At 51.3% G+C, this 56839-nt stretch carries 64 protein-coding genes (2 of these 64 only partly in view); 1 reads left to right on the top strand and 63 read right to left on the bottom strand.

Going from position 1 to position 56839, the window contains the following annotated elements; translation table 11 throughout:
- The 15 genes from GF409_07940 to GF409_07870 all read right to left on the bottom strand — a co-directional run.
- Positions 1-788: the 5' portion of an RNA-splicing ligase RtcB gene (locus GF409_07940; GenBank protein ID MBD3427142.1), read on the bottom strand. It extends 670 nt beyond the left edge of the window; 788 of the gene's 1458 nt are visible here — the first part of the coding sequence; it begins with the start codon at positions 786-788; the stop codon falls past the left edge of the window.
- 9 nt (positions 789-797) lie between these two features.
- Positions 798-1214 carry an archease gene (locus tag GF409_07935; GenBank protein ID MBD3427141.1) on the bottom strand — a complete coding sequence of 139 codons (417 nt, stop codon included), beginning with the start codon at positions 1212-1214 and terminating at the stop codon, positions 798-800.
- A 62-nt stretch (positions 1215-1276) separates the two neighbouring features.
- Positions 1277-2083 carry an alpha/beta fold hydrolase gene (locus GF409_07930; GenBank protein ID MBD3427140.1) on the bottom strand — a complete coding sequence of 269 codons (807 nt, stop codon included), beginning with the start codon at positions 2081-2083 and terminating at the stop codon, positions 1277-1279.
- A complete protein-coding gene (locus GF409_07925) occupies positions 2080-4791 on the bottom strand; it encodes an AMP-binding protein (GenBank protein ID MBD3427139.1) in 2712 nt (903 codons plus the stop codon). Before GF409_07925 ends, GF409_07930 begins: the two co-directional genes overlap by 4 nt.
- Before the next feature lie 2 nt (positions 4792-4793).
- Positions 4794-6041 (bottom strand): MFS transporter, encoded by a 1248-nt coding sequence (locus GF409_07920; protein MBD3427138.1) that lies wholly within the window; start codon positions 6039-6041, stop codon positions 4794-4796.
- Positions 6042-6190: 149 nt separating this feature from the next.
- Complete coding sequence (locus GF409_07915; GenBank protein ID MBD3427137.1) at positions 6191-6601, bottom strand: DoxX family membrane protein; 411 nt, start codon at positions 6599-6601, stop codon at positions 6191-6193.
- Positions 6594-7787 carry a hypothetical protein gene (locus GF409_07910; GenBank protein MBD3427136.1) on the bottom strand — a complete coding sequence of 398 codons (1194 nt, stop codon included), beginning with the start codon at positions 7785-7787 and terminating at the stop codon, positions 6594-6596. Before GF409_07910 ends, GF409_07915 begins: the two co-directional genes overlap by 8 nt.
- Complete coding sequence (locus GF409_07905; GenBank protein ID MBD3427135.1) at positions 7708-8745, bottom strand: hypothetical protein; 1038 nt, start codon at positions 8743-8745, stop codon at positions 7708-7710. The genes GF409_07910 and GF409_07905 overlap by 80 nt, the downstream gene beginning before the upstream one ends.
- Before the next feature lie 50 nt (positions 8746-8795).
- Positions 8796-9701: a hypothetical protein gene (locus tag GF409_07900; GenBank protein MBD3427134.1), complete on the bottom strand. Its 906-nt coding sequence runs from the start codon at positions 9699-9701 to the stop codon at positions 8796-8798.
- 127 nt (positions 9702-9828) lie between these two features.
- Positions 9829-10380 carry an Hsp20 family protein gene (locus GF409_07895; GenBank protein ID MBD3427133.1) on the bottom strand — a complete coding sequence of 184 codons (552 nt, stop codon included), beginning with the start codon at positions 10378-10380 and terminating at the stop codon, positions 9829-9831.
- Positions 10355-10573 (bottom strand): cation transport regulator, encoded by a 219-nt coding sequence (chaB, locus tag GF409_07890; protein ID MBD3427132.1) that lies wholly within the window; start codon positions 10571-10573, stop codon positions 10355-10357. The genes GF409_07895 and chaB overlap by 26 nt, the downstream gene beginning before the upstream one ends.
- A gap of 18 nt (positions 10574-10591) precedes the next feature.
- Complete coding sequence (locus GF409_07885; protein MBD3427131.1) at positions 10592-11011, bottom strand: hypothetical protein; 420 nt, start codon at positions 11009-11011, stop codon at positions 10592-10594.
- A 1-nt stretch (position 11012) separates the two neighbouring features.
- Positions 11013-11411: a response regulator gene (locus GF409_07880; protein MBD3427130.1), complete on the bottom strand. Its 399-nt coding sequence runs from the start codon at positions 11409-11411 to the stop codon at positions 11013-11015.
- A 111-nt stretch (positions 11412-11522) separates the two neighbouring features.
- Positions 11523-11927, bottom strand: a complete 405-nt coding sequence (locus GF409_07875; GenBank protein ID MBD3427129.1) for a response regulator — start codon at positions 11925-11927, stop codon at positions 11523-11525.
- Complete coding sequence (locus GF409_07870) at positions 11924-15667, bottom strand: PAS domain S-box protein (GenBank protein MBD3427128.1); 3744 nt, start codon at positions 15665-15667, stop codon at positions 11924-11926. Before GF409_07870 ends, GF409_07875 begins: the two co-directional genes overlap by 4 nt.
- A gap of 115 nt (positions 15668-15782) precedes the next feature.
- Here GF409_07870 and GF409_07865 point away from each other — a divergent pair, with 115 nt between their 5' ends.
- Complete coding sequence (locus GF409_07865) at positions 15783-16547, top strand: helix-turn-helix domain-containing protein (protein ID MBD3427127.1); 765 nt, start codon at positions 15783-15785, stop codon at positions 16545-16547.
- Positions 16548-16553: 6 nt separating this feature from the next.
- On the opposite strand, the gene GF409_07860 is transcribed toward GF409_07865, so the two are convergent.
- From GF409_07860 to GF409_07625, 48 genes are all read right to left on the bottom strand, one after another.
- Entirely contained in the window at positions 16554-16826 is a 273-nt protein-coding gene (locus GF409_07860) for a hypothetical protein (protein ID MBD3427126.1), read from the bottom strand.
- 12 nt (positions 16827-16838) lie between these two features.
- Positions 16839-18305 carry a trehalose-6-phosphate synthase gene (locus GF409_07855; GenBank protein ID MBD3427125.1) on the bottom strand — a complete coding sequence of 489 codons (1467 nt, stop codon included), beginning with the start codon at positions 18303-18305 and terminating at the stop codon, positions 16839-16841.
- 8 nt (positions 18306-18313) lie between these two features.
- Entirely contained in the window at positions 18314-18496 is a 183-nt protein-coding gene (locus GF409_07850; protein MBD3427124.1) for a hypothetical protein, read from the bottom strand.
- A gap of 43 nt (positions 18497-18539) precedes the next feature.
- Entirely contained in the window at positions 18540-19598 is a 1059-nt protein-coding gene (locus tag GF409_07845; protein ID MBD3427123.1) for a class I fructose-bisphosphate aldolase, read from the bottom strand.
- Positions 19599-19624: 26 nt separating this feature from the next.
- Entirely contained in the window at positions 19625-20149 is a 525-nt protein-coding gene (locus tag GF409_07840) for a hypothetical protein (GenBank protein ID MBD3427122.1), read from the bottom strand.
- A complete protein-coding gene (locus GF409_07835) occupies positions 20140-21189 on the bottom strand; it encodes a 2-hydroxyacid dehydrogenase (protein ID MBD3427121.1) in 1050 nt (349 codons plus the stop codon). Before GF409_07835 ends, GF409_07840 begins: the two co-directional genes overlap by 10 nt.
- A gap of 9 nt (positions 21190-21198) precedes the next feature.
- A complete protein-coding gene (locus GF409_07830; protein MBD3427120.1) occupies positions 21199-21495 on the bottom strand; it encodes a carboxymuconolactone decarboxylase family protein in 297 nt (98 codons plus the stop codon).
- A 75-nt stretch (positions 21496-21570) separates the two neighbouring features.
- Positions 21571-22431, bottom strand: coding sequence for a 2-oxoacid ferredoxin oxidoreductase (locus GF409_07825; GenBank protein ID MBD3427119.1), 861 nt, complete (start codon positions 22429-22431; stop codon positions 21571-21573).
- 12 nt (positions 22432-22443) lie between these two features.
- Entirely contained in the window at positions 22444-24141 is a 1698-nt protein-coding gene (locus GF409_07820; protein MBD3427118.1) for a 2-oxoacid:acceptor oxidoreductase subunit alpha, read from the bottom strand.
- A gap of 20 nt (positions 24142-24161) precedes the next feature.
- Complete coding sequence (locus GF409_07815; protein MBD3427117.1) at positions 24162-24605, bottom strand: hypothetical protein; 444 nt, start codon at positions 24603-24605, stop codon at positions 24162-24164.
- Positions 24606-24632: 27 nt separating this feature from the next.
- Positions 24633-25166, bottom strand: a complete 534-nt coding sequence (locus GF409_07810; protein MBD3427116.1) for a cation-binding protein — start codon at positions 25164-25166, stop codon at positions 24633-24635.
- 19 nt (positions 25167-25185) lie between these two features.
- The gene (locus tag GF409_07805; protein MBD3427115.1) at positions 25186-25692 is read right to left on the bottom strand and encodes a DJ-1/PfpI/YhbO family deglycase/protease; all 507 of its coding nucleotides are present in this window, start codon (positions 25690-25692) and stop codon (positions 25186-25188) included.
- Between the two features lie 67 nt (positions 25693-25759).
- Positions 25760-26149 (bottom strand): hypothetical protein, encoded by a 390-nt coding sequence (locus GF409_07800; GenBank protein MBD3427114.1) that lies wholly within the window; start codon positions 26147-26149, stop codon positions 25760-25762.
- 22 nt (positions 26150-26171) lie between these two features.
- Positions 26172-26702 carry a superoxide dismutase gene (locus GF409_07795; GenBank protein MBD3427113.1) on the bottom strand — a complete coding sequence of 177 codons (531 nt, stop codon included), beginning with the start codon at positions 26700-26702 and terminating at the stop codon, positions 26172-26174.
- Between the two features lie 25 nt (positions 26703-26727).
- Positions 26728-27237 carry a hypothetical protein gene (locus tag GF409_07790; protein ID MBD3427112.1) on the bottom strand — a complete coding sequence of 170 codons (510 nt, stop codon included), beginning with the start codon at positions 27235-27237 and terminating at the stop codon, positions 26728-26730.
- 34 nt (positions 27238-27271) lie between these two features.
- Complete coding sequence (locus GF409_07785; GenBank protein ID MBD3427111.1) at positions 27272-27544, bottom strand: hypothetical protein; 273 nt, start codon at positions 27542-27544, stop codon at positions 27272-27274.
- 37 nt (positions 27545-27581) lie between these two features.
- Positions 27582-28487 (bottom strand): thioredoxin-disulfide reductase, encoded by a 906-nt coding sequence (locus tag GF409_07780; GenBank protein MBD3427110.1) that lies wholly within the window; start codon positions 28485-28487, stop codon positions 27582-27584.
- A gap of 38 nt (positions 28488-28525) precedes the next feature.
- Positions 28526-28714, bottom strand: coding sequence for a hypothetical protein (locus GF409_07775; GenBank protein MBD3427109.1), 189 nt, complete (start codon positions 28712-28714; stop codon positions 28526-28528).
- Positions 28715-28854: 140 nt separating this feature from the next.
- Positions 28855-29043 carry a ferredoxin gene (locus GF409_07770; protein MBD3427108.1) on the bottom strand — a complete coding sequence of 63 codons (189 nt, stop codon included), beginning with the start codon at positions 29041-29043 and terminating at the stop codon, positions 28855-28857.
- A gap of 27 nt (positions 29044-29070) precedes the next feature.
- Complete coding sequence (locus tag GF409_07765) at positions 29071-29808, bottom strand: PRC-barrel domain containing protein (protein MBD3427107.1); 738 nt, start codon at positions 29806-29808, stop codon at positions 29071-29073.
- A gap of 24 nt (positions 29809-29832) precedes the next feature.
- On the bottom strand, positions 29833-30255 hold the full coding sequence (locus GF409_07760; protein MBD3427106.1) for a DUF2267 domain-containing protein: 423 nt from the start codon (positions 30253-30255) through the stop codon (positions 29833-29835).
- Between the two features lie 118 nt (positions 30256-30373).
- Positions 30374-31858 (bottom strand): PDZ domain-containing protein, encoded by a 1485-nt coding sequence (locus tag GF409_07755; protein MBD3427105.1) that lies wholly within the window; start codon positions 31856-31858, stop codon positions 30374-30376.
- A complete protein-coding gene (locus GF409_07750; GenBank protein MBD3427104.1) occupies positions 31828-32472 on the bottom strand; it encodes a phosphoribosyltransferase in 645 nt (214 codons plus the stop codon). The genes GF409_07755 and GF409_07750 overlap by 31 nt, the downstream gene beginning before the upstream one ends.
- Before the next feature lie 16 nt (positions 32473-32488).
- Positions 32489-32683 (bottom strand): hypothetical protein, encoded by a 195-nt coding sequence (locus GF409_07745; protein ID MBD3427103.1) that lies wholly within the window; start codon positions 32681-32683, stop codon positions 32489-32491.
- Positions 32684-32701: 18 nt separating this feature from the next.
- On the bottom strand, positions 32702-33487 hold the full coding sequence (gene mutM, locus GF409_07740; GenBank protein MBD3427102.1) for a DNA-formamidopyrimidine glycosylase: 786 nt from the start codon (positions 33485-33487) through the stop codon (positions 32702-32704).
- Between the two features lie 33 nt (positions 33488-33520).
- Complete coding sequence (locus tag GF409_07735; GenBank protein ID MBD3427101.1) at positions 33521-34675, bottom strand: hypothetical protein; 1155 nt, start codon at positions 34673-34675, stop codon at positions 33521-33523.
- Between the two features lie 9 nt (positions 34676-34684).
- Positions 34685-37369, bottom strand: a complete 2685-nt coding sequence (locus tag GF409_07730) for an HAD-IC family P-type ATPase (GenBank protein MBD3427100.1) — start codon at positions 37367-37369, stop codon at positions 34685-34687.
- Positions 37370-37373: 4 nt separating this feature from the next.
- Positions 37374-38210, bottom strand: coding sequence for a TIM barrel protein (locus GF409_07725; GenBank protein ID MBD3427099.1), 837 nt, complete (start codon positions 38208-38210; stop codon positions 37374-37376).
- The gene (locus GF409_07720) at positions 38164-39612 is read right to left on the bottom strand and encodes a hypothetical protein (protein MBD3427098.1); all 1449 of its coding nucleotides are present in this window, start codon (positions 39610-39612) and stop codon (positions 38164-38166) included. The genes GF409_07725 and GF409_07720 overlap by 47 nt, the downstream gene beginning before the upstream one ends.
- Positions 39596-39799 (bottom strand): dodecin domain-containing protein, encoded by a 204-nt coding sequence (locus tag GF409_07715; protein ID MBD3427097.1) that lies wholly within the window; start codon positions 39797-39799, stop codon positions 39596-39598. The genes GF409_07720 and GF409_07715 overlap by 17 nt, the downstream gene beginning before the upstream one ends.
- A gap of 13 nt (positions 39800-39812) precedes the next feature.
- Positions 39813-42221 carry a phosphoenolpyruvate synthase gene (gene ppsA, locus GF409_07710; protein ID MBD3427096.1) on the bottom strand — a complete coding sequence of 803 codons (2409 nt, stop codon included), beginning with the start codon at positions 42219-42221 and terminating at the stop codon, positions 39813-39815.
- Between the two features lie 11 nt (positions 42222-42232).
- Positions 42233-42958 (bottom strand): ZIP family metal transporter, encoded by a 726-nt coding sequence (locus tag GF409_07705; GenBank protein MBD3427095.1) that lies wholly within the window; start codon positions 42956-42958, stop codon positions 42233-42235.
- A gap of 11 nt (positions 42959-42969) precedes the next feature.
- Positions 42970-43398 carry a CBS domain-containing protein gene (locus GF409_07700; GenBank protein ID MBD3427094.1) on the bottom strand — a complete coding sequence of 143 codons (429 nt, stop codon included), beginning with the start codon at positions 43396-43398 and terminating at the stop codon, positions 42970-42972.
- Positions 43399-43412: 14 nt separating this feature from the next.
- Positions 43413-45461, bottom strand: a complete 2049-nt coding sequence (gene ligA / locus GF409_07695) for an NAD-dependent DNA ligase LigA (protein ID MBD3427093.1) — start codon at positions 45459-45461, stop codon at positions 43413-43415.
- Between the two features lie 13 nt (positions 45462-45474).
- Entirely contained in the window at positions 45475-47196 is a 1722-nt protein-coding gene (gene polX / locus GF409_07690) for a DNA polymerase/3'-5' exonuclease PolX (GenBank protein ID MBD3427092.1), read from the bottom strand.
- Between the two features lie 19 nt (positions 47197-47215).
- Positions 47216-47947, bottom strand: a complete 732-nt coding sequence (locus GF409_07685; protein MBD3427091.1) for a DUF72 domain-containing protein — start codon at positions 47945-47947, stop codon at positions 47216-47218.
- A 131-nt stretch (positions 47948-48078) separates the two neighbouring features.
- Complete coding sequence (locus tag GF409_07680) at positions 48079-49188, bottom strand: SufD family Fe-S cluster assembly protein (protein ID MBD3427090.1); 1110 nt, start codon at positions 49186-49188, stop codon at positions 48079-48081.
- A complete protein-coding gene (locus GF409_07675) occupies positions 49164-49886 on the bottom strand; it encodes an ATP-binding cassette domain-containing protein (GenBank protein MBD3427089.1) in 723 nt (240 codons plus the stop codon). Before GF409_07675 ends, GF409_07680 begins: the two co-directional genes overlap by 25 nt.
- A gap of 45 nt (positions 49887-49931) precedes the next feature.
- Positions 49932-51428, bottom strand: a complete 1497-nt coding sequence (locus GF409_07670) for a BON domain-containing protein (protein MBD3427088.1) — start codon at positions 51426-51428, stop codon at positions 49932-49934.
- Between the two features lie 29 nt (positions 51429-51457).
- Complete coding sequence (gene gap, locus GF409_07665; protein MBD3427087.1) at positions 51458-52447, bottom strand: type I glyceraldehyde-3-phosphate dehydrogenase; 990 nt, start codon at positions 52445-52447, stop codon at positions 51458-51460.
- A gap of 47 nt (positions 52448-52494) precedes the next feature.
- Positions 52495-52893: a hypothetical protein gene (locus GF409_07660; GenBank protein ID MBD3427086.1), complete on the bottom strand. Its 399-nt coding sequence runs from the start codon at positions 52891-52893 to the stop codon at positions 52495-52497.
- A gap of 9 nt (positions 52894-52902) precedes the next feature.
- Entirely contained in the window at positions 52903-53088 is a 186-nt protein-coding gene (locus GF409_07655) for a hypothetical protein (GenBank protein ID MBD3427085.1), read from the bottom strand.
- 75 nt (positions 53089-53163) lie between these two features.
- A complete protein-coding gene (locus GF409_07650) occupies positions 53164-54597 on the bottom strand; it encodes an amino acid permease (protein ID MBD3427084.1) in 1434 nt (477 codons plus the stop codon).
- Positions 54524-54841, bottom strand: coding sequence for a hypothetical protein (locus tag GF409_07645; protein ID MBD3427083.1), 318 nt, complete (start codon positions 54839-54841; stop codon positions 54524-54526). Before GF409_07645 ends, GF409_07650 begins: the two co-directional genes overlap by 74 nt.
- Complete coding sequence (locus GF409_07640; protein ID MBD3427082.1) at positions 54834-55685, bottom strand: SDR family oxidoreductase; 852 nt, start codon at positions 55683-55685, stop codon at positions 54834-54836. Before GF409_07640 ends, GF409_07645 begins: the two co-directional genes overlap by 8 nt.
- A gap of 142 nt (positions 55686-55827) precedes the next feature.
- The gene (locus GF409_07635; GenBank protein ID MBD3427081.1) at positions 55828-56172 is read right to left on the bottom strand and encodes a hypothetical protein; all 345 of its coding nucleotides are present in this window, start codon (positions 56170-56172) and stop codon (positions 55828-55830) included.
- A gap of 5 nt (positions 56173-56177) precedes the next feature.
- On the bottom strand, positions 56178-56453 hold the full coding sequence (locus tag GF409_07630) for an acylphosphatase (GenBank protein MBD3427080.1): 276 nt from the start codon (positions 56451-56453) through the stop codon (positions 56178-56180).
- A gap of 17 nt (positions 56454-56470) precedes the next feature.
- On the bottom strand, positions 56471-56839 hold the end of the coding sequence (locus tag GF409_07625) for a DUF362 domain-containing protein (protein MBD3427079.1). It continues 498 nt past the right edge of the window; only the last 369 of its 867 coding nucleotides appear in the window; its start codon lies off the right edge, out of view; its stop codon occupies positions 56471-56473.

Raw genomic sequence — 56839 nt, 5'->3', positions numbered from 1 at the left:
GAAAGGAGCTTGACCATTTTCGAGGCGTAATCGCTGCATATCTGGTGACCGAAGCCCCTGCTACCGGTATGTACCATCAGCGTGACAAAACCCTTTTTGATGCCGAAAGCCTCCGCGATGTCCTCGTTGTATATCCGGTCTACCTCCTGCACCTCCAGAAAATGGTTCCCCGAGCCGAGGGTGCCAGATTGCTCGCGCCCCCTCTGATAGGCCCTTTTGGAGACCATCTCGGGATCGGCTCCCTCTATGGCCCCGTTCTCTTCGCATCTTTCCAGGTCACCTTCCCATCCGTAGCCTTTATCGACGGCCCATGCGGAGCCTTTTTGCATTATCTGTTTTTCCTCTTTCTCGCTAACGGTAAGCCTGCCGGTCGAGCCGACGCCGGTGGGAACTATCTTGTAGAGCATGTTCACAAGTTCCTTGGAGCGGCTTCTCACCTTATCCGCTTCAAGTTTCGTCTTAATGAGCCTTACCCCGCAATTTATGTCGTAGCCCACGCCGCCGGGCGTTACAACCCCGCCTTCTTCCACGTCGGTCGCCACGACCCCCCCTATGGGAAGCCCGTATCCCCAGTGTATGTCCGGCATGGCCATGGAAGCTTTGACCACCCCGGGAAGGTGCGCGGCATTGGCGACCTGCTGGGGCGCATTATCGCTTACGATGCTCTTGAGCATCTTTTCGTCGGAATATATAACGCCGGGCACTTTCATGCCGGGCATGTAATCGGTCGGTATCCTCCACCTGTATTCATCGATCTTCTCGAGATTTCCAGTGAACTCTTTGGTCATGATCCCCCTTTAGACGTCGAAAACCACGGTGACTTCGTAACCCGATGCGTTTTCCTCGATCTTTATCTCATGGTAAGTGGCCGCTTTTATCTCTATATTGATCCGGTCGGTATCATCGCCCACACTCTGGCCGATGATCTCCGCCGCCAGTTTGTCATCCTCAATCGAATTGACGCGGAATTCAAGGAACAGGATCTTTTCCGATACGGAAGTGTAAAGCACTTCGTTCAGCCAGTCAATGAGAAGGTCTTCCTTCCCGGCAGAATCAAGCTCTATCTGCCTCTTCTCTTCTTTCCGGAGCCCCTCAAGCTCGGCGGACATGTCCATCATGGCAAAAGCCGCGTTCTCGAAAAGTTCCGCAAGGTCCTTTCCGTAAACCTTTGCCGCAAGGTCCGCGGTATGCGATATCTGCTCATACCTTTTCATAATTCAATTATATTGTGTAACCGGCTGATTCTCCAACCAAATTCGGGCCGCGCCTTGTGATCTCATTTTTTTCCGCGTATCTTTTCCAGAAAAGATGACAGTCCTTCCTGATAAAGTTCCTTCGAATCCAGAAAAGCCGTAGTGTGGGTGCCCCTGAGCTGGAGGAACTCCTTCGGGGACCTCGCCTCGCGGAAAAGTTTCTCCCCCAAATCGTAGAAAACGATCTCGTCGTCTATACTATGCATTATGAGTTTGGGGCATTCCGCTTTTTTTAGCTCACGCATGGTATCAAGTCTTGAGGAAAAGATAAAATGCGGCACGTACGGGTACGCTTTCTTGGCCATGTCCCGCAGGCAGGTGAAAGCTTCCTCGGTAACAAGAGCCTCCGGCCGCTTCTTCGCGGCTACCTCGGCGGAAACAGCTGCCCCAAGCGATTCGCCGTAAAGGATTATCCTATTCTCGGGCACGCCGCGGGATATTGAGATGTATTCGTAAGCGGCAAGCGCGTCCGTGTAAAGGCCCTTCTCCCGGGGAACGCCCTCGCTTTTACCGAAACCCCGGTAATCAAAGATGAATACGCTAAGGTCCAGCTCGTTGAGCATGGAAAGTTTGCTCAGCCTGTGGCCTATATTGCCGGCGTTACCATGGCAGAATATGACCGTGAAATCCGATCCATCCCGGGGTATGAACCATCCGTTAAGGCGTCTGCCGTCGGCAGTCTCAAAATATACCTCTTCATACAGCAGACCTATCGAGTCGGGGTCGGTGGTGACTTCCTTCATCGGGAAGAAAAGGCTTTTATTCTCTATATACCTTATTAAATAGACGGCAAGAAGCATAATTACAAAAGCTGTAAGAACCGGCATCATTCGTCTTCCTCCCCCTTGAGTTCGATCAGTTTTTGCCTCGCACCCAGGGACACCGCCTCGTAGGTATCCTCGGCACCGAGGTCTTTTCCTGTTTTCTCGGCCTCTTCCGGCGTAAAAGCCTCACCGAAAGTCACTTTGATCGGATGAAGGCGCGGGAACTTCGAGGTGCGCGGCCATGCTTCAAAAGCGCCCTCGATCGCCACCGGGACCAGTTTCGCCTGTGTTTCCACGGCGAGTATGCCGAAGCCTTTCTTGAAATCCGCGACCTTGCCGTCGATGGTGCGGAATCCCTCCGGAAAAAGGCAGAGCCCCTTGCCGTGATCGAGGACATAATGAGCGCTTTTCAGCGATTCAAGCAGGTGAGATGAAAAATCAAGCGGTATTATCCTGCCAATCTTTACCAGGTTCCGAATGATGGGCACCTCAAAATACGCCCGGAAACCCACGAAGAAAAGCTCAAGGCGGGGATAATCCGGCAGGGCCGAAGCCACGAGAAACCCATCGAAATAACTGGTATGGTTCGCGTAAATGATGTAAGGGCCCTCCTCGGGATAATTTTCCCTGGCCTCCACTTTCAGCCTGTAGAATATTTTAAAGAGCATCCTGTGCGTGAAAATGAAAATGAATCCTCCCAGCCAGGCCAGCCATCCCGGATCGAGGTCTATTTTCTCAAGGTTCTCTTCCCGGGGTTTGCCGCGGATGATCTTTCCCCAATCGGCGGGTTTTCCTTCCTTTTTTTCCTTGCCTTCCTTGGAGGGCTTTGCCCCTTCCTCCCCCAGGAAGGGTTCCACCCCCTCTATCAGGTCCTTCACGGTGAAGGCACTGCCTACGACCTCGTCCTTTATTCCTGTGCCCAACACCTCTTCCAGGCCTTCGGCTATTTCTATCCGTCCAAGAGAATCTATGCCCAGGTCCATTTCCAGAAAATCTTTCGGGGTGACCTCCCTTTCCGTCCCGGTCTTCTCCGCGAGATAATCAATTATCTTCCTTCCGTGCTCGGTCTCCATCAGTTCCCGGTCTTCCTCGGTGAGTTCCTCCTCGGTCTTTACCGGTTCTTCCCCCTCTCGGGCTTCCTTGCCGTATTTTTCCTTAACCTTGAACCTCTGTATCTTCCCCAGCTCGGTCCGGGGGAGTTCATCCATTGTCACGGTAAATCCTCTCAGGCGCATATGCCCGGGAAGATCCTTTGACACGTTATTGAACCTGTCCCTTATGACGCCCTTGAGGTTGACCTCCCCGTACTTTTTGAAAAACTCAACATCTGGCACCACCACCGCCCAGAGGGTGAGGTCTCCTTCATTCTTGGAAGGGACCTCGAAGACGCACATCTCCTTTACAGGAGCCTCGCTCATGTAAGCCTCTTCGATCTCGTCGGGATAGATGTTCATCCCCGAACTCAGGACGATAACGTCCTTGGCCCTACCTGTCAGGAAAAGGTAACCATCCTCATCGAAATATCCCAGATCCCCGGTGTGAAGCCATCCGTCCTTCAAGGTCTCCTCGGTAAGCTCCTGCTTCTTGTAATATCCCTTCATTATGTTGGGACCGCGCGCTATGACCTCCCCGACGCCTTCTTCGTTCTTATCCTTTATCTTTATCTCAACATCGGGAACGGGCACCCCCGCCGAACCGAACTTCTGCTCTCCCGGGGGATTGAGGGTAAGAACGGGCGAGCTTTCGGTGAGCCCGTACCCCTCCAGAACGGTAAAGCCGAAACTCTGCAGGCTCCTGGCGACCTTCTCATCCAGCTTCGCCCCGCCGCTTACGAAAAAACGGAAAGATCCGCCGAACCTGGCGTGAACCGGAAAGAGGGCTCTCCGGGCAAGGTTGATCCCGGACATCTCTCTTACCTTGTGCAATACCCAGATAAAAGCGCTCAAAAGCAGGTTGACCGGGAAGATCATTTTTTTCTTCTTTTCTTTTATCTGCTGGTTGATCGAATGCAGAACCTGAGGAACGACCACGAAAACAGTCGACTTGGATTCCCTGATGGCGCCAAGAACAGCTTCGCGTCTCATCGTGCCCGGATAGATCACCCTGCCCCCGTATAAAAGAGGCGGTAGCATCGTCACCGTAAAGGGAAAGATATGATGCAGCGGGAGCATGGATATGACCGAATCCTCCGGGGTGATTATGTCCGTTCGAATCAGGGAATCACAGTTCGAGAGGATGTTCTTGTGGGTAAGCATAACTCCCTTTGGCTCTGAGGTCGTGCCCGAAGTGTACATGATGCAGGCAAGGTCTTCTTCTTTCGCACCTGCGGTCTTTTTCTTCCGGTCCCCGTGGGACTTCACAGCGTTTTTGAATTCGTCAGATCCGATCGTATAGACCTTGTCTATGCCCTCACAATCTTTGGCGGTATCATGATAATCTTTACTTGTAAAGACGATGGCACAACCGGAATTTTTTATGATGTTCTTTATTTCGTTCTCTGACGAGGTCGGGTTTATGGGGACGCATACGCAGTCGGACAGGATTATCGAAAAGAATATCAAAGGCCATTCGGCCCTGTTCTCAAGGATTATGCCTATCCTGTCGCCTTCAGAGGCGCCTTCTTCGCCCAGAAAATGAGCCAGCGACCTTATCTTTCCCTCCAGCTCCGCGTAAGTGAGGTCCTTCCATTCGCCCGAACTTTTGTCTTTTATCGCCGTCTTATCGGCCTTGTCCGAAGCGGTCTGCTCGAACTGTTCCCACAGGTTATTTTTCATAACTAGAATACCTCTCGTGTCTTTTCCGGTTTTTTGCTAAGAAGAAAATAAAGCCCCCCTATCATGAAGATGAGCATGCTCATGAAGGATATCCTGTAACCGGCCACACCCAGGCGTGAAAAAAAGAACAGCATCACCCCGAAGAATACCGGACCCGCTATACCCGAAAAATAGCTTACCAGGTTGAACAGGCCGAACGCCTCGCCCACCTTTTCCCGGGGCACGAGCCTGACCACCATCGCCCGCAGAACTACCCATGTGGATCCGATGCACGTTCCCGCCAGGGCCCCGACAAGCCAGTGCCAAGGAGGCCCGAGAAGCCCCCCGGTTATTATGCAGCACGCCCACATCAGGAAGATCGCGACAAGCGACCTGCCGTAACCCACTATATCGCTCAGATACCCGGAGAGTATGCTGCCAAGCACGGCAAAGAAGGCCGAAAAGGCCATTAGATCTATTATCTGTCCTTCCTTGAGGCCGAAGACCTTTACCGCGTATACAGACATGAAAAGTATTATCGCGTTCACGAAACAAAGCAGAAAAAAGGAAGCCTTCAGAAGATGCTTAAGCCCCTTGAAGTGCTCGGCTTCCGTCAGGGTCTCACGGAACTTGGCGTATATTTCCTGCAGGCTGCTTTTTTTCAGGAAGAAAGAGAGTTCCATCTTTTCCGGGGGCTTCTCATCCCTTACGAAGATCAGACAGGGCAGAGCGAAAAGAAAAAAGAATATACCGGTAAAAATAAAGGTCCCCTTGTATCCCATTTCGACTATTACGGGTTTTGTAAAGAGAAGCGCGACTATCGCGCCGATATAGCCGAGCATCATCCCGAACCCGGATACCAGCCCGACCTTTTCTCGCGGAGCCACCCTTGTCAAAAGCGCGTTATAAAAGACCACCGCTTCCTGGCAGCCGAAATTGGCTATCGCGAAAAGGACAAGAGGAAGAAAAATGCCTTTTGCGAAACCCATTGCTATGGTGAAAATAACGGCTACGATCGTGAACAGGCCGAGGAACAGCCTGCGCCAGTTCTTCATGTCCGATATCATCCCCAGAAAGGGAGCGCATAAGGCCACCATGAACATGGAGATACCGAAAGACAAACTGAAATATATTTCAGGAGCTCCTTTTTCCACGCTTATCCAGCGCGGAAAATGCAGGGATATCACGTTAAGGGCGAAGAACTGGTTAGCCAGATCGTAGAACGACCAGGCTAGCACAGGAAGGATGCTTGTGGGCTTGAGCTTTATCATGTCCTCCTTATAATTATACTGGCATCATAAATCCATGCAACCAAGCAACCCGGGAACTTAAATTCACCGCGCCAGAGCATACAACTGATGCCGATATGCTCACGAACCATTACGGTTAGCAAATACGGTCCCGAAAAATAGAAAGAAGTTTATAACTTGTTGAAAATAGAATATTTACCGCCGCCGGCAAGTATTATAGCGATAGAGCACATAAGATTAAGAAGCGGATATTCAAACCCTCCGTTGGAAGCGAAATAACCGTTCTTCCAGTGCACCAGGACGATAGCTGCCATCATTATCATCCCTATTACAAGCGCGCTCAGTCTGGGGAATATACCCAGAACAAGCAAAGTGCCCCCGGCAAGCTCCCCTATAGCAGCCACCCATGCCCAGAGGACCGGGGGCATCACCCCCAGAGACTCAAGCATCCGGGAAAGCCCATCAATTCCAGATCCGCCGAACATGCCGAATACTTTCTGGAGACCGTGGGCTATGAAAACCACACCCACTGCAAGGCGCAGTATGAAAAGCGCCAGATCTATCAGGTTGCTCCTATCCATTTCCCCTCCTTATTTTTCTCTTCAGCATTTTAAATATCACGTCCTTCGCGATACCCGCCATATTTTCCGGTTCTGATCTATAGATACACATATAGTAATGCATCATGTACCCCAAAAGCCCCCACACCCGGGTGCGCATCACAACCCCCGGGGCCTTACCATGCGCCATGGGAACAAGATACCCCAGGTCCAGGACTTTATACCGCTCAAGAGGTCTTTTCTGGATGCTCCTTATGATATTGTTGGCGGCCGTCTTCCCCTGCCCCATTGAGAACATGACGGCCATCCTGATGGGGTTATCTTTGCCCCTCCCTGTGAAGGAAGCCGTATCCCCGGCTATGAAAAGATCTTTGCCATGGTGATCGGCCGGAGTGAGGTCATTTTCAACCACTATCCTTGTCCTTTTCTTATTCAGATCCGTTTGCTCAAGATAGGCCCCGGACTTGACCCCTGCTGTCCATATACAGCTCGCTGGAGAGAACTTCCTGCCCGAAGCCAGAACGGCCACCTCACCGTCATACTCTTCAAGGGAATCAGATGTTATTATCTCTATACCCAGATTATCCATCTCCTTTTTGACTTTTCCGGCTATCCACTCGGGCAGCATTTTCAGGATATCATCGGCCTTTTCGACGATATGGATTTTATATTTGCCGGACCCAGCCCTCAAGAGGTAATTTATATTTGTCGCTATCTCGATCCCCGTGTAGCCTCCCCCGATCACAAGGATGTTCATCTCATCCATCCGGCCGGATCTATCGGTAAGGGTCCTGTTGATGGCAAGAGCGTCATCAACGTTATCAAGCTTCAGGCAGGATTCCCGCAAGGAGCTATTTCCGTAAAAGTTCGTTTCAGAGCCCGTGGCAAGCACGGCGTATTCATAAGGGATATCCCGGCCCCTCGTTCTTATGCGCTTATTACCTGTATCAATGGCTTCTACCGGTTCATTTACGAATTCGATATCCTGCCTCTCGGCGAAAGGGGCAAGCTCGTATCTTAATAGTTCAGGCCTCATCCAGCCGCCTATAACGTCCGGCAGCATGGGAAGGAACTCAAAACAGGTCCTCTTGTCTATAAGGACCAGTTTGAACTCACCCTCCAGAAGCCTAGAGTATCTCTTGAGCCTTCTCAGGGCACTTATCCCGGCGAAGCCGCCCCCCAGTATGACTATATTCTTTTTCGGCATCGTTTATCCTCTCCAATATCCAACCTGATACATCAAACCCGGATGCGGCCCGGGTGCGCATATCCTCATCAATAAATGTTCGCGCCTTCGCGATGAGACGCCTGGCCCCACCCAGAACACGGGAGGGCACTTTATGATCCCGCATAAGATCCAATATATCCATAATCTGATCCTCACAAGCCGTATCACATTTGAAAAAGGAAGCTATTTGCTCCATATCCCGGGAAGAACAGCTTTCACAGAGAATTATAAGAGGAAGTGTGATGACGCCTTCTCTTATATCACTGAACCTGTCCTTGCCGGTTTTTTGCGCGAAATAATCCATGTAATCGTCCATGACCTGGTAAGCCATTCCCGAATACATCCCAAAAAGCGAAGCATTTTCCTCATTCAGATCTTCACTTTTCCTTGCGTGCGCGCCCAGTCTGGCCGCCAGGCTGAACAGGCTCCCCGTTTTTAGGCCTATGACCTTGAGGTATCCTTCCCTGGTGAGGGAAAGGTCTGCTCTTTTTGTCTGTTCAAGGACCTCGCCCCTGAGAACACCGGAAAGGGCTTTGGTCATTTCACGGAAGTAATACGGGTCCGGAAGAGAGCTTACCAGGCGGAAAGCTTCTGAAAAAAGGTAATCGCCGTATAGAACGCTTTCAGGGATTCCCCTTGTCCGGTAAAGCGAGGCGCGCCCCCTTCGGCAGGAAGCCCCGTCCAGTACGTCGTCATGGATAAGGCTTGCGGCATGCAATAGTTCGATCGAAGAAGCGATATCCACTGCCCGGCTGTCATCTTCACCGCAAAAGGAGAGGAATAATTTTGCCCTTAGTTTTTTGCCCGCGGTAAGGGCCGAACATGAAAAAAGGCGCGAAAGCTCACCCTCCCCGAGATCGAGAACCTTCTGCAACCTCCGCGAGACTTTTCCCGCAGAAAGGCTCATATTCATATTTTCCTTTTCATCCTGCTTCATTCTTCTATCCCGTGTTCAGTATCGCGCCCTTACCGAACGGAAAGATCTCTTCAGGCCTTGGCAAGAATACCGGCGATAATACCCAATCCCAACAACATGTGCAATAGCACCGTAAGACCACTGGCCTTAACGAGGCTCTTCTGGTCATCATGCTTATCCCTGAGAATGCCGAATGCCAGCCAACCGGGCATATACAAAACCACCAGAAGTGCCGAATAAGCCGGCAAGGTGCCTCTGGATATATTCCAGAGGACCGAGGCGTACGATAATACAAGAGCCACCCCATAAAGCAGATACCCCTTATCCTTGCCGGCCAGAGAAACAAGGTTGTTCTTATCGGCTTGCGTGTCGGTCTTAATGTCCGGCACTTCATTGCATATTATTACGGCGGTTATGAGAAAAGAAACAGGAAGCGACACTGCCAGTGAATCCAGCGTGAAACTCCCCGCAAAAAGATAGAACCCGCCCATTACCAGAAAAACACCGAAAAGAAAAAATATATCCGCTTCCCCCATCCTGTTGTAGGCCAGCTTAAGAGGCGGCGCGGTGTAACTTACAGTTAATAGCCCCACCAGCGCCATAATGAGTAGAAAAACCGGATCGCCCGTTATGAAGAAGACCCCAAATGCCGAAAATACCGACACCGCCAGCATTGCAACGGCCAGCAGTAGTACGTCCCGCGCGCTGAAAAGGCCGTTCTGTATCACGCCTGAACCACCAAAAAACGGGCTTTTAATACCTTCACCTGTGTCGGCGCCGCTTTTGTGGTCGAAATAATCGTTGAAAAGGTTGCCGGCAAGATGTGCCGAGGAAACCCCGGCCAGGCCCAGTACCATTTTAAAAGGGTTCATCGCGGCCCCCTTCTGGAAAGCTAGTGCCGCTCCGGCGAGAAAAGGTATGATGCTCGCCGGCAGGAAATTGCTCCTGGTAACATGAATGAATAGGCCGGTTTTCATGATACGTTCCCTATTACATATAATATTATATATAAGTCCTATTTATTTATCTTTAAAAGGAACACCCTCCGGTATTTGTATCCGCAGGGTGTTCCTTTTAAGCACACTCCGGATGGATGAAAGACCCTTATTTTATGTTTATCTTCTTTGCTTTCTGGGAACTGGTTTTGGTCTTGGGAAACTTAAGTTCAAGTACTCCGTTCTTGAACTTTACCCTGGGCTTATCGACATCGGCGTATCTGGGAAGACTTATCGTCCTCTGGAAAGAACCGAACCGCTGCTCTTTGTGGTAAAAGTCCTTCTCTTTTACCTCTTTATCCTCTTCCTTTTTGCCCTTTATGGTGAGCACATTATCCTCTACTTCCACGTTAACGTCCTTTTTGTCACACCCGGGGAGGTTAGCCTTTACCACTACCTGTTTCTTGGTCTCGTACATGTCGACTTCGGGCCTCCACGCCCAGCGTTCCCCCTTGAAGAACGATGGTATTTTCATGGGACTCGCCGGCGTGGTGAAAAAACTGTTGAACATGTCGTCCATCTGCTTTCTGAGGTTCATCATCTCGCTTATAACCGGTTGCCATGTTTCCGGCAGGTTCTTGTTCTTCTTGTCGTCCATTTTCATGCCTCCTTCGCCTTGAATCTTGCCTTTATAATTACTTTCTGTGCCACTTTCCGTCATCTCCCTTTTTATATTCTTTTTTCACGGCGCTCCAGGCGGTCTTTCTTGCCACTTCATCCCGCGACTGGTTGCCCCGGCGTTTTTTCGGATCCTTGTACTGCTCATAAGCGCTGTTAAACGCTTTAACGAATATCTCCTGCGCGCGTTTGGGCAGTTTATCGCGAAGCTCCTCTGGTGCTTTCCGGATAGGCATGTTATTCTCCTTGTTCTTTTATTCGAATTTCTTAAGGATAAACAGAATGATGAAAGAAAAAGCGGTCGCTATAAGGGCTCCTGCAAAATAGCCGCATCCGGTGGCAAGTCCTATTCCCGAGCTTATCCAGATGCTGGCGGCTGTGGTCAAGCCGCGAGTGTTCTCGGCACTCTTTATTATCGCGCCCGCTCCGAGGAACCCCACCCCCGCAACAACACCTGCGGCTATCCTGAGGGTATCTATTGACTTAATGTCTATAAAATTTCGCTGGATGTACATCGATACCAGCATAACGAGCGCAGAACCCATGCAGACCAGCATATGCGTCCTCAGCCCCGCGCTTCTTCCTTTTTTCTCCCTCTCCCAGCCTATTATCCCACCCAGAATGCAGGCCAGAAAAAGACGAAAAGCCGTATGAAGTACTGAGATCATACCCATATCAACCCGTTCTTTTCCCCCCGGTCACTCTTTCTATCACGGTAATGACGTCCAGCGGATTAAAGGGCTTGTCCACCTGTTCCTGTATGCCGCATATACCCCTCAGGATGCCATCTTCCTCCCTGGTGAAATACCCACTCATGGAAATTATCGGTGTTTTCGAGGTCTCAAACTGGGTCCTTAATTCATCCGCCAATTGGAACCCGCTTTTGGGGTACATTTTAAGATCTATCAGGATAATATCCGGTTGCACTTTAGCGGCGGTTTTGATGACCCTGGCGTTATCCGAGACCTTGGTGACATCGTACCCGGCCGCCTCCAGAATTTCCTTTAGTTCGCAAAGGAATTCAGAATCATCGTCAATGATCATTACCTTTGTTTTTTTCTCAGTCTTTTTCACGGATCTTGTCCTCCCGGCTATGAATGGAACAATCTTGTGACCATTAGATTATACGGGCATACCGGAAGGGAAGACAATCGGCGTTTTCCACATTTTATTGACTTTTTTCCACTAAGAGAGCCGCTTGAGGGCCTGAAAGAGGTCTTTTATCCTAAAGGGTTTGTTTATCACAAAATCGGCCTGGTCCAAAGGGGGCGAAAGGGGCTCTGAAGATTCTATGTCGGGATGAGGCATGCTTAGGTCATGAACAGGTTTAGCCGAAAGAACGATGATCTTTTCGCAAAGATTCTTGCCCCTGGCCTGCCTGAGTATCTCCTCCCCCGCCAGGCCGGGAAGGCGCAGGTCAAGTATAAGAATATCAAACCTCTCATCTTCCAGCCTTTTTCTTCCGGTAAGACCGTTATTTTCGGTATCGACCGAATAACCTTTATCCTGAAGTATTTCCGACAGCTCTTCGGTAAGAGAGGTATCATCCTCTATTATAAGTATTTTTTTGCGGGGTCGCGGCGAGATTATTTTCTCCCCCCTTTCGGAAGGGTTACCGTGAAAGAAGCTCCTTTGCCTCTTTTCTTGCCCAGGGTTATCCTTCCTTTATGAAGCCCTACTATCTCGGCGCTGACGGCAAGCCCCAGGCCAGTGCCCTTGGACCGGGTACTGAAAAAGGGCTCGAAGATCCTTTCTCTGTTCTTCTCAGGTACGCCCGGTCCGTTATCCCTGATATTGACGCATACCGCATCCTCCCCCTCAAGTTCGCAGGTCTCACCCTTTACGGTTATCCTCCCTTTTTTATCCGGGACCGACTCGAAAGCGTTGTTAAGAAGATTGGTAAAGACCTGAGTAATCTGCTGGGGGTCCGCTTGAACGGGTGTCTTGCCAAGCTTTGAATAATCCTTGGCGACACGAACCTTCTTTGCCGGAAATTTGGACCTGACAATTCCCAGGGATTCCTTCAAAAGTTGCGCGATATCGACCCGTTTTTTTTCAGGGGGGTTGATACGCGAATAATTGAGAAGATTACTGATCACGAATTCGCTGTCCTGGATATTCTTCTCGATATTCTTTATATGTTTCTGGAGCCTGGGATCTTTGTTCTTTCTTTTTAAATTATACATCGAGGCCGATATGACACAAAGAGGATTCCTCAGCTCGTGAGCGACGATGGAAGCGAGCGCACCTATGTCCGAAAGGCGTTTGGCCTCGTCCAACTGTTTTCTGGTAAAGACCAGTTCCTTCTCACTCTGGGTCTTGGATTTTTCCAATATTTCCTGGGCTTCCTTGAGGAATGTTATTTCCATAAAGGAAGCGACCGCACAGGTTATATTCCCCTTTTCATCATATATGGGAATTGAATTCGCCGAAGCGGTTATCTCCCTGCCGGGCCTCTTTATAAGAACCTCTTCCTCCTCGACGACCTCGCCCTTTAAAAGCGACCGGGTTGCGGGAAGTTCCTCGGCTTTATATCGCTCGCCTGAAGGCCGACATAAACCGAGCTTCTTAGCATGTTCATCCATTTCAAGGCCTTCCACGTCTTCTAAACCGTATAATTCCCTGGCGGCCCTGTTGGCGAAGGTGATCTTGCCATCGGAGCCTCCTATGATAATAACACCCGTTGGAAGAATGTTAAGTACCGAGTAAATGTAGTTCTCGCTCTGGTGCAACCTGCTTTCATTTTTCTTGAGCTCGTCAATATCGGTGAAGACCATTACCACCCCGTCTATTTTGTTCTCCGTGGTCCGGTAAGGTCTCACCGTCATCTGGCACCACCTGCCCTCCGCATCCTTGAGTTGCCGTCTGATGACCGCCATGTCGTCTATGGTCCGTTCTAGTATCTGACGAAGATCGGGTAAATCCACCTTGAACTTGAGCTCTTCGATGGAACGGCCTATATCGGTGTATAGCAAGTTGACGATCCTGGAGGACTCGGGAGTGAAGCTCTTCACCCGGAAATCGGATCCCATCATGATAATGGGGATATTAATGCTGTTATAGATATTGTTGAGATCGTTATTCAGCCTCGAGAGTTCCTTGTTGCGGTTCTGGAGCTCTTCGTTGACCGTGAAAAGCTCCTCATTCGTGGACTGAAGCTCCTCCTTCGCTGTCTCAAGCTCCTCGTTCATGCTCTGAAGCTCTTCGTTGCTGGACTGTATTTCCTCATTGGCGGCGCGAAGCTCTTCGTTCGCCGCTTCTTTTTCCTCGATGGCGGATTGCATGTGATTCCTGAGCGCGGTGATCTCCCGGCGAAGCCTGGAAACTTCTTTTTTATCGGAGGAACTTTTACCCTTTTTTTTGGGGGGGTCCTTTCCCTCCATACCCGTCCTGCCAGGCTCGAATATGACCAGGAAACGGTTGCCGACGGGCTGCACTTCAAAATCCGCTCGCCTGGATTCGTTCCCCACTGTGTATCCCACGTCGGTCTTTCTAACCGCGCTTCCCATCTTTGAGGCTTCCTTTATGGCATCCTTTATTTCATACAGAAGTCCCTCCCTTGCCATGCTGGAAAGATTGAGGCTGGCTTTACCAGGTGAAGGTTCAAGATAAAGGCTTGTTCTTCCCCGGAACTGCACTATGTCAAGGTTCCGCTCGAGAAGAACGCCCGCGGGCGAATATTTTTCAAGAAATATGCGGTCGATCCTACTGTCCATGTCATCGGTCTGTTTTTTCTGATCTTCAATGCGCTTTTCCATGGTCTTGTCGAAACGCTCGATCTCCTTTTCCAGGCTATAAACCCTTCCGCGGGTGGAATCCATCTCCATCCCCCGCAGGGCCCTTCTATCAACCTCTTTTCTGCGGAATATTCTTCCTTTTTTGTCCACTTCGGTGAAAAGGTCCTTGTTCTTGCCCAGCGATTCGGAACTACCCAGGACAAGGACCCCTCTGGTCTTTAGCGCGTAATGCAGCATGGGAATAACATGTCTCTGCAGGACCGAATCGAAGTATATCAGAACATTCCTGCAGCTTACTATGTCCATGTTGGAAAGCGGAGGCCCCTTCACAAGATCATGTCTGGCAAAGACGCAAGCCGACCTTATCTCCTTCTTGAGCTTATACCCGCCCTCCGTCTTGGTAAAGTAACGCCGCAGGTAATCTTTTGGCATAGATCTGGCTATATCATGGCTGTAGTGCGCCCGACGGGCCTGTTCTATGAGGCGGGGACTGAGGTCCGTACCGAAAACCTGCACAGGTATAATCCTGTTCTTTTTTTCAATGAAATCCATAAGAGCTATGGCCAGTGAATAGGTCTCCTCCCCCGAAGAACAGCCGGGGGTCCACACCCTTATAGGCTCATCCGAAGAATGATCCTCGAGCAGTTTGGGGAAGACCTTTTTTTTCAGGGCATCAAAACACTTTTTTTCCCTGAAAAACGAAGTGACCGAGATCAATAGATCATCGTAAAGGGCAAAGGCCTCTTCACGGTTCTCCTGAAGGTAAGACTTGTACTCAACGATATCACTGATGCCATGAACCGCCATGCGCCTGGCGATGCGCCGTTTCACCGTAGAGGTCTTGTAATGGCTGAAATCCATACCGGAGGATTTCTGTATGATGCTGAATATGTCCGGGGCTTTCCCCTTGGTCAGAGAGAGATCCTCTTTTTGCTTTTTACTTTTTTTACGGGAGATATACGGGTGCTGACCGAGTTCGAACACCTTTCGGGCTATTTCGGACGGTGGGGCCATCTGGTCCACCAGGCCCGTTTCAAAAGCGCTCCTGGGCATATCGAAATACTCGGCGCTCTTTTCGTCCTGGGCGAACACGAATCCGCCTTTTTTTTTGACGGCCTTTATACCGGCTGTGCCGTCAGTACCCGTTCCCGAGAAAAGTACGGCCACGGCCCTCTCACCCTGGTCGTCGGCAAGCGACCGGAACAGGTGATCGACCAGCATCCTCTCGTCGGCTTTTTTACGGGTAACCTCGAGTTTTCCCCCGGAAACCGCTATCTTTTTGCCGGGTGAAGTAACATAGATATGTCCGGGGGCGATCTTTGTGCCGTTAACGGCCTTTCCGACGGAAAGTTTCGTCTGTTTGGACAGGATATCGACAAGGATGCTCTTATAGCCGGGTTTGAGGTGAATTACGATAATGACCGCAAGATGCGCTTCTGCAGAAAGTCTTTCAAGGAAATCCCCTATGGCTTTGATTCCGCCGGCGGAAGCTCCTATACCCACAACGGGGAATTTTTCTTCTTTTGAGGGTCTATTCGTCTTTTTCTTGTTGACCGCACGCGATCTTTTCTTTTTGCTTTTTCGTTTAGCCATTTCGCATTATTATACCAGATATCCGGACCGTTACAATTTTTTTTGTCTTTAACCCCGATTTGTGCTATTATATCGGATGAATAATTGACTTTTCTCCACCCCAAGGAGGTCACTATTGGCCTATACCATATTCATCATAGATGACGATAAGGCTTTCTGTGAAGAGTTCAGTGACGCCTTCTATGAATACAACGTGATAAAAGCCTTTAACGCACAGGACGCTCTGGACGAGTTGCGTAAACCCAACGAGATCGATCTAATAATCCTCGATGAGCGTCTTCCCAACAACAAAAAGGGCACCCTTATCCTGGAGCAGCTAAGGAAAATAATGCCCTCAACCCCCATTGTTATCCTCACTGGTTTCAGCAGTAAGGAGACCGCGATAAGAGCCCTTCGCGCGCATGCGGACGAATACCTCGAAAAACCCATGGACATCCCCAGAACCAAACAGCTTATCGAAGATCTCCTCCATGAGTCGGATAAGAAAAATGCCCGCGAAGGCTCCGACATAAAAAGCAAGATTGCCCGCGTTAAGATCTTCATCGAGAAGAACTTCGACAAAATTGTCACTCTTGAGGACGCCGCGGGTCGTGTGGGGCTAAGCCCCAAATACTTAAGCCGGGCCTTCAAGGAAGAGACCGGAACCAATTTCAACGAGTATTACCTGAAATGCAAGTTCAAAAAAGCCGAGGAACTTCTGAACCAGACCAGTTATACCATAGAGCAGATCGCCGACAAACTAGGATACAAGAACCCCGAATCCTTCATAAGGATCTATAAAAAGCACTGGGGATCCACCCCTACCCAGAACAGGACTTCTCCCAAGAAAAAGAAGAAACAGCGAAAACCCCGCGCGAAGAAAACCTCCAAAAAACGCTGACAGAAGCTATTTGCTCTCATCCATGATATCGGGAAGGGTCCCGGCCTGCCGGGGTATATCCAATACCTCAGAACTGACAGAGCCGATACGGTTTATCCTTTCCCTAAGGTCCTTTGGCGCGGTCCGGTAATACGCCGTTTCTTTAATGTACTGAGCCTCGCCCCGAATGATGTCCATGTCCTTTTTGTATCCGATCCTCTCAAGGTGCAGGTATGCCACGTAGATAATGCCCGCTGCTATCAGTATCCATCTTATCAGTGTTCTGGGCTTGATTTCCATTTCAGGATCCTTCTATACTCTGCTTAATCTTGTGATGAACTTCTCCGCCCACCTGTATATGTTCCGGTTGTTTATGGCGCTTCTCATGTATTTCATCCGCTTCTCTTTTTCCTCCTGCGTCATCTGAACGGCCTTTTTTATCGCCTTTGCGGCAGCATCGAAATCATAAGGGTTGAAAAGCACCGCTCCCTTGGCGAATTCCCTGGCAGAGCCGGTAAAGCGGCTGAGCACGAGCACCCCGCTCTCGTCCGTCCTGGAAGCGACATACTCCTTGGCTACAAGGTTCATGCCGTCATGCAGGGATGATACAATGCACAGGTCCGCGCAACGGTAGAGCGCAAGATGCTGGGCATAGTTAAGGCCTTCATAATTAAGCACCACAGGCTTCCAATCCTCCCTGCCGTATTTTTCGTTGAGTTCATCCGCCCTGCGTTTACTCTCTTCGATAAGCCTTTTGTAGGAAGGTATTTTGGCGCGCGAAAGAGCTCCCAGCTGGTAAAAAACGATCTTTCCGATGTAGCCCGGTTCGAGCTGAAAGAACCTGTCTATCGCGCTGAACCTCTCGAGGATGCCCTTGGTATAATCTATCCTGTCCACGCTAACGGCAAGAATGGAGGATCCGGCCTTTATTCCGTTAAGGATGCTCTCCATGGCACCTGATACCTTTTCGGTTTCGGCGTCTTCGGACATACCCTCGAAATCGACGCTGATGGGGAAGTTCTTGACCAGGGTCTTGTGCCCCTTGTAGCTTATGCTGCTCTCCTCGTGGCTAATCTTGGCCTCCATGTGCAGTTCCACGGTCTGGATGAAGTTAAGGCAGTGATAATATATATGGAAGCCCAGTATATCGCAGGCCAGCATTCCCGAGAGTATCTGGTGCTTCTGCGGGCAGACCCTGAATACTTCCGCGTTGGGCCAGGGTATATGCCACATCATGGCAATCACCGCATTAGGCAGCTCTTTCTTAACGTATAAAGGCAAAAGGCAAAGGTGATAATCCTGGATCCAGATGACAACGTCCTCGCCCCGGGATTCTTCGATCACCGCATCGGCGAACCTTTTGTTTATTTTCTTGTAAGCGGCCCAGTGCTTCTTCAGAAAAAGCGGCTTTTCGTATGCGATATGGCAGAGGGGCCATAGCGCCTGGTTGGAATATCCGTAATAGAAATCATCCCGTTCCTCATCGGTGTACCAGAGCCTCTTCAGGCTGTATTCCTCGCTTCCAGGAGGAACTTTGACTATATTATTCTCATCTACCGTCCGCCTGTCGGCGTCGCCGGCCCCCCAAGCTATCCAGGTGCCGCCAACCGCGCGCATGACCGGATCAAGCGCAATGGAGAGACCGCTCACCGTCTTGGAACACTCAATCCCGCCGCCGCGCTTCTCATGTACGTATGGCTCCCGGTTGGAGGCTATTATGAGCTTCCTGCCGGCAAGTGCGTTCTTTATATCTTTTACAAGAGATTCCTTGGTAGCCATGGTCTGCCTTATTTTATGTATTCAGGTTTGCCGGTGTCTTCCAGATGCTTCTCCTCGAAACTTTCATCGACGCGGGAGAATTCATCTATACGCTCGGCTCCGCTGCCCTTGTAGGTATGTTTCGAAGTGCAACCCAGAACATGCATTAAGGCAAGAACGATAAGAATATAAATATGTCTTTTAGCCACCATGAGCTCCTTTCCTGTGGTATTGCACCATAACCATACGAGCCTGCTACGCCGGCAGTATCTCCTCCGAAAGGTAGACGTCCTGTATGCTGTTAAGTATCCGTATCCCCTCGTCCATCGTCTTCTGGAAGGCTTTTCTGCCGGATATCAGGCCGCTTCCGCCGGCCCTTTTATTTACAACGGCGGTCCGGACCACTTTCTGGAGATCGTTCTCGCCGCTTGCGCCCCCGGAATTTATAAGCCCTATCCTCCCCATGTAGCAGTTGGCCACCTGGTACCGGGTAAGGTCTATCGGATGATCGGTGGTAAGTTCATCGTAAACAAGGTCGCTTGTCTTCCCGAAACCTATCGCCCTGTAGCCGCCGTTATTCGTCGGGGCTTTTTGTTTGACTATATCCGCCTGTATGGTCGCTCCCAGGTGGTTCGCCTGCCCTGTCAGGTCCGCTGATGTGTGGTAATCGGTCCCGTCCTTATTGAAAGCCGAATTCCTGAGATAGCACCAGAGTACCGTGAACATTCCCAGGCGATGGGCTTTTTCAAAGGCGGCCGAAACCTCTTCGATCTGCCTGCGGGACTCGGCTGAACCGAAATATATCGTCGCGCCGACCGCTGAGGCACCCATGTCGTACGCCTGTTCCACCGAAGCGAAAAATCTCTGGTCATAAGTGTTCGGGCAAGACAAAAGCTCGTTATGGTTGAGCTTCACTATAAAGGGCATTTTGTCGGCGTATTTCCTGCTTACCATGCCCAGAACGCCCAGAGTTGAGGCTACCGCGTTACAGCCGCCCTCGATGGCCAGCCTGACTATGTTCTCCGGGTCGAAATATATCGGGTTGGGGGCGAAGGAAGCGCCCGCCGAATGCTCTATACCCTGATCCACCGGAAGTATCGAAAGATATCCGGTCCCTTTGAGCCTGCCGTGGGCGAAGACCCTCTTAAGGTTGCTTATCACCTTCTCGGGGCGGTCGGATATGGAAAATACCCTGTCAATGAAATCGGGGCCGGGAAGGTGCAATTTCTCTCTGGGGAAGGTTTTACATTCGTGCTTTATTAGATACTCCCACTCCTTCTCCCCCAGGATCCTGATAATATCATCTTTCTTCATAACATCCTCCCTTTTAGAGACACCGATCACCTTCTCATCATCCAGTAATCGTCACTGTTAAAGAACTCAGCGTTCTCCAGGAACGTTTCGGGCTCTTTTATGAAACCCAAAAGTTCGTCAATGAGATTGTAATGCATCTGTTCCTCGTCGGCTATCTTCCTGAAAAGCTCTTTTTCCCGGGAATCCTCCGTTTCCTCGGATTTTTCCAGATAAAAATCCCTGGTCTTCTCTTCCACTTCAAGAGCTTTGCCGTAAAGCTCCTTCTGGGACATCTCCTCCTCGAAAGGATTACCTTTCTCGGCAAAGGACTGGAAGGTCTTCCTCGCCTCTTCCATGACCTGGGTTGCCGGGAAGTCTTCTGTTTTTCCCTCTTTCATGCCCTTGAAGACATTGAAATGCTTTACCTCATCGTCCGCCAGCATGTTGAATATGTTCCTGCAGCCCTCGTTGTCGGTTTTCTCCGCAAGTTCCCGGTAATATTTCTCTCCTTCTTTCTCTAGTTGCATCGCGAAATCAAAAGGGTTCATGCCATCCTCCTTTTTTAAAAACATTTCTCTCCCTCAGCTTTAACGCACTTGTCCCTGTCACATCTGTAACATATCTCGTTCTTCAGATACCCTCCCTCAATAAACTCCCTTACATTGGAAAGGGTGGTCTCCGCTATATTGGCGAGTGCTTCTTTCGTGAAAAAACCCTGGTGCGAAGTTATGACCACGTTATGGAAAGTCATGAGCCTGGCGAGCACATCATCGCTTATGAAAGATGAAGAAAGGTCCTCGTAGAAAAATTCGCTTTCCTCCTCGTAGACGTCAAGACCGGCGTAAGCTATTTTTCCCGTCTTCAGGTTCTCGATAAGCGCCTTGGTATCTATCAGCTTCCCTCTTCCGGTATTGATGATCATGACACCGTCTTTCATGGCGCCGATACTTTCCTGGTTTATGATATATTCTGTCTCCCTGGTAAGCGGGCAGTGTAACGAGATGATATCGGATTTGGCGTAGAGCGTCTCCAGATCGACATATTTAAAACCCATGCCGGAAGCTTCCTCTTCATCCGGCTTGGGGTCGTAAGCCAGCAGATTCATCCCAAAACCCTTGAGTATCTCCAAGAGGGTTTTTCCTATCCTTCCGGTACCTATCACTCCCGCGGTCTTCCCGTGCATGTCGAACCCCATCAGGCCGTTTATCGCAAAATTGTTGTCCCGTACCCGGAAATAGGCCCTGTGTATCTTTCTGTTAAGGGTCATCATAAGCGCAACGGCATGCTCGGCGATGGCGTACGGCGAGTATTCGGGAACCCTCACGACATGTATCCTGTCATACACCGCGTCGAGGTCAACGTTGTTGTATCCTGCCGAACGCAGCGCGACGAGTTTAACCCCAAGTTCCGACAGCTTATCCGCCACCGCTTCGCTTACCATGTCATTAACAAAGATGCTTATAATGCGGTAGCCCCTGGCAAGATCGGCGGTATCCTCGTTGAGGCGGTTATTCAGGTATTTAAGCTGGAAACCGTATTCCCGGTTAGCCTCCCCGAAGAACTGCCTGTCATAGGGTTTGGTGTCGAAAAAAAGGATCTTCTCGTCTTTCAAAACACCTCCTTATCCAAGATATTTCTCGTAAACTTCTTTCCTCCAGGCAAGTTGCGTACCCGCGGCCTCGACGCTGGCGATGAGAAGTGCTTCTCTTACCTGCTGTTTGGTGCATCCCACTTCCAGCGCTTTTTTGATGTGTTCCTCGGTACAGTGCGGGCAGCGGAACACACAGGCAAGCGCGGCCATCAGCAGTTCCCTTGTTCTATCGTCGAGCACGCTCTTTTCCTTGCAGGCAAGGTAAAAATGATTGAAAGCTTTGCCGAGCTCGGTGTCTTTCATGTACCAGGGCTTTTTTTCGCTCATTTCGAAGCACCTCCTTGAATGGTCTTTCGGCAGCAACTGGACGGGGCTTTGGTCATATCAGCCGGGAGAGTCGCTTTATATCCTGAACGCTTCGATAAGTTCGCCGATATCGATCTTGTCTATATCCTTTTCGGCGAGCGGGGTCTTCTCCGAAAGGCCGCTCTTCTGGCCGTAAGTCTCACTCTCGCGCCTGTAGATCACCCCTATGGGTATATCGTCCCCCCATTCGGCGGCTTTACTGTAGGCTGCCATCTTGTCTTGGGGGTCGTGATCACCTTCTTCGCTAAGTTTGTATATCCTGTCCTTGTACCACTGGTGGGTATTCTTTTTGTTGAACGAAACGCATGGCTGCATAACTTCCACGAGTGAGAACCCCTTGTGGCGCACGCCCTTCTGGATCATATCCGAAAGGTGGTCTATCTCGCCGGAGAAACTTCTTGCCACGAAAGCAGCCCCGAGGGTTATTGCCACCTGGAGCGCATGAAAAGGCTCAAGGATGACGCCACCAATCTGCACGGGCGTAACATACCCGGTATCCGTGGTCGGCGAGGCCTGCCCCTTTGTCAGACCGTATATCTGGTTGTTATGCACTAGTACCGTGATGTCAACGTTCCTGCGTATATTATGCACGAAGTGGTTGCCACCTTCGCCGTAGCAGTCGCCGTCACCGGTGGTGACTATGACCGTAAGCTTCCGGTTGGCCATCTTCGCGGCCACCGCGACCGGAAGAGCCCTGCCGTGAAGACCGTTGAAACAATTCGCCCTGACGTAGTGGGGAAGTTTCGCGGCCTGCCCTATTCCCGAGACCAGAAGCACCTGTTCAGGCGCCGTCTCAAGCCCTTCAAGAGCCTTGGTTACAGCGTTGATTATGCCGAAGTTGCCACAGCCGGGGCACCAGGCTATGGGATCGCCGCTTCTGTATTTTTCTTTTTCCACTTTTATCTGCTCCTAAAGTTGCTCGGTCAACTGGTCTGCGTTAAATGGTCTTCCGTCGTATTTCAGAATGTGCTCACTTACCCTGATACCGGTAGCCTTTCTGATAAGAGCGGCCAGTTGTCCCGAGGCGTTATTCTCGAGACATATGACCTTTTTGGCCTTCTCCAGAGCGCCAGTTACCTCTTCCGCCGGGAAGGGCCAGACCTGGGGGATGTGAACCATCCCGAAAGACTTTCCCTTGGCCTTGCAGGCCTCTTTCATCACCCCGTAGGTCGAGCCAAACCCCACCAGGAGTGTCTCTGCCTCTTCCACGGCCAAAACCGTGGGAGGGACGACCTCTTTGCGCAGGTTCTCCATTTTTTTGAAAAACCTTTTCTCCACCATACTGTCTCGTACTTCGTCCGACTCTGTTATGTGCCCTTTCTGGTCGTGTTCATCACTGTCCGCGTAAATGACGTCTTTTATCCATGAAGGCACGGCCCTCGGCGAGATACCGTCATCGGTAAGAGCATACCTTTGGTAATCCTCGATCTTCTTTGAATCTTCCCGGGATAGTGAGAACTTTCTCACCTTTATACCCCTCCCATCAAGCTTCTCAATATTGCGCATGGAATCGGCCAGATGCTGGTCGGTAAGTATGATAACCGGCATCTGGTATTTATCGGCCAGCTCGAAAGCCTTCATGGTGAGAAAAAAACATTCTTCGATCGTCCCGGGCGCGAAGACCGCTTTGGCGAACTCACCGTGCGCGCCGTAGAGAACGAAATCCAGATCAGACTGTTCGGTCCTTGTGGGAAGTCCCGTAGCAGGAGCGGGTCTCTGGGCGTCTACGATGACAACGGGCGTCTCCGTCATGCCCGCAAGACTTACGCCTTCTGTCATTAACGCGAACCCCCCTCCTGAAGTGGCGGTCATGGACCTTGCTCCGGCGAAGGAAGCACCGATCGCCATGTTGATCGCAGCTATCTCGTCTTCCGCCTGCTCGACAAGGATATCGAGCTGTTCGGAATACCCGGCCATAGCCACCATTATGCTGGTAGCCGGTGTCATCGGATACGCCGAATAGAAACTGCATCCTGACTTGACCGCCGCCAGAGCTATCGCCTCGTTGCCGTTAAGAAGAAGATCACCCGCGCATTCCTCGCACTCAACGCTGAAGATATCGTCCTTGAACTTTTCGGATGCAAGTTCATACCCTTTTTTGGCGGCGTCTATGTTCTTTTTGAGGACTTCTTCATCCTTCGCGGCGAAGACCTTGCCGAAAACCTCCTTAAGATGGGAGAAATCTATACCTGTCATTCCCGCTATCAAACCGCAGGATGCCGAGTTAACATAGATCTCGGAGCCTGCTTCCCCGGCTATCCCGTAAAGCGGAGCGTCCCGGAAAGAACCGTCTTCTTCCTCCAGTTCGAATTTTTCCCTGTCGAGGAAGAGCACCCCTTCATCGCTTAACGCGCTGCGGTGCAAGCCCACGCTTTCTGCGTTGAGTGCGATGATCATATCGGGGTTTTCCCTGAGGGTTTCGACCGGACGGGAAGAAATCCGTATCTGATAGAAATTATTCCCGCCCCTTATGCGGGACATGTAATCCATGTTTGAGAAAATATTGAATCCCGCCTTTACGAACATCTCCCCCACGGCGTGGCCTATGGTCTTCATGCCCTGACCGGCTTCACCGGTTATCCGTATTGAGATCTCTTTTTTGCTCATGGTCCGCCTTTTGCGCTTGGTCAGTCACCCAAAAGAGTGGTAAGCTCCGAGACATGTTCCTGTTCGTCTATAATGACATGCCTCAGCTCGTGTTCGAGCGTCTCGAACTCGTATTGTAGCTGGTCTCTGTTCTCAAGCACCTTCTTGTACACCTGTTTGTAAAAATCAATGGCATGCTTCTCGTCCTCGAGATTAACATTCAGGATGTCCGTCCTGTCCTTAGCATCGTGGGTTTCAGCGAGCGACATGGTAGGAACCCCTCCCAGATAAGCGCCTATCATCTCCCGGAACTTCTCTTCGTGCTCCAGCTCATCGGAGGCTATCTCCTTGAGCCTGTTTATCACCATCTCCGAACCCGGCCCGCTGACCTTCTCCGCGTGGGCTAGATACTGTATCCTCGCCGCGTGCTCCAGCTGGAGAGCCTGGTTAAGCATATCCACGAGTTCTTTTTTAATGTCGGCCATTATTACCTCCCGTTTTAGACAAGGCCTTCAGCCTTTGAACTTATCCACTATCTGCCGATACTTTTTATGTATCATCTCCCGGTCAAAATCCATCATTTCACTCAGCATGGAACTTTTTTCCTCGTCACTGAAATAATCCATGACAGGAAGAAAGAAATGCTTATCCTCTATCTCTATATGCTGCGGATAAAGGTCGGTTAGTTTCTGGAGCGCCTGCTGTATATCCTTCAGCGCGGCCTTTTTGCCGTGTTTGTACGCCTCATTCGCCTCTTCAAGTTCTCCGGTGACCTTCCTGCCGAACTTATGGTCGCTGACCAGTCCCTCCATCGTCTTCTTATGTTCGTCGCTTATATCCTTTTTCTCAAGTTCCCGAAAAAGTATATCCTCTTCCTTGCCGTGATGGCACCTGTCGGCATAGGTCCGAATGAAATCGACCGCCGCGTCTATAAAAACGGGATCGACCTTCTCCTCCTGGCCTATACGGTCGTGCCTGTCGGCTACCAGGCCGATCATCTGCTCTATGAGCCTGTGTTCCTTCATTAAAGGTCCTGCTGGTAACATGAGTATCCCTCCTTGATCTTTAAAGCTTGGACAGTGAGGCTTTTATGAAAGCCGGCAGATCCGAAGGCTGCCTGCTGCTGACAAGGTTGCCGTCCTCGACTACCTCCTGGTCCAAATATTCGGCCCCCGCATTGCTGATGTCCTGCGAGATGGATCTCCAGCCTGTCATTTTCCGGCCTTTTACCGCATCTGCGGATATGAGAAGCTGCCCGCCGTGACAGATAGAGAAAACAGGCTTGCCCTCTTCCATGAACTTTCTGACGAAGTCCACGGGCGCCTTGTGTGCCCTGAGCTTATCGGGAGAGTATCCCCCCGGTATAAGCAGAGCGTCATAGTCATCGGCGCTTGTCCCGTCCAGCGACCTTTCCACCTGTATGGTCGTGCCTTCTTTCTTGCCCTTGAGCTGTTTACCTTTTTCCAGGCCTATGTTGAAAGTCTCGTGCCCGGCATTCTTGAAAGCCTCAACCGGCTCGGTATACTCACTGTCCTCGAACATATCTTCGACTATAACGGCTATCTTGGCCATATTCTTCCTCCTTGAATACAGGCGCCGAGTGCCACCCGTCGTTTACTCCTGTTGTAGCTAAAGAGACTTATCCTACACTTATGTCCTTGGTGATCTCCCAAAGCCCGTGAAGGTTACATTTGCACCACACCTTCAAAGGACCGTGCGCATGGTCGAGCTTAACCTCGAAAGTAGCGCGGGGAAAACTCGCCCCGCCGCAGAACTGTGACCTCCCCAGGAAAGTATCCCCTGAATACAGTTCTACCCATTCTATGAAATGACCCGGCTCATTGGGGTGGTCCACTCCGTCGATACCGCCGATCGTTATATTAACCCGGAAAGGTTCGTCCTTCTTGACCTTTTCCGGAAAATCTATGACCGGCAGGTGTTTTTTCTCAAGGTCCTGCAGGTTATTTTTGTCCTTGGGTTCGTTAACACCGCATAGAACGTCATCTTCACATTTCCATTCTCTGGCCATCATTCACCTCCGTTGTATCGACTCATTCGATCTTCCTTATAGTACCGCAGGCTATCCTTTTCCCTCCCCGGCCGGCCGGGTCCGTTATGTAATCATCCGGGTTCTCATGTATCACCACTGAAGTGCCCGCACCCCTGAAAAGGGAGTTCTTCTCCCCTTCATCAAGGGTTATAAGGTCTGTTACGACTTTTTTTATCAGCGTGCCGTCCCCTTTGACGACTATATTGGGCAGGTCTCCCGCGTGGGGACCCTCCGGGTTCAAGAACCCGTGTTTGGTCCCGCCGGGATTGAAATGACCGCCTGCGCTTTTAAAATCCGGCCGGTCGCAGTTGGGGCTTTCGTGTATATGGAAAGCGTGCTCTCCCGCGGGCAGGTTGGTGATGATGATATCTATCCTCACCCCGTCCTGGGCCTCTTCGAAAAGAACGATACCCGCCCTTTCTCCCTGCGCGTTGTGAAGGTCGGCCATCGCCTTGGGTTCGTCCGAAGCTCGGGAAAAACAAGCTCCCGCCAGCAGGAGCACGCCCACCATGATCATAGTTATTTTTTTCATTGTATCTTCCTTTTATTCGGGGCAGTTATCTCATGTGTTTGCCGCTGTGCATCATGCCCCGAGCTTTGTGCATATAACCGCCTTCCTTGTACATCCCCATCCAGATATCCTTCGCTTTTTCTTTCTGATCATCGTTAAGGGTGTTCTTAAGAAGGACATAAGAATTGACAAGGTACTTGGCTTTTTCCTTCTTAATATCGTATTTTTTGTCTATCAGTTTGTTTATCTTGCCCGTATCGATATCATCTTCGTACATAGCGTCCTTGATATCGACCTTTATCTTATAGATCTCGGCTTTCTTGTCTATAAGATACTTTTTGGCCTTTACCTTTATGTCCTTTATCTGCTTGATCTGCCCGTCCGAAAGCCCCAGTTCATCCTCGTACATAAGGAGGAACTTCGCCTTCTTGAACACCTTGTCATCCAGATCCACCTTGTCATCCGGACACTCACTCCATTTGGCGAAAACGTTCTGTGCCGGCATGGCGGCCAGAATGAAAGCCAGAGACAGCACTATTACCATTAATTTTTTCATTTTTCCCCTCCTTTGTTATAAATCCTTCGTTAGATCAGCTTCCGCAGGAGCCCTTGCCGCAGGAAGTGGTGCTTTTGCCCTTTTTGGATTTCTTCCCGGAACCCTTGCCGCAGGATGACCTGTCTTTATCCGAGCTCTTCCCGGAAAGAGAGTCATACATCGACTGGAAAAACCCTTTTTTCCCTCCGCAGGAACCCTTACCGCAGCTATTCTTGCCGCTTGCGGCATGCGCTGTTATTCCCATGTTGGCCGTGAGGCTGATAATGCTCACTCCCGCAAGGATCTTGGTCAGTTTGTTTTTGTTCATCTCATCCCCCTTTGGTTAAATACAAAAGAAAAAACTTCTATTTCCGCCTGGCAAGATATCTGGCCGCTTTGAGAAGCGCCATGCAGCCCTGGCCCGCGGCTATAACGTACTGGAACTCCTGGCCCGAGGCGCAGTCGCCCGCGGCGAAAACGCCTTCTACTGAAGTCCTGCCCTGGCAGTCTATCTTGATGTGACCCTTTTCATCCAACTCAAGAAAGTCTTTCAAAAAATCCGTGTTGGGCTTTCGACCTATCTCGATTATAACTCCTTCGGTTTCGATCTTGCTTTCCTGACCGTCTTTTTTCAACCGGACCGCGTTGACCATCTTATCGCCTTCTATTGAGACTATCTCGGCGGAATTGATTATCTCGGTCTTCTCCAGGGATTCAGCCTTATCGATAAGATATTCATGACCGTTAAGTTGTTCGGCGTTATTGACGAGCGTTATTTTCTCGGCTATCTCCCTCATGAAATCGACCGCTTCAAGGGCGGAATTGCCACCGCCGGCTATCACGACGTCCTTGCCCGAGAAAAGCGGCCCGTCGCATACCGAACAGTACGTGACGCCTTTTTTGGCGAACTCATCCTCTCCCGGGACCTCAAGCTTCCTCGGGCGGGAACCGGTGGCGATTATTACCGTGGCCGTCTCGTAAGTGCCCTTGTCCGTAACCACCTTGAAGCTTTCTCCGGTCTTTTCGAGCTTCGTTACCTCTTCACCCGTTCTGGGCTCAATGCCGTTCGCTTCCAGCTGGTCCTCGAATGATTCGCTAAAGTTTTCACCATCTGTCTTGACTATGCCCGGATAATTGGTTATTTCCCCGGACTCGAAGAATTGACCTCCCAGTTCCTTAGCGATCATGAGAAAATCCATCTTTTTTCTCGCGGCATAGATTGCGGCGGTATCCCCGGCTATGCCTCCTCCTATTATAATGGTCTCATGCATTTTCTCTCCCTGTCTTTGCCTTGGTCCCCCGGGAAGAACTATTCACAACTGTGTTCTTCGCCTTCCTTGAAGTACACGTCGCATTTGGGGCAGTAAAGTCTTTTCTCGAGAGGTTCTCCGTGCTTCGAACAGTTCGGCTCCTGGCAGGTTTTTTTGCCTTTTTCATAATCCTCTTCAACAACGAAACCTCCGCAGGGTCCTGTGCATACGTATCTTATGTCAGCCATGACGTCTCCTTCTTTTTTTCAGTAAACTCGGGAATCTTCCATCAAATACTTTATATTAAGCAAGCCGGCACTTACTTGTGAAACAGGAAAGGATGGCGGTTACATACCTTTCATGACTGCCGGCTTGCTCATTTTTGCTGTTATTCTTCGCAAGTTATGGCATCAACCGGGCAACCCGCTTCTGCTTCCTTGCATTTTTCCTCGGCGCCTTCCGGGACCGGGTTATTATAAGCTGTCGCCTTATCGCCTTCCATCTTGAAAACATCCGGGCAGGTTGAGGCGCATGCGCCGCAACCGGTGCAAGTCTCCTGATCCACTTTAGCTCTCATAACTTCCCTCCTGCTGATTATCCCGCCCTACTTCCAGTACCTGGGGCGGCCGTAATAATCATACAGCCTTCCCTCGTAATCCCTGTTAACCGGTTCGGCGGGGTCGTATTCAGGGCTATCCTCTATGCTCTTTTTATCAAGATCTGCGAAAACCTCTGCGGTCGACCACTTGACCTGTTTAAGCCATAAGGGCGCTATTATCACTTTACGTCCGGGGATCCAGTCGCCCGTATCGACAACAAGATAGCGCACGTCCCAGGTCTTGTCATCTACAATGAAGTCCTTCACGCGCCCTATTTCACCGTCGGTGGCGTGTATGCGGTAGCCTTCCACTTCCCGCGCGCTGCGAAGATGCGAATCGCCCTCCTCCTTTTCGGAAAGAGCCACCTGCTCGTAGTACTCAAGCGGTATCGCACCCTCGTCCCCGGAATAAGGTTCGTTCCAGTATACCGGCCACCTGTAGTGCCGCATCATCTCCAGCTCCTTCTGGCGAGAAACGGGCTTATCCCTCTCTATGTCCGGGCTTTTTTCGATCATTTCCCTGGTAAGGACAAGAGGTACGACCTTGTTTTCGCTGTCGGGTTCGGAGGAGTTGGCTACAGGCGAAATAAGCACCTTGCGCCCCGAAAGCCACCCCCCGGTATCCACCACGAAATACTGGATGGTCCATGAAAGGTCGTCAAAATAGAAATCCACGATCTTTCCTATTTCACCGTCCAAGGCCTTAAGATTGTAGCCATTCATGCCGTTAAGGCTTCTCAACATCCCTGGTCTCCTTTCATCTCAGGTTTAACCGAAAAGTCCCATAAGATCCGACGGAAAATGTTTTTTCATCTCCTCTATTTTGCCACCGGTGACATGCTTGCGAACGACCTTCATGACGCCGTCGGTTATGCGCTTGCTGTCATATTCCTTCTGGGGCAGCTCCTCGGCCACCTTGTCGAAGAACTCCTGCTGGTCCCTGATCTTCAGGGGTTTGTTCTCGGGTTTCCAGTTCTCGTAATAGACGCCCATAAGCAGCATGGGCAGCTGCGCTGCGAAATTCGCCGCCTCCTCTACCGAGAGACGATCCCTCAAAGCGTGTAGGACTGCTCTCATCGCGGTGTACGCCTGCTGCTCATCCTCGTAATGCAGCTCTTCCTGCAGGTCCTTCAACCATTCTTTTGTTTTAATAAGAGACTGATCAAAGCTCTTTAAGCCTGTCATACCCATAGAAACCACCTCCAGTCGTTTGACTCACTCTTTCAATTATAATGTTTATTCCATACGCAACAATTGTCTTTTTCCTTTTTTTATTGACCTTTTTCCACTTTCATCCCTTGCGGGCGCCTTATTCGGCTTTTATAACGAAAAACCCCCTCGGGGTCCTTACAAGGCACGGTCCCCTGATCGCCTCCACCGCCTCCAGGAACTCTTCCTTGCTGTTCACGGGCCTTCTTCCCACATGGGTTATAACGTCAGAGACCCTTATCCCGGCCCTGTCGGCGGGAGAATCTTTCTCCACATCGGTGACGACAACTCCTTCGTCCTCGCGCAGATCGTATTTCTTGCGCATGACAGTTGTTATATCCTGGACTTTCATACCCCTGAAACGCGCCTTTTCCCGGGAAGGCATGCCTTTGGCCAGTGACATCAGGTCACTGGGCCTTTTGCCTAGCTCCGCGGTGATGGTCATCCTCCCCCGGTCACGTTTTATGCCGAGTTTGACCTTTTCTCCGGGCTCATTGGCGCTTACCTTCTCCACCAGGTCTATTGAATCCTCCACGGTCTCGCCGTTGAAGGTGAGTATGACGTCACCTACCTCTATGCCCGCCTTTTCGGCAGGAGAATCTTCGAAGACCTGCATAACTATGACACCTTCACCCAACTCGAGCTCGAGGTATTCCCTGAGGTCCTTTCCGGGATTCTGCACACTTATACCCAGCCATCCGTAGAGTACCTCCCTGCCCGCCATAAGACGGTCCAGCACCTGTTTGACCCTTTCAGCGCTGATGGCGAATCCCAGCCCCTGGAACCCGCCGGTAGTGGTCAGAATGGAAACGTTTATACCCACTATCTTACCGTTAAGGTCCACAAGAGGCCCTCCGCTGTTGCCGGGGTTTATGGCCGCGTCGGTCTGGATAAGGCTTGTATAACTGCGGTCGCGTTTGCCGACTACGGGAAGGTTCCTCCTCAAAGCGCTCACCACACCCACCGTTACGGTGGGTTCGGCCCCTTCTATCACGTACCCCAGCGGGTTCCCTATGGCCATGACCCATTGGCCTATTTTGAGGTCGGCAGCATTGCCCAGTTCGGCTACGGGAAGGTCCTCCGCGTCAATTTTGATCACCGCAAGGTCAGACCTTACGTCCGTGCCCCTGACTTCGGCATCGAACTCGCGTCCGTCGTACAACTTGATCTTTATCTTGTCGGCGTTCGCCACCACGTGTTCGTTAGTGAGGATAAAGCCTTCCTCGTCTATTATCACACCGCTGCCCAGACCGCGCTTTTTGATCTCGCCCTCGGGTATCTCGCCGAAAAATTCCTCAAAGAACTTTTTCATAAGCTCGTCCTGGGAGAACATCTGGTAATCTATTTTCTTGGTTATCTGAGTGCTTATGGAAACCACGGTTTTACCTAGAACCTCCGCGATGCGTATGGTCTGGTTCTCAAGGTCCGAGGAATATTCTTCCATATTATCGGTAACGGACTGCGCCGAGACTTTCACGCCACCAGTCACAAAGCCTGTTAAGCATCCTATTAGTATTGCGCGGATAAGCGCCGTTTTTAAACATTTCGATCTCTTCATCGTACCCCTCCTTTTATCTTGTTCCATTTATCGAGTATTTCCATGACCTCCCCGTCCGAGACATCGTACCAGTTCTGGTAAGCCTCGGCGACCGCCCTGAAAGAAGCCGGCTTATCCAGCACGACCACCTCATCCGCTATGCGTTCCATGCGTTTCGCGGTTTCAGGGCCTGTTACCGGCGCGGCAACGGTTATCCACCCGGCTTTTTTGTTTTTGAGGAGCATGATAGAAGCGTTAACCGTTGAACCCATGGCTATACCATCGTCCACCAGTATAACGTGTCTTGAAGATATCCTCGGAAGAGGAAGTCCCCCGCGGAATAGCTCAACTCTTCTATTTACTTCCTTTCTCTGATATTGGGTCACTTCCTCGACGGTATCGGCATCCAGCCATTTAAGTGCTTCCTCGTATACGTACACGCTGCCGTCCTCGGCAACCGCGCCGAAACCCGCCTCCGGCTGGTCCGGGAAAGGCAGTTTGCGTGTAACAAGCACGGAAAACTCAAGGTCCAGCCGTTTTGCCACCTCGTAACCCACTTCCACGCCTCCCCGGGGTATGGCAAGCACCAGTGCTTCCGTCGCGCTGTATTTTTCCAGAGCTGCCGCCAGCTTTTCACCTGCGTGCTTTCTGTCTCTGAACATGATCTAAACCCTCCTTCTATTCAGCGGATTGCGTATCCTCCGCCCGCTCGAGCTGCGCGGCTTCTCCGGGGATGACCTTCTCGGCCACTTCAGGCTTCTCCCTCAGAAAATACGCAAGGAAAAGCCATATTATCACGGCCCATATGATATAGCGCCAGAACCTCCCGTGGACACCTCTGCGAGCGATTTTTATATCATCTTTTTTATCCATTTTTTCTCCCTTTGTGGTTTATTTTTTCTGGCAGCGCGGGCAGAAGTAGCTGCTTCTTCCGGATATCTTTATGCGCTTTATCCCGCCGCCGCAACGCGGGCATTTCTCCTTTTCTCCCCTGGCAGGGATTATCCAGGTACGGGGAAATTTATCCGGGTCGGCTTTTTTCTCGATAGCTTTTTCAAGAATTTTCTTCATGTTCCTGTATATTCTTTTCAGGGCGTTCCCGCTAAGTTTTTTGGGCGTGGTCTTGGGGTGTATCCGCGCGTGAAAAAGTATCTCATCCGCGTAAATGTTGCCCACGCCCGATAATATCGACTGATCCATTAACGCGGATTTGACCGCCCCGATCTTGCCTTTTATTCCTTTCTTGAAATCTTCGTAGGATATCTCCAAAGCGTCCGGACCCAGATCCTTCTCGGCGATAACTTCATCCGCCGGCCCCGTCACCGAGACCTTTCCCAGGAGCCTCTGATTCATGAACGCGAGCCTGTAGCCGTTGCTGAAACCGAAAAGCACCCTGGCATGGTCGGGTTCTTTTTCATCCCCTTTGAAATATTTAAGTTCGCCCGTCATCCCGAAATGCATATAGAGACACTTATCCTTGGCAAAGGAAACAAAAAGGTTCTTGCCGCGCCTGTGCGTGGAAGTGAACTTCTTGTTCTTGAGAACCTTTGCGAGTTTTTTGGCGGATACACCCTCTAATACTTTGGCGTTCTGAACTTCTACGCTTTTTATCTTCTTGCGCATGGCTGTCGATTCGAGGTACCTTCTGTAATATTCTACGTCCGGCAATTCAGGCATACCTGGCCCCCTTGTATTCGTTGGTTACTCGATTCACTTACGCAATATACCCGCGACGTCGCAGTGAGCGGGCATCTCCCCGGCTTCAAGAGCATAAACCTTCCCTCCGTGCCTTATCGCATAGATCGCCGCCAGTTCCAGGAGGTCCTCCGAATCATTCTTTTTCGGCGAATCAAGTCTGAACGAATCATGCTCCGGGTCGTACCGTCCCCACTTGTGACGGCCAACCGCCACGAAGAGCGTCCCGACCTTCCCCCTATAGGCCTGCTGCACTATCGTTTTATGGTCGGTGGAGGCCAGCGGACTTTCTTTTCCGGCCATCATCTGGAACTTCTCCGTGTCTTCCAACCTCTTCTGCTTGAAATGCGGCTCTACTATGTTCCACGCCTCCCGGTGCAATTGCTCAGGTTTTATCCGCTCGGGATTGCCTTTAATGCCTTCTTCAAGCAGGAAATTATAGGAATTGGCTTCCCTGTAAAGCGGAAGAAGGTACTCGACCCCCGCCAGGACCAACGGGGCCTTGCTGTCGCGTAAAAAACCCTTCAAGGCATCATCGATCTTGTGCAGGTAACGCAGTATGTTCTTTTTATGTTCCCTCTTATCTCCGGCTACCCCCTGCCCGTGAAAAACGGCGGGCCGCTGGGCGCCTCCCTTGGACGGCGAAGTACGTGTATGAAACTCAATTGACTTCTGGGGCACATCGAATCTTAGGGCGGTACCCATATCCTTCGGCATGCTTTCTATATTTATCTCGTCGACCGAGAAGCGCGTGCCCCTGAAGAACCTCACCTGGTTGGCACTGAAAGCGAGTATATAGAACTCTCCCGTTTCCATGAACATTTCAAGAAGCGGTTTCACGTGGAACCGGTCGGTCACGACCACCTCCTGGGGGAATTCGACCGGAAGCCGGTAATACTTGAAAATCCCCGGTGAGAGAAATGCCGCCATCCCCTTTTCCTGGTGCCCCCAGAAGAACGTATCCTCCTGGAGCCTGTGCGCGGTCTCGTAAAGCTGGGGATACTTTTCTCTGGAAGCCTCCTTTTCGGCTTCTTCGACGAGGTTCTTGAACAATATGGGGTTTTTCCTGACCTCCCGGCCCTTGACCACCGCGGGCATGTAAATAGAGATGCAGGGGTAATCGTTTTCGTCTATCAGAGCGTTCAGGTCTTCACGAGTGAATAGATCCATTTTTTCCTCCTATCCTTGTTTAAAGCTTTTTTCTATCTGACCGATCAATAGCGGTATCAGGCTCACAATGACCGCAAGGCCCCACCCTCTGAAGTCAGGGGCGTAAAGCTGCATGACGCTGTTAAGCCCCGGCACGAACACAGCCGCGCATAGAAGAAGTATCCCCAGAAGAACGGCTAACCAGACAAAGGGGTTCCTGACCACGTCATTCGTCAAAAGCCCGGAGCCTTTCTCTCTCACGTTGAAAACGTGCCAGAGAGAGGTCAGACCGAGGGTGAGGAACGATATTGTGACAGCCGTTTCCGTGCTCACATTGAGCCATGCCCTTGCCGTATGCATCGATACCAGAACGGCAAGCCCCATGATGATCCCGTGGACGGTTATCCATAACCAGTGAGGACGGGTTATAATGGGCTCCTCCGGATCACGCGGGGGCTTTTCCATGACACGGGAACTTCCCTCGCTCACGCCCAAGGCCAATGCCGGGAAAATATCCGTTATGATGTTCAAAAAAAGTATCTGAAGGGGCAGTATGGGAAGAGGCATCTTTAACAGCGGCGCCAGTGCGATCGCGGTTACTTCGCTGACATGGCAGGGAATAAGATAGAGTATGAACTTCCTTATGTTAGCGAATATGACCCTGCCGTGCTCTATGGCGGAGATTATCGTCGCGAAGGAATCATCCTTGAGCACCATGTCAGCCGCTTCGGTGGCGACCTGCGTGCCCCTTTTACCCATGGCTATACCTATATCCGCCTTCTTCAGGGCCGGCGCGTCGTTCACCCCGTCCCCGGTCATGGCCACGATGGAACCGTCCTTCTGGTGCAGCGATATTATGTCAAGCTTGTCAGCGGGGCTGACCCTTGCGAAAATATCCGCCCGGATGAGCTTCTTTTTCTCATCATCATCCATCTGTTCCTTTTCCCGGGAGAGCTCCTTGCCCATGACCACTCTGGGGTCGGCATCCTCAACAAGATCAAGTTGGCGCGCTATGCTTCTTGCCGTAAGAGGCTGGTCACCGGTAACCATCACAAGGCGCATCCCCGCCTTGCGGCACTTTTCTATGTGAGGCTTTATCTCTTCCCGCGGCGGGTCGTAAAACCCCACAAGCCCCAGCAACACGATATCGTCGTAAGGTTCGCCTTCGGCGTCATCCCGGCTCTTTTGGGCCACGGCGAGGACCCTGAGGCCTTCTTCGGCCATTTTATCCGCCCGGCTCAACCAGTCTTTCTTCTGCTCATCCGTGAGGTCCCCCACCTCCCCTTCCGTGAGATAGACACGTCCGGAAGAAGCAATAACTTCTTCCGGGGCGCCTTTCACGGCTTCATGGAACTCACCGTCCGTCTTGTGGTATGTCGCCATCATCTTGACCTCGGGATCGAAAGCCACTTCCTTCTGTTCGGGAAGTTCTTTCACCAGATCATCTCTCTCCATACCGCATTTTCTGGCCGCTTCCAGCAAAGCCACTTCAAGAGGCTCGCCGTGAACGCTTCCGTTATCTTCATCTTCCGCGCCGAGGCTGGCATTATTGCAGAGAACCCCGTTTTTGAGAACCTGCCTCAAGCCCTCATCCTCTTGCGGGGTTATCTCTTTCCCGCCGGAGACAAAGGAACCGTTTTCGGTGATCTCGATATCCTCGTTTTTAAGAAATATCTTTTTCACGCTCATTTTGTTCTCGGTAAGAGTGCCGGTCTTGTCGGCGAATATGACGCTTGTCGAGCCCAGGGTCTCGACCGAAGAAAGCCTTCTTACCACCGCATTCTTTTTTGCCATCCTCCACATGCCCTTGGCCAGTGCGATAGTGGCCACAACCGGGAGGCTTTCGGGAACCGCGGCCACCGCAAGGGCTATGGATGTTTCAACCATGATAAAAACGGGCTTGCCGGAGAGAATGCCCATGCCCGCCAACACAACGGCTATTCCGATGGTCACCCAGATAAGATTGTTGCCGAGCCTGTTCAGTTTCTTCTCAAGAGGTGTTATCTCCTCCTCCGCCTGCTCCACCAGCGAACTTATTTCGCCGAGCTCGGTCTCCATGCCCGTTGCGGTAACTATGCCTTTGCCGGACCCGCGGCTGACCGATGTCCCCTTGAAGAGCATACTGGACCTATCGGCAAGTTCAGTTTCTTCATCTACCGCCTGAGCGCTTTTATTGACCGGGGTCGATTCGCCCGTCAGGGTCGATTCATCGGCCTGAAGCTTAGAGCATTCGTATATACGAAGGTCGGCTGAGATTATGTCTCCCCCTTCAAAGACCACAACGTCACCGGGGACCAGCTTGTCGGCGGGGATGCTGGTGATATTACCGTCCCTCAAGACCTTGGTAGAGACCTTGCCCAGCTTCTCAAGGGCCTCCATGGAACGGACGGCTTTCAGTTCCGTGAAAAATCCCACCGCCGCGTTTATGATGAGCGCAACTAGTATCGCTATACCCTGCATGTTCTTGCCGAAGACAAAGGAAAGTCCCGCCGCCAAGAGAAGCAGGACGATTATAACGCTTTTGAACTGGTTAAGAAGGACCACCCAGGGGCTCTTTTCCTCTTTCTTGCGCAGAACGTTGGCCCCATGGGTACGGCGCCTGGAATCGGCCTGGCTCTCAGTGAGACCCTTGCCGGGATCGACATCCAGCTTCTCAGCGATGCCACCGGCTTCTAAAGACCATGGTTTATGTGTTTTCTGCTTTTTCTTTGCCATTTGACTACCCGCGCTGAAGGTCCTTCAGGAATTTTCTTGAATCAACAGCCTGCTCCAGGACCTGCTCCATAGTGAAACCCCTGTCGCCCGAAAGCTCAAGCACCATCCCTCCGGAGAAACCCATTGCTTCGAGGTCTCTTACCAGCTGTCCCCAGTCGACCGTTCCCTCCCCGGGGGGCAGGTGTTCGTCCACCTCACCCCGGTTATCATTAACATGCAGCATATCGAGATATCCCGAGATCTTCTTCGGGATATTGCCCAGGGGCGAGCCTATACTGGCGTGCCCGGTATCCAGGCAAATGCCTACGTTAAGCGAGCTTACCGAGGCTATTATCCACACCAGGTCCCTGATATGCCCGAAAAGAAGGCTCGGTATCATGTTCTCCAACAAAAGCCTCATCCCACACTTCTGGCACCTTGCAGCCAGTTCCTGCACAAACTCGGCGGAGTTTTTCATGCGCTTGAGGAATTCCTCTGCCGGCGGGGCCTGGTTTTTCTCCGGCCCCGGATGTATGACGAAGTTCTTGACCCTGAGTATTTCTGCGGCCTCGGCGGCCTTCATGATCTCTTCCGCGGACCTTTCGCGTTCACCTCTATCAGGACTTGTTATGTCTATACCTTTGGCAAAAGGCGCGTGAAAAGACATCGCCTCCAGTCCGAGTTCCGAAAGCAAGGCCTGCGCTTTACGCACTTTTTCGGGATCATGATAATCCAGATGCCCCGGCGAAGAACACACCTCCACCGCCGCGAATCCGGAATTCTTTATCGGCTCGAGTACGTCAAAAATGCTCATTTTATAAAAGCAGCCTGTTGAAAGGGCTACTTGCCAGCTTTCCATCATCCCTCCTTTTCAATAAAGATAAACGGTATTTCTCAAGCCCGGGACAGTCCTTTTCACAGTAGCAGAACTTGCGCGGCAATTCACATCCAAAGGTATCGAGCTTATCGGTCCCCAGGAATATGCCGCTGGTTATGACCCTGCAGTAAAAGTCCGCGCGGAGACCGGCGTCATAGTGGTACCAGAGATCGCCCCACGCGTGGTCACGTTCGTACTTGGACCGCATGATGCCGGCAATATGCCTGGGGTGCCATCCCAGAGAGAGCAGTATCTTTACCAGATAATCGATGCATACAGGCTTCAGCAGAAGGTCATTGGGTTCGGTCAGGATCTTCCTCGCGCAGGGAGGCAGCGCGCTCAGCGAAAAAAGGTCATACGTCCTGGGCCACTCTGAAGGACGGCACTGTTCCCGGGAAAAGAACCAGTCATGATAATATTTCACCCTGGACCTTTCGTAGTCCATGATAAGCTTTTCCATCTCGACAGAAGTATCCGGTATATGCGCGTCCGAACCGGCAGCCAGGTCCAGTATCCTCTCGGGGTTATGCGTCACTTCTGCAAAGAGGCTCGTATCCAGTCCGTCACCGGGTATCGCGCAGGAGAGGCCCGTCTTGGGCCCGATGCCCCCTTCGGACAGGACATCCTCTTCCCAAGGTTTAAGGTACAGACTGAACGGCAGCCTTATCATTCTGGTATGCAGAGGATCTCCGTATTCGGAAATATCCACTATCAGGGCCTCCCAACCGCGCTCGCATTTTTTCTCCGGCGAACAGAACGGTTTTACGGGAATCTCTGTCCCTAACGAGCCCGATACGAGCACGCGCCAGACCAGGGATTCCAGTACGAGCCCGAGCCCCGAATAGGCCTTAGCAAGATCCCTGGTTATGCTCTCACCTTCGGGGCCGTGTCCCATCCGGTAGAACTTCGCCAGATACCTGGAAAGATGCCCGCAATCCTTAAGTTTCTTGAAAGCCTCCGAGTCCTGCCTGAGGAGCCAGGTGAAGTGGTGGCCCCTGCCGGTCACCAGGTGAAAGGGCGCTATCCCGTACTGGGCGAGTATCTTCTTTATGGTATCCACAAGAGGAACCTGCAGCGAGAAACTTCTTTCCTGGTCCAGGTAGGGTTCCGCGGGAAAGTCAAAGTTCACGTACTCGATATCAAGATGCGCGATAAGGTATTTCTTATCCCATAATGACCTTCCCACATCGGACTGCCCCCCCAGGAAGAAATCCAGTTCGCTCGGCTTCTTTATGGTCTTGAGCTTGGTCCAGCTGTCACAGCGCGTGACATAAATCGCCGTAGCATCCTCCAGGGTCTCTCCCCCGAGGTACTGGGCCATTCTTTTCTTTACAACCGGGGCCTCGTAATAATCGGAGACCCCGGAAGTATTATTTTTCCACGACAAACGATATTTTCGCATTTACTCTGTATTGGGTTATTTTGTTATCCTCGACTATCGCCTGGAACTCCTTTATATAGATGTTCTCTATATTGTTCACGGACCTGCCGGCTTCTGCGAGCGCCTGGTTGGCGGCGTCTTCCCAGCCTTTGGGCGATTGCGCAAGAACTTCAATGACTTTGACTATGGACATCCTTACCTCCCTGTTATTTGTTCCTTTTCTTCAACTTCTTCTCTATTTTGGATACCGCTTTTATTACCTCTATAACACTGTCCGGGTTCAGGGAAAGAGAATCAATACCCCGGCTGACAAGGAATTTCGCGAAGTCGGGATAATCGCTCGGAGCCTGACCGCAGATACCTACCTTCGTCTTGTTCTTGTGGGCTCTGTCTATAAGGTCGCTTATTGCGCATTTAACCGCCTGGTTCCTTTCGTCGAATATCTCGGCGAGCTGCTCGTTATCCCGGTCCGTGCCCAGGACAAGCTGGGTAAGGTCGTTGCTGCCCACGGAGAAACCGTCGAAACGGCGTGCGAACTCATCAGCCAGGATCACGTTGGAGGGAACTTCACACATAACGTATACCTCAAGCCCTTTACACCCCCTTTCAAGGCCGTTATCCTTTAAGACATCAAGGACCCTGTCGGCCTCCTCGAGGGTCCGGCAGAAGGGGATCATCACCAGAACGTTATCGAATCCGAGTTTTTCGCGGGCTTTTCTGACAGCCCGGCACTCCAGTCCGAACCCCTGCCTGTATTCATCGCTGTAATACCTGCTGGCGCCGCGGAAACCCAGCATGGGGTTATCCTCTTCCGGTTCGAAAAGCTCCCCGCCGATAAGGTTCGCGTATTCATTGGTCTTGAAATCGCTCATCCTGACTATCACCTTCTCGGGATACTGGGAGGCGGCGATCTTTCCTATCCCCCTCGCGAGATGGTCTATGAAATATTCTTCCTTGTTACTATAGCCCCGGGTCAGCTGCTCTATTTCTTTTTTCAGGGACTTATCCTCCAAGTCATCGAACCCGACGAGTGCCATGGGATGTATCTTTATTATGTTGTTGATTATGAACTCCATCCTGGCCAGACCGATACCTTTACAGGGCAGCCTCCACCACCTGAAAGCCGCCGATGGGCTGGCTATGTTCATCATGATACTGGTACGAGTCTCGGGTATCTTCTTAATATCCACCTCCGATTCCTCGTAATCCAGAAGCCCCTCGTAAACGTTACCTGTCTCTCCCTCGGCACATGAAAGCGTGATCTGCTGCCCGTCTTCGAGCCTGTCTGTCGCCTCCCCCGTTCCTACGATAGCCGGTATCCCCAGTTCCCTGCTCACTATGGCTGCATGCGAAGTGCGCCCGCCCTGGTCGGTGATTATCCCGGCCGCGCGCTTCATTATGGGCACCCAGTCCGGGTCGGTCATCCCCGTTACTAGCAGAGCGCCTTCTTCGAACCTGTCTATTTCATCCGCGTTTTCTATGACCTGCGCCTTCGCGGCGGCCACGGCCTCGCCTATTGCTATACCCTCGAGCAGCTTCTCTCCCTTCTCGGTGAGCCTGTAAGTTTTGAGATTGCCCGCTTCCTTCTGGGACTGTACCGTCTCGGGGCGGGCCTGCACTATGTAAAGTTCACCGTCTTCCCCGTCCTTGGCCCATTCTATATCCATGGGCTTCTCATAATGTTCTTCTATCTGCCGGGCCCATTTGGCAAGCTTAAGTATCTCCCCGTCACCGAGAACGAAAGAACGCCTCTGCTTCCGCGTAGTATCGACATTTTTGGTCGTTTTGCTGCCGCCTTTGGAATAGACCATTTTCTTTTTCTTCTCACCAAGGGACTTCTCGATCACCGGCTCGAGCCCTTTCTTGCCGATAAATGGCTTGAACACCCTGTATTCATCAGGATTAACGGCTCCCTGGACTACATTTTCCCCTAGCCCCCAGGAAGCGTTTATGATGACAACGTCCCTGAAGCCGGTCTCGGTGTCTATTGAGAACATGACCCCGGAACCGCTTCTATCGGCCCTTACCATTTTCTGAATGCCCACCGAAAGGGCGACCTTCATATGATCGAAACCCTGCTCCTGGCGATAACTTATCGCCCTGTCGGTGAAAAGGGAAGCGTAACACTTACGGCAGGCTTCGAGAACGTCATCCGCCCCCGAGACGTTAAGGAAAGTCTCCTGCTGCCCGGCGAAACTCGCCTCCGGCAGGTCTTCCGCGGTAGCGCTGCTTCTGACCGCCACACTCATCTGGTCGGAATCATGCTTCCTGCAGAGATCGGCATAGGCCTTCTTTATCTGCTCGGCTGTTTCTTCAGGGAACTCAGTATTAAGAAAATACCTTCTTATGGCTTTACCCGCCTTATCGAGTGAAGTATCTCCCTCCTTAAGCTCCCTGAGCTTTGTCTTTATCTTTTCATCGAGGTCACCTGAGTTGATGAACCCGCGATAGGCTTGAGCGGTGGTCGCGAATCCTCCCGGGACACGTATTTTCTGCTTTTTCATGGAGCTTATCATCTCACCCAGTGAGGCGTTCTTGCCTCCGACCAGAGCGACATCACCCGAATCTATCTCATCGAACCACTTTATGGAACTATTCGATCTTTTTTTGGTCATCCTTCCTCCATCTATCTGTTCTTGAAAAACACCATCGCTACCGCTACCAGTACCCCCACAGCGAGGGTGAGCACCGTGAACTTTCGGTTCTCCTTTTCGATCGACGGCAGGAGATGGCTTGCCCCGGCATAGACCAGGGCGCCGGCCGATACCGCTAACGCAAGACCCAGCTGCGGGACGCCGATCTTTGTGATGAAAGGGTATCCCAGAAGAACACCCAGTGGTGTGGTAAGACCCGCGGCGATAAAAGCGTAGACCGCGCTCCTTCCCCTGGAAAGACCCCCGCTTTTAAGCATGCTGTAGCTTACTATGCCTTCCGGGAATTCATGCAGGACCATGCCTATGGCCGCGAGCACGCCCGTCAGGACATCCACCTTGAAGGTCACCACGTATATCAGGCCATCTATGAACGAATGCAGACCTATCCCTATTATGGGGATCATGCCCGTAACATAAGGTTCGCATTCGTATTCCTCGCAGAAATACATCTTCATCATCCTGTTGACAAGGTACAGCCCAAGGAAACCCGCCAGCAGAAAACCCGGGGAGGAGCTGTTCATGCTGAAGGATTTCGGGATAAGGTGCAGAAACGATACCGATATGAGTATTCCCGCGGCAAAACTCATCATATACACCGAACGGCCCTTGCTCCACTCACGGAAGCGGCTTATCGTGAATATGCCCGCGGCGGTAACGACACTTGCAAGTATACTGGCTGTGAGGGGCTGCCAAAGCAACGGATACCTCCTTATTTATTCGGCTGTGAAGGTTCGGATATCTTTTCCAGGGTCTCTTCGGCCAGTTTCACGTCGCCTCTTTCGGCGATATCCCCCAGTGAGACCATGCCCACCAGCTCGTTATCACGGCTGACCACCGGTATCCTCCTGACCTTCTTCGATTTCATCATTTTCGCCACGGCGGCGATATCCTCATCCTCATAACAGGTGACCACCTCGGTGCTCATGGTGTCGCCGGCTTTCGTTCCAGCGGGGTCTTCGCCCCGCGCAACCGATCTTATGACTATGTCCCTGTCGGTGATCATTCCCATAAGCAGCTTGCCGTCATAGACGGGTATACTCCCCACGCCCAGGTCCTTCATCTTGCCGGCTACCTCTTCGAGCATAGTATCGGGCCTCACCGTTTCAACGCCCTTTGTCATGAGCTCATTTACTTTCATAACACACCTCCGTATTATGATCTCACCATCTTCTTGAACTTCTTCTCGTCTATGGTCTTGATCTTCCTTTTTTGGGCTTCTTCCAGTTTGGATCCGGGATCTTCCCCGACAACCACGTAATCGGTGTTATCGCTGACGCTGGATGTAGCCCGTCCCCCCAGATCCTCGACCACCCCCTTGGCCTCATCCCGGGTGAAGTCATCAAGCTCCCCGGTAAAAACGAAAGTCTTGTCCCGGAAGGACTTTTTCTTTTTCTTCTTCGGCATCTTTTTGATCTCAAGACCGGCCCTTTTCAGTCTTTTTAACGTTTTAAGGTTCTCTTCACGGCTAAAGAACTCCTTAACACTTTCGGCGATCTCATCTCCCACTTCAGGAGTTTTCTTGAGGTCCTTAAGATCCGCTTTCTTCAGCTTTTCAAGAGTGCCGTATTTTTCAGACAGGACCCTGGCGATATGGCCCCCGACATGGTGTATCCCCAGCGCGTAAAGGAACGTATCCAGCCGGGCCTTTTTGGAATGCTGTATGGACTTTTTAAGTTTACCGGCGGATTTATCCGCGAAACCCTCGAGCTTCTTTATGTCTTTTTTCTTGAGTTTATAGAGATCTGCCATGTCGCTTACCATACCCCTGTCGACAAGATTCTTTATGGTCTCTTCCCCCAGATTCTCGATGTCCATCGCCTCGCGCGAAGCGAAGTGTATGATCCTGCCGGCAAGCTGCGCCTTGCAGGAAAGCCCCGCCGGACAGAAGTAATAAGCGCCCTGCCTAAGGACCTTGCTCCCGCAGGAAGGACATTTTTTCGGCATGTGGAATTTCTTTCCGCGTTTTTTCCCTGATCTTTTTATCCTCTTGACCACTTCCGGGATAACATCACCCGCTCTCTGCACCTTGACCTTATCTCCGGGGCGCACGTCCTTTTCGCGGACCTCGTCAGCGTTGTGCAGGGTGGCCCTGCTTATGGTAACCCCGCCGACATCTACCGGCTGCAAGAGAGCCACCGGTGTCAGCATGCCGCTTGCTCCTACCTGGACGACTATGTCTTCCAGGGTGGTCGCCTCCTCCCGCGGGGAGAACTTCCAGGCGAGCGCCCATTTGGGGTTCCTTTCCCTTGTCCCCAGCTTCCTGCGCTTTTCCATATCGTCGACCTTTATTACGACTCCGTCGATCTCGTAATCGAGCTTGTCTCTGTTTTTTTCCATTTTCCCGTGGTATTTCTTGATATCAAAGAAAGAAGTGCATTTGCTGTTCTGGCTATTGACCTTAAGCCCCCATTTTTGAAGCTTTTCCAGGGTCTTGAGGTGTGAATCAAAATCTTCACCCTTGCATTCCATGACTTCGTAAACGAATAGATCCATCGGTTTACCCGCCACCTTTTTAGGGTCAAGCTGCCTCATCAGTCCGGCCGCGGCGTTACGTGGATTGGCGAAGGGGTCCTGCCCGTTCTCTATCCGCTGCTTGTTAAGCTTCTGGAAACCATCCTTGCGCATAAGGACCTCGCCCCGGACTGAAAGAAGCTCCGGCGCCTCCCCCGACCCCTGAAGCTCCGGCAGTACGCTGCCAATGGTCATGAGGTTGCGCGTTATATCTTCACCTTTTCTGCCGTCACCCCTGGTGGAACCTGTTTCGAACCTGCCGCCCTTGTATACAAGTTCCACAGAAAGACCATCGAACTTGGGTTCGGCAAGGTAAATGACTTTCCCGGAGATCTTTTTTTTGACCGAATTATGAAAATCCTTGACCTGCTTCTCTTCAAGCGCGGCTTCGAGACTGAGCATGCTTGAGCGGTGTTTGACCTTCTTAAGTTCATCGACGGGCTCGGCTCCAACGCGCCGGGTGGGGGAGTTCTCCTTCTTCAGGTCCGGATAAGCTTCCTCAAGCTCCTCAAGCCGCTTGAAGAGCTTATCGTATTTTGCGTCGGATATCCTGGGCTTGTTCTTCACGTAATAAAGATAATCGTGGTAATTGATACCTTCCCTCAAAACTTCGGCCTGTTCTTTAGCCTCTTTCTTGCTCAGCTTTTTAACATCCTTGAACTTTGTTTTGGGATCTTTTTTGAAATCCATGTTCTTAATCCTGTCATTTCCGTTTAAAGGCTTTCTTCAGCTGTTTCAGCGTGCCGGTATTGACCACGTCGCTTTTCTCGAGCCACCCTCTTCTTGCCTGCCCCAGGCCGTATTTGATGTAATCAAGTTCGTCTATACTGTGCGCGTCGGTCGATATCGCTATCTTTACCCCTATTTCCTTGGCCATCTTGCAATATACGTCGTTAAGGTCCAGCCTCTCGGGATGTGAATTGAGCTCAAGTATACAGCCTCTTTTCTTGGCTCCTTTCATGATCCTCTCTATATCGAGCTCGTAAGGCTCCCTTTCTTTCAGCATCCTTCCCGTGGGGTGCGCCAGGATATTAAAGTATTTGTTGTCCATGGCCTTCAGGATCCTATCTGTCTGTTTTTTCTTGGAAAGGCCGAACTTGTAATGGACCGCGCAAACAGTATAATCAAGCTCCTTGAGCAGACTATCTGGAAGGTCAAGTGACCCGTTCTCCAAAATATCCACTTCTATTCCCTTCAGGACCGTGATCTTCCTCAGCTTCTTGTTGAGCTTGTCTATCCGCTTGATCTCCCTTTCAACCTCTTTGGCCTTGAGCCCCCCCGCCACGCTGACATGCTTTGAGTGTTCGGTTATGCCCACGTAATCGTAATCCTTCTCTTTTGCCGCGTCCACCATCTCTTCGAGGGTATACTTACCGTCGGTGAGCTTGGTATGCGTATGAAGATCGCCTCTGATATCCCCGGATTCTATAAGGTCCGGGAGCTTTCCCTTTTTCGCGGCTTCGATCTCGCCCCGGTTTTCCCTGAGCTCCGGTTCTATGTATTCGAGCCCTATCTTTTCATAAACCTCTTTTTCGGTCTTGCCGGCTACCCTATTATCCCCCCTGAAGACCCCGTATTCGTTGATCTTGAACTTTTTCTTGCCGGCTATCTTCCTTATCGCGATATTATGGGCCTTTGAACCGGTGAAATAGATGAGTGCGGCTCCATAGCTCACCTGTGGCAATACCCTGAGGTCCACCTGGAACCCTGATTCTAGTTTCACAGATGACTTGGTCTTCCCCTTGGCCAGGACCTTGCCCACGTCCTCGTATTCGGTGAATCTGTCCATTACCCCAGAACCCTTTTTGCAGGTTACAAGAATATCCGCGTCGCCCACGGTCTCTTTTTTCCTCCTGTTGGACCCTGCGATGGTGATGTCCTTTATTTTCTTGTCCTTTTTAAGGTGGCTCACAATGTCCTGCGTTATCTTCTCGGCAACGGCGAGCTTGAGCCTTTCGCCGGATTCTTCTATCGTTTCGATACCCTCGAGTATGCTCTTTTCGGTCTTTTTGCCGAACCCCTTGATCTTTCTGACTTGTCCTTCTTCGGCCGCTTTACGCAAATCCTCCAGGCTTTTTATTTCAAGCTGGTCGTAGATCTTTTTGACGCGTTTACCTCCGAGCCCCGATATCTGCATAATATCGTCCAGCTTGGGCGGCACTTTCTTCTCGAGTTTCTTAAGGTCCGGGAAGGTTCCCTTTTTGAGTATCTTCTTTATCTTGCCCGCAAGATCCTTGCCTATATTGGGAAGCTCGGAGAGGTCCTCATCTTCATCCACCAGGTCAGATACGTTCTTGGAAAGGTTCTTGACCGTCTGCGCCGCGTTCCGGTAAGCTCGTATCCTGTACTGGTTGGCTCCTTTTATCTCAAGAAGATTGGCCATCTTCTCAAAAATATCCGATATATCCTTATTGTGCACGGGCATATACCTCTCCCAGGTAAATTCATTCCATCATTTTCTTCAGTTCCAACGCGTTAAAGGCGGCGTATCCCTTCTGGTCATTATCGAAATAACAGTAGACGTCAAGCCCCTTGTTCAGCCAGGTGCTGAAAGCCCCCGCCCATCCGGAAAGGCTTCTCTTGCTGTACTTGCCCTTGTAGGGACCGTCCGGACCGTGTAACCGGACGTAAACGAAATCGGCGGTGACTTTTTTAGGGGAGATCTTTTTGTCGAGTTCGTATATACAGAAAGCGGCGTTCTTCTCACGGAGCACGCTGTAGACGTCTTCGCTGAACCAGTCGCTGTTACGGAACTCAAAAGTGTACCGCATCCCCCGAGGAAGGATCGAGAGGAATTGTTCCAGCCTCTGGCAGTTCTTGCCCCAGACAGGCGGAAGCTGGAAGAGTACCGGCCCCAGCTTCCCGCCCAGCTCGTTCACGCTCCTGATCAGCCTGTTCACCGGCCTCTTGCCGCATTTAAGCTTTTTCATGTGGGTTATGTAACGACTCGCCTTTACCGAAAAAATGAACTCTTCCGGGACCTGCTTTTTCCATCCCTTGAAGGTCTTCTTGGAAGGTAACTTGTAAAAGGAATTGTTTATCTCCGCCGTACGGAATTTTCCGCTGTAAAAATCCAGCATATCCCCGCTGGAGAGACCTTCGGGATAGAATACGTCTTTCCAGTGGTCATAATGCCAGCCGGAAGTGCCTATATGGATCCGCCCCTTTTTACCCATAGTATTACGATAACAGATAGAAACATAAGATTACCATTGTCTTTTTCACCATTTTGTTGACCTTTTTCCACATTGAAAATAGAGAAAAGAAACTGCCGGCAAGACCGAGCTCGAAGCTTGAACACAATACCTCACATTCCCGATCTGAGGGTGGCCTCCTCCATCTTTTCTATCTCTTCTTTTATCCTGGGGGGAAGGGAGAGTATCTCTATATCCATGAACCCGCGAATAATGACCGACTGGGCCTCTTCCGGGGACATGCCGCGCGACCTCAGGTACTCGATCTCGTCCCTGCTTATTTTGCCTATCGCCGCTTCGTGGGAGAGGTCCACGTCCCTGTAATCGGTTTCAAGTTCCGGCACTGCGTGTATAATGCCTTTTTCGGTAAGCACAAGCCCCCGGCACTCCAGGTGACCTTTTATCTTGCGCTCTTCGGCTTTAAGGTGGCCCCTGGCGATCACCTTCCCTCCGTAACTGACCGCTCTGGAAACTATCTCCGCCTTGGTCTGCTCGCCCCTGAAGACGACCCGGGCGCCTATATCCTGCACGGTATCGGGATGAGAAATGATGAGCGAGTTGAAACTGGCTCGCGATGAAGCTCCCTCCAGAAGAGCGGTCGGGTACATGGTTATGTCGCTTACGGGTTTCAGACAGACATAATTGGATATGAAATTGGCATCTCTGCCGAGAACAGCGACACTCATGGGCCTGACCGAGACATCCTCCCGCCAGGAGTGGATCATGGTGAAGTTCAGGTAACCACCGTCCTCGACGAAGAATTCGGACACCCCCAGGTGGAAACTCTCCCCCGCCGCCTTGGACGCCGCGCATCCGGTGATAAGATAAAGCTCGGCCCCTTCCTCGACCACGATGAGATTATGCACCCTCTGCTTCGAGCCGAGAGCTTTCAGGTAAAGGCAGGCCTGAACGGGCATTTCTATTTTCTGGCCCTTTCTCGCGCGGATGAAATACCCGCCGCTCGTTCTTGGGGGATATTCCTTTTTAGCCTTCCCGAAAGCTTTCCCGTAAAGGGCCTCGGCCTGCGGGTACTTCTTAAGGGCATCCTCCATCTTGAGGACCTCAACGCCCTCGTGGATGCTTCTTGAAAAAAGAAGATCCTCATCCTGCTGCAAAAAACTCGCTGACCTTCCCTCTTCGGCAAGGTCCATGCCGGATGACTCCACGTCTTCGCGGTCATTCTTTTCTACAACATCGCTCAGCTTGTGGTCCTGTCCTGACATTCTTTGCATTTACTGTAACCTTCCTCGCGGATACTTTTAAAAACTTCCTTAGGACTTCTCCCGTCACACCAGATGGTACCTTCCAGCAGAACACAGGCTCTTGCCGCTTCCACGTAATCAAGTATGTACCCGGTATGGGTGATGATAAGCGAGGACCTCGCGCTTTCTTTCAGGTGATCATTGAGAACCCTGCCCATCAGGGCGACGTTCTCTATATCAACACCCGATTCGGGCTCGTCAAGAAGCAGGGTCCGGCAATCCTGCACCAGTACCTGGAATAGTTCCGAGCGTTTCATCTCGCCCCCGGAATAGGCGAGGTTGATATCCCTGTCCAGGTGGCCCTTTAAAGAGAGTTTTCCGGCGAGAGTCTTGATCCTTTCATCGTCATCGGACATATAACGGGCTATCTGGTTGAGCCTTACGCCTCTTATTGCCGGCGGGTGCTGGTACATCACCCCTATCCCCGCTCTGGCCTTCTCTTCTATGGAGAGAGAGCCGGCGTTCTTTCCGTTGTACAAAATCTCTCCCGTCTTGACCCGGTAACCGCTGTAACCCATGATCGCGCGCACCAAAGTGGATTTCCCACTTCCGTTCGGACCGAACATCACCATCACCTCGCCGTCGGCGATGGTGAGATCGATATTCCGAAGGATCTCTTTGCCCTCGACCTCGACGGAAAGGTCCCTTATTTCCAGCATGCCTTCATCCTCTCGTTAACGTAAGGTCAGAGCGACCGGACCGGTTCAATCCATCCACCAGTAGTAATCATAAAAGTCGTAGATGGCCGGATAGGTCTCTTCCTGGCCCTTTATGTTAAGCTCGCTTTCGACCTTGTAAGCTCCACCTTCGAAAGCGTTCTGCACAGCCGCGTCAAGTTCCGCCCAGTCATAGACCTGGCCCTTGAGGGTCACCGTGCCATCATCCACCTCCACCTGTATATCGGTGGAATCGACCAAAAGACTCCAGAAAAGCTGGTCCTGGACATCCCTCTTAATGGCCTTGTCGCTCTTAAGGGGCCAGACATAACTGACAGTGAGGTTGTTCTGGACATCGGCCACCCCGAAAACACGCGAAGCGACATCACTGGCCCTTCTCTTTTCGAAATAGGTATCCACCACGCCGTAGAGATACGCTTTCTGGTTGCGCACGGTCACGCTGATCTCGTACTTCTCAAGATAAGGGTCCCATTCCATGGCACTTCTTACGTTACCCGCTATTATAGCGTCATCGGGCGCCTTGAGCGGCCGCACCTTTATGAAATTTATCACACTGACAACTCCCGCGGTATTTCTGACGTCCCTGGTGGCGGCACGCCTGGCGGCGAAGTTATCGACCTTGCCGCGCAGGGTCACCACACCTTCATCAGCGGAAACGTCTATATCGAAAGAATTCACCCTCGGGTCGTATTTCAGGGTATCTTTTACCGCCTGTTCGATCTTCTCATCCCCTTTTACAACAATCTCTCCCTTTCTTTGCATTTTGTCCTCGAATACCGGGACGACCTCGAGCTTCTGGTCATTGACGGATTCCACCCCGGCGACCCAGGAGTCAAGCACAGCCCGTGTCTTCTCGAAGGCGCTTCCGACACTGCCCGAAAGGGTCACGTCACCGTCATTCACCGAGATGTCTATCAGTCCGGATGCGACATAAATATCCTTCTCAAGTTTCTGCTGTATGTCGCTCTTTATCTCGAAATCGGGTCTTTCTTTCTTGTAGACTACACTTATGACGTTGTCCACCTCCTTGACGCCCGCAACACCTTTGGCCACTCTTCCGGCAAGGGACTTTTCCGCCCAGGAATCCACTTGGCCGGTGAGAGTAACGCTTCCTTCTTCCACCCGAACGGTAACCTCGTACGAATCCGCCGCCGGATCGAGCTGGAGAGCCTTTTCAATATCCCTTCGTATATCCATATCACCTCTTCCAAGGGGCCTGACCTCGATCTCGTTGACAACGCTCCTGGCGCCTTTTACGGTTTCGGATATCCGACCGGCCCTTTCTTTCGCCAGGATGTTATCGACCGACCCTGATAAGGTGACAACCCCCTCATAGGTCTTGACATCGACGAGGTGTGAAGCCACGCCGGGATCGTACAGAAGTTCGCTCTCCACCTGGCGGGTTATCTCCTCGTCCGTTATTTTTCCTTCCTGCGCGCCGGCGATGATGCTACCCGCTCCGGGAAGGATCACAACTGCCGCCACGAGAACCAAACAAACGAATATTATCCTAAGTTCTTTCATTATCCTCCCTTTTCCTTAGATGATATTTATTACTTTCCTTTTAAGGCTTCGTTCACCATCTGGTTGGCATATCCCCATTCGTTGTCATACCAGCTCATCACCTTGACCAGATCGCCGTCAATGACCCTTGTCATGTCCGGGTCAAAAATTGACGCCCTGGGATCTTTTATGATGTCGGATGAGACCACCGGTATCTTGGCGACGCCCAGAACGCCCTTATATCTCTGGGTCTGGGACTCTTCTATGAATATGGAGTTGACCTCCTCTTCAGTGGTCTCTCTCTCGGTGACGAAGACAAGGTCCGCCACCGAACCCACCGGAACGGGAGCCCTTACGGCAACGCCGTCGAATTTCCCCTCATATTGGGGGAGCACCTTTATGGTGGCCTTTGCCGCTCCCGTTGAAGTAGGCACCAGGTTGCAGGCCGCGGCCCTGCCCCGGCGCCATTTACTCGCCGGTGAATCCACGATCGCCTGGGTGGATGTATACGCGTGTATGGTTGTCATTACCGCTTTTTTTATGCCGATCCTCCTCGACATGACCTCCACCACGGGCGTTATGCAGTTGGTCGTGCAGCTTGCGCAGGAGATGATATTATCCTCTCCCTCCTGGACATTGACTCCGTGAACGATCGTAAGCACTTCTTCCGATTTTGAAGGGGCTGAAAGTATCACCTTTTTTGCCCCGGCTTTCACGTGTTTCTCCAGCTCTTCTTTTTTCCCGAAAACGCCCGTGCATTCGAAAACGATATCCACATCAAGGTCTTTCCACGGAAGTTGCGCCGGGTCCTTCATGTGAAGCACCTTGTGCTCCTTACCGTCTATGCAGAGATCGTCCTCTTCGTACGATACTTCCTTTTCGTACCTGCCGTAAACCGTGTCGTACTGCAGAAGGTACGCCAGGTTATCGGTCGGAACAAGATCATTCACGGCCACCAGCTCGAATTCCGGCCTGGAGATGATTATTTTGAGCGCCGCGCGCCCTATTCTTCCCAATCCGTTTATAGCCACGCGTTTCATGGTATATCCTCCTTTTCGGTTCGTTCTTGAACGGGATCCGGGCTTTATCAGTATGCTCTTGGTAGCGACCAGTAACCCAGAACTATCACGAAAACAAGCAGTATCACCAGTATCCAGAAAAAGAAGTTGAAGACCTCTTCGGTCGCTTCGACCTGCTTGGCCTTTTCAGCTACCTCGGCCTTGGTCCTGGGTGGTTGCGGCGGGGCCACGGACGCCAGAAGAACAGCGGTTATTAGTCCTATTATCAGTATGGTCAGCCATGGTATCCCGTAAAAAACCGGTCCGGTGGCGACTATCCAAAGGCTTCCGGCCCAACTCACCAGAAAAATGACCGCGAAGAACATCCAGACGCTCGGCCAGGGGCCTCTTTTCCTAAGAAGAACTACGAAAACCGCCGTAACCGCTATGGCGATCAATAGCGCGAACAATACATCCAGCAGAAACATCTTACCTCCTTATGGTTCGACGATACTTCTTAAGGTCTCAACGTTAACCCGATCGGGTTCAGCTTTCAACTCTCCCCTTGATGCAAGCATGCCGTCCATGCTGTTCAGCCGCCTGCTCCTCTTCTTTAATTTATCCTTTACCTCGCTCTCAAGCCCGGCGACATCTTTGCTTTGTCTGAAAGTTCTTTTCATCATGCGAACAGGTTAACAGACTATCCCCCCCAGAACAATTGCCAGTTTCACCATTTTGTTGACTATTCTCCACGCGCTTTATTCCTTTCTCTTCGAGAAATAATACAGCGGCAATCCAGCGGCAAGGATCGCCAGCCCGGCAAGAGAGGTTTGAACATGCGAAGCGAAAGAGACCACGGCAAGAGCAAATGAAACCATCATGAAAGCTGCCGGCAGAAAAGGGTATCCCCACACCGCGTAGGGCCTTTTCTTATCAGGGTATTTATAGCGGAGAATGATAAGACCGGCGACTACCAGGGCGAAGAATATCCATACAAGAAACCCCGCGAAATACAAAAGCCTGTTAAATGTCCCCCACAGAACGAGTAACACCGACCATACCGCAAGAACGATGATCGCCCGGTAGGGCGTCGCCTGCCTCTTGCTGAGGCGGTTGAAGTATCTAAAATACCTTAAGTCTCGAGCCATGGCATAGGTTATTCTTGAACCGGTCATTATCATCGAATTAATGGTCGCTATCGAGGATACTATCACGACCGATTCGAAGATCTTCCTGCCATAGCGGGTGTGAAGCAGCGTGAACACTTTCGCGGCGACGATATCGGTTCGCTGGATCGCTTCTGGCGGAAAAAGATAAAGATAAAGAGCGTTCGCCCCCAGGTACAGCACTATGACCGAAACTATACCAGTGACAAGCGCAAAGGGCAGGGTCGTTCTGGCGTTTATCGTCTCTCCGGCGACAAAGACATTCTCATGCCATCCCCCATATGTCCACAGTATGGGGATAAGGGCCACACCGAAAAAATATAAAGTATCTCCTCCCCCGCCTTCAAAGGACATCCGGAATCTGCCGTAGTCACCTTCACCGGATATGAAGCCGAGAAATATGAGCGCGACAAGCGCCAGAAGCTTGACCACCACGAAAAAGTTCTGGGTTCTCTTGCTCTGCCGGAGACCGGCGATGTTCACCACACCCAGCAGAACTATAGAGAATACCGCAAAGGGCTTTACGAGGAGCTTGTCCGCCCCCAGGAAGGAAGCCAGGTATTCGGCGAAGATGAAAGCGACCGCAGCCAATGACCCCGCCCTTATCACCAAAAGTTCCGACCACCCGAAAAGGAAAGCGGTCAAGGGCCCGTAACTCTTCTTAAGGTATACATAGTTGCCGCCTGTCTCGGGAAAAGTAGAAGCAAGTTCCGCGTAACAAAGCGCTCCCACCAGAGAGATGAGGCCCCCCGCAAGCCAAGCGACCATAATCAGCCAGGGGCTTTTTATGTACGTGGCGACCTCGGAAGGGACCCTGAAGATACCGACGCCGATGACTATGGCAATAACTATGGCCACCGAATCCCATCTTCCAAGTACTATTTTTAGATCGTCCTTCGTCACTCTAGCTCCTAATCGACGGATCGATTCACCAGTAGAACTCGAAGGTGTTTTATTTACGGATCTTCGATTCCAGAAGATCCAGAAACCGTGCTGCCGGAGCCAGCTGCGCGGCGATGACCGCAAGCCCCAGCAGGAAGAATAGAAAACCCGGTCCCGGCGCTACTGAAAGAACGAGCGCTATCAACCAGAATATCCCTGCCGAAATGAACATGAACGCTTTTTTTAGCGGTCTCTTTGCCCCGAACCTTTCGTGATAATCGGTGAATCTCCTGCCTGGCTGGCCGGTCATGAGCTGCCTAATCCTCTTGGAGACGGCTTTGGATAACGGATCGAGACCGAGATCTTTCAGCAGCCCCCTCTCAGCCATTGATTATCTCACCCCCGTTGGGATGAAGGACCTGGCCGGTCATGTAGGATGAGTCCCGGCTGGCCAGAAAAACATACGAGGGCGCGACCTCTTCCGGCTGCCCCGCCCTTTTCATGACGGTCTGCTCCCCGAAATCCGGCATGTATTCAGGAGGATACGTTGACGGGGTCAAAGGCGTCCAGATCGGTCCCGGTGCGACGGCATTAACGCGTATCTCTTTTTCCGCGAAAAGCAGTGCCAAAGAGCGGGTGAACGCCACCTCCGCGCCTTTGGTGGCGCTGTAATCCAATAGATGCGTAGTGCCCCTGTAAGCTACGACCGAGCTGGTATTTATCACACAGCTGCCCGGCTTTAAGTGCTTGACCGCGGACCTTGTGAGAAAGAAATATGAAAATATGTTCGTTTTGAAGGTCCTCTCAAGCTGTTCGTCGGTAAGGCTCTCTATGTTATCCTGGAAAGGCTGATGCGCCGCGTTATTCACCAGTATGTCTATTTTCCGGAATTTATCCAGGGTTTTCCGCACGACCTCCTCACAGAAAGAGGACTTGCCCACGTCCCCGGGCAGCAGAATGACCTTTCCTCCTTCCTCTTCCACCATCTGGGCGGTCTTTCGCGCGTCCTCATGCTCGTCATAATACACTATGGCAATATCGGCGCCCTCCCGTGCGAAAAAGATCGCGACAGACCGTCCTATACCGCTATCGCCGCCGGTGATGATAGCGACCTTTCCCTTGAGCTTTCCGCTTCCCATGTACCATTCGCCCTTGCAAAGAGGTTTCGGTATCATGTCCTTCTCAAGTCCCGGTGACCTTTCCTGGTGCTGGGGGGGGAATGTTTCTGGCATTTCGCGTGACATCTTTTTCTCCCTTCTTCGAACGGGTCAATCCATAACGCCCGGAGCCTCATTTATTCTTTACTGATCCGGCAAAAGAAAAGCGCGCTGCCGGTCCGTACAGAGGTAAATACGCCTAATGTGCATAAATTCTTCAACAAGTTAAATGAAAAGCACCGACCGTCTTTTTGCCCTCTTTCATATGCCGATTGAACACCTCGTACATCTCCTCCGTGCCCCCGGAAAGAAGTTCTATCCCCTTATCCTCTATCGCCTTGCTGGTCTCATCCGGAATAGCCATGTTGCTGCTGGCGCCGCGGCCGACTACAAGATAATCGGGGCCGTATCCGATGACCCCCTCAAGGTCCTTGGCCGAAAGAGAATGTCCCTCTTCTCTCCACCACTCCGGTTCGACCTTATCCGGATAGACAATAAGGTCGTTTTCATAGGTTTTACCGTTTACCGACATATTGCCGAAGGAATAGGAATCTATCTTCATCTTCCTCACCTCACACTGAAACCGTTAAGCTCACCCGTATATTCTTCTTCCTTTACGTCTACGTCCCTCACGTCAGCGGGTCCTGAACCCTCGTAGCACCATGAGACCATTTCATCAACCGCCTCTTCTTCACCTTCGAAAAGCCCTTCCACCGTACCGTCCCTTCTGTTGGTGATCCAACCGGAGATACCCAAGGAAGAAGCCTTTTCCTCGGCGGTTGTCCGAAAAAAGACCCCCTGCACTCTTCCTTTTATCGTTACATGGGCTCGTTTCTTGGACATTTATGACCTCCTTTCTATTACGATGCGCTTTGTCTGGATGTGAATATATCCTTTGCCTCATCCAGGGTAAGCGGATAACAGTCTATATCACCGAGCTCCCACCTGCCCAGCCCCAGTTCGCCGGCAATGCGCACGTAAGGCGCTTCACCACGCCCGAGAACCTCAGATCCTATCCTGTCGCAGGCCACCGGGTCAGTGGAAGCAATGACAAGTCCCGAATCGAAGGCATTCCCGCCGATCGGACCTTTTCCGGTCATGGCCGGAAATCCCGAGATTATACCAAGATCTATCGTGAACCTCGCGCACATGCCAGCGATGAACGAATGAAGATCTCTGAAGAAATTATGCGGATGCTCCTTCTTATTCCTCGGATGCCCGTAATAATC

The organism is Candidatus Omnitrophota bacterium (genome assembly GCA_014728045.1).
Lineage (GTDB): Bacteria > Omnitrophota > Gorgyraeia > Tantalellales > Tantalellaceae > WJMH01.
The sequence above is the reverse complement of the archived record's forward strand: the minus strand, read 5'-3'. Positions and strand labels throughout refer to the sequence as shown.

Excerpts from the sequence above, each read along its gene's own strand:
- GF409_07645 (MBD3427083.1), bottom strand. The coding sequence starts at position 54,841 with ATGGCTGAGAGGGGGCTGCTGAAAGATCTCGGTCTCGATCCGTTATCC.
- gap (MBD3427087.1), bottom strand. The coding sequence starts at position 52,447 with ATGAAACGCGTGGCTATAAACGGATTGGGAAGAATAGGGCGCGCGGCG.
- GF409_07765 (MBD3427107.1), bottom strand. The coding sequence starts at position 29,808 with ATGTTGAGAAGCCTTAACGGCATGAATGGCTACAATCTTAAGGCCTTG.
- ppsA (MBD3427096.1), bottom strand. The coding sequence starts at position 42,221 with ATGACCAAAAAAAGATCGAATAGTTCCATAAAGTGGTTCGATGAGATA.
- GF409_07790 (MBD3427112.1), bottom strand. The coding sequence starts at position 27,237 with ATGAAAAAATTAATGGTAATAGTGCTGTCTCTGGCTTTCATTCTGGCC.
- chaB (MBD3427132.1), bottom strand. The coding sequence starts at position 10,573 with ATGCCTATCCGGAAAGCACCAGAGGAGCTTCGCGATAAACTGCCCAAA.
- GF409_07640 (MBD3427082.1), bottom strand. The coding sequence starts at position 55,685 with ATGCCAGAAACATTCCCCCCCCAGCACCAGGAAAGGTCACCGGGACTT.
- GF409_07735 (MBD3427101.1), bottom strand. The coding sequence starts at position 34,675 with ATGGATCTATTCACTCGTGAAGACCTGAACGCTCTGATAGACGAAAAC.
- GF409_07885 (MBD3427131.1), bottom strand. The coding sequence starts at position 11,011 with ATGGGTATGATCTCAGTACTTCATACGGCTTTTCGTCTTTTTCTGGCC.
- GF409_07895 (MBD3427133.1), bottom strand. The coding sequence starts at position 10,380 with ATGACGGAAAGTGGCACAGAAAGTAATTATAAAGGCAAGATTCAAGGC.
- GF409_07685 (MBD3427091.1), bottom strand. The coding sequence starts at position 47,947 with ATGGGTAAAAAGGGGCGGATCCATATAGGCACTTCCGGCTGGCATTAT.
- GF409_07755 (MBD3427105.1), bottom strand. The coding sequence starts at position 31,858 with ATGGAACAAGATAAAAGGAGGGGTACGATGAAGAGATCGAAATGTTTA.
- GF409_07725 (MBD3427099.1), bottom strand. The coding sequence starts at position 38,210 with ATGATGGAAAGCTGGCAAGTAGCCCTTTCAACAGGCTGCTTTTATAAA.
- GF409_07780 (MBD3427110.1), bottom strand. The coding sequence starts at position 28,487 with ATGCATGAGACCATTATAATAGGAGGAGGCATAGCCGGGGATACCGCC.
- GF409_07795 (MBD3427113.1), bottom strand. The coding sequence starts at position 26,702 with ATGAAAAAAATAACTATGATCATGGTGGGCGTGCTCCTGCTGGCGGGA.
- GF409_07820 (MBD3427118.1), bottom strand. The coding sequence starts at position 24,141 with ATGAGCAAAAAAGAGATCTCAATACGGATAACCGGTGAAGCCGGTCAG.
- GF409_07655 (MBD3427085.1), bottom strand. The coding sequence starts at position 53,088 with ATGATGAAAAGAACTTTCAGACAAAGCAAAGATGTCGCCGGGCTTGAG.
- GF409_07800 (MBD3427114.1), bottom strand. The coding sequence starts at position 26,149 with ATGGCCAGAGAATGGAAATGTGAAGATGACGTTCTATGCGGTGTTAAC.
- GF409_07860 (MBD3427126.1), bottom strand. The coding sequence starts at position 16,826 with ATGGAAATCAAGCCCAGAACACTGATAAGATGGATACTGATAGCAGCG.
- GF409_07660 (MBD3427086.1), bottom strand. The coding sequence starts at position 52,893 with ATGTTTCTGCTGGATGTATTGTTCGCGCTATTGATCGCCATAGCGGTT.
- GF409_07850 (MBD3427124.1), bottom strand. The coding sequence starts at position 18,496 with ATGGTGGCTAAAAGACATATTTATATTCTTATCGTTCTTGCCTTAATG.
- GF409_07910 (MBD3427136.1), bottom strand. The coding sequence starts at position 7,787 with ATGCCGAAAAAGAATATAGTCATACTGGGGGGCGGCTTCGCCGGGATA.
- GF409_07770 (MBD3427108.1), bottom strand. The coding sequence starts at position 29,043 with ATGAGAGCTAAAGTGGATCAGGAGACTTGCACCGGTTGCGGCGCATGC.
- GF409_07830 (MBD3427120.1), bottom strand. The coding sequence starts at position 21,495 with ATGAGCGAAAAAAAGCCCTGGTACATGAAAGACACCGAGCTCGGCAAA.
- GF409_07730 (MBD3427100.1), bottom strand. The coding sequence starts at position 37,369 with ATGGCAAAGAAAAAGCAGAAAACACATAAACCATGGTCTTTAGAAGCC.
- GF409_07745 (MBD3427103.1), bottom strand. The coding sequence starts at position 32,683 with ATGGATAAAAAAGATGATATAAAAATCGCTCGCAGAGGTGTCCACGGG.
- GF409_07670 (MBD3427088.1), bottom strand. The coding sequence starts at position 51,428 with ATGAAAGAACTTAGGATAATATTCGTTTGTTTGGTTCTCGTGGCGGCA.
- GF409_07915 (MBD3427137.1), bottom strand. The coding sequence starts at position 6,601 with ATGGATAGGAGCAACCTGATAGATCTGGCGCTTTTCATACTGCGCCTT.
- GF409_07630 (MBD3427080.1), bottom strand. The coding sequence starts at position 56,453 with ATGTCCAAGAAACGAGCCCATGTAACGATAAAAGGAAGAGTGCAGGGG.
- GF409_07760 (MBD3427106.1), bottom strand. The coding sequence starts at position 30,255 with ATGGGTATGACAGGCTTAAAGAGCTTTGATCAGTCTCTTATTAAAACA.
- GF409_07635 (MBD3427081.1), bottom strand. The coding sequence starts at position 56,172 with ATGAAGATAGATTCCTATTCCTTCGGCAATATGTCGGTAAACGGTAAA.
- mutM (MBD3427102.1), bottom strand. The coding sequence starts at position 33,487 with ATGCCTGAATTGCCGGACGTAGAATATTACAGAAGGTACCTCGAATCG.
- GF409_07715 (MBD3427097.1), bottom strand. The coding sequence starts at position 39,799 with ATGTCCATAGTCAAAGTCATTGAAGTTCTTGCGCAATCGCCCAAAGGC.
- GF409_07905 (MBD3427135.1), bottom strand. The coding sequence starts at position 8,745 with ATGAAGCAGGATGAAAAGGAAAATATGAATATGAGCCTTTCTGCGGGA.
- GF409_07900 (MBD3427134.1), bottom strand. The coding sequence starts at position 9,701 with ATGAAAACCGGCCTATTCATTCATGTTACCAGGAGCAATTTCCTGCCG.
- GF409_07925 (MBD3427139.1), bottom strand. The coding sequence starts at position 4,791 with ATGAAAAATAACCTGTGGGAACAGTTCGAGCAGACCGCTTCGGACAAG.
- GF409_07680 (MBD3427090.1), bottom strand. The coding sequence starts at position 49,188 with ATGTCAGGACAGGACCACAAGCTGAGCGATGTTGTAGAAAAGAATGAC.
- GF409_07775 (MBD3427109.1), bottom strand. The coding sequence starts at position 28,714 with ATGGCTGACATAAGATACGTATGCACAGGACCCTGCGGAGGTTTCGTT.
- GF409_07840 (MBD3427122.1), bottom strand. The coding sequence starts at position 20,149 with ATGTTTTTAAAAAAGGAGGATGGCATGAACCCTTTTGATTTCGCGATG.
- GF409_07805 (MBD3427115.1), bottom strand. The coding sequence starts at position 25,692 with ATGGCCAAGATAGCCGTTATAGTCGAAGATATGTTCGAGGACAGTGAG.
- GF409_07935 (MBD3427141.1), bottom strand. The coding sequence starts at position 1,214 with ATGAAAAGGTATGAGCAGATATCGCATACCGCGGACCTTGCGGCAAAG.
- GF409_07930 (MBD3427140.1), bottom strand. The coding sequence starts at position 2,083 with ATGATGCCGGTTCTTACAGCTTTTGTAATTATGCTTCTTGCCGTCTAT.
- ligA (MBD3427093.1), bottom strand. The coding sequence starts at position 45,461 with ATGGATTTCAAAAAAGATCCCAAAACAAAGTTCAAGGATGTTAAAAAG.
- GF409_07815 (MBD3427117.1), bottom strand. The coding sequence starts at position 24,605 with ATGGCCGACATTAAAAAAGAACTCGTGGATATGCTTAACCAGGCTCTC.
- GF409_07750 (MBD3427104.1), bottom strand. The coding sequence starts at position 32,472 with ATGTTCAGAGACAGAAAGCACGCAGGTGAAAAGCTGGCGGCAGCTCTG.
- polX (MBD3427092.1), bottom strand. The coding sequence starts at position 47,196 with ATGCCCGTGCACAATAAGGATATATCGGATATTTTTGAGAAGATGGCC.
- GF409_07855 (MBD3427125.1), bottom strand. The coding sequence starts at position 18,305 with ATGGCTACCAAGGAATCTCTTGTAAAAGATATAAAGAACGCACTTGCC.
- GF409_07845 (MBD3427123.1), bottom strand. The coding sequence starts at position 19,598 with ATGAAGAAAGATGATATTATCAGGATCCTGGGGGAGAAGGAGTGGGAG.
- GF409_07920 (MBD3427138.1), bottom strand. The coding sequence starts at position 6,041 with ATGATAAAGCTCAAGCCCACAAGCATCCTTCCTGTGCTAGCCTGGTCG.
- GF409_07785 (MBD3427111.1), bottom strand. The coding sequence starts at position 27,544 with ATGAACAAAAACAAACTGACCAAGATCCTTGCGGGAGTGAGCATTATC.
- GF409_07810 (MBD3427116.1), bottom strand. The coding sequence starts at position 25,166 with ATGTTACCAGCAGGACCTTTAATGAAGGAACACAGGCTCATAGAGCAG.
- GF409_07675 (MBD3427089.1), bottom strand. The coding sequence starts at position 49,886 with ATGCTGGAAATAAGGGACCTTTCCGTCGAGGTCGAGGGCAAAGAGATC.
- GF409_07700 (MBD3427094.1), bottom strand. The coding sequence starts at position 43,398 with ATGAAAGTAAATGAGCTCATGACAAAGGGCGTTGAAACGGTGAGGCCC.
- GF409_07870 (MBD3427128.1), bottom strand. The coding sequence starts at position 15,667 with ATGGCTAAACGAAAAAGCAAAAAGAAAAGATCGCGTGCGGTCAACAAG.